Source organism: Salmonella sp. SAL00672, assembly GCF_046552175.1.
GTDB classification, from domain to species: Bacteria; Pseudomonadota; Gammaproteobacteria; order Enterobacterales; family Enterobacteriaceae; genus Salmonella; species Salmonella enterica.
In genome coordinates, this window is sequence record NZ_JBGDUQ010000010.1 from 57672 (window position 1) to 114250 (window position 56579).

Annotated in this window: 61 protein-coding genes and 2 pseudogenes (2 of these 63 cut by a window edge); 45 read left to right on the forward strand and 18 right to left on the reverse strand. The window is 51.7% G+C overall.

Features of this window, described 5'->3' with window-relative positions; genetic code table 11:
• The 3 genes from ldtD to ACLJTG_RS19400 form a co-directional block, all read left to right on the forward strand.
• Positions 1-1694 carry the 3' portion of a L,D-transpeptidase gene (gene ldtD, locus ACLJTG_RS19390; protein WP_079951480.1) on the forward strand. The gene continues 154 nt to the left of window position 1, outside the view, so 1694 of the gene's 1848 nt are visible here — the last part of the coding sequence; its start codon lies beyond the left edge, outside the window; its stop codon occupies positions 1692-1694.
• Positions 1695-1953: 259 nt separating this feature from the next.
• Positions 1954-2502: a YcbK family protein gene (locus ACLJTG_RS19395; protein WP_000357052.1), complete on the forward strand. Its 549-nt coding sequence runs from the start codon at positions 1954-1956 to the stop codon at positions 2500-2502.
• Positions 2503-2529: 27 nt separating this feature from the next.
• Positions 2530-3177 (forward strand): MBL fold metallo-hydrolase, encoded by a 648-nt coding sequence (locus ACLJTG_RS19400; protein ID WP_001109471.1) that lies wholly within the window; start codon positions 2530-2532, stop codon positions 3175-3177.
• Between the two features lie 61 nt (positions 3178-3238).
• Here the strand turns inward: ACLJTG_RS19400 and aspC are convergent, their stop codons facing one another.
• From aspC to ACLJTG_RS19420, 4 genes are all read right to left on the reverse strand, one after another.
• Positions 3239-4429: an aspartate transaminase gene (gene aspC, locus ACLJTG_RS19405; protein ID WP_000462653.1), complete on the reverse strand. Its 1191-nt coding sequence runs from the start codon at positions 4427-4429 to the stop codon at positions 3239-3241.
• 184 nt (positions 4430-4613) lie between these two features.
• Entirely contained in the window at positions 4614-5705 is a 1092-nt protein-coding gene (gene ompF / locus ACLJTG_RS19410; RefSeq protein ID WP_000977709.1) for a porin OmpF, read from the reverse strand.
• A gap of 606 nt (positions 5706-6311) precedes the next feature.
• Positions 6312-7712: an asparagine--tRNA ligase gene (gene asnS / locus ACLJTG_RS19415; protein ID WP_000117870.1), complete on the reverse strand. Its 1401-nt coding sequence runs from the start codon at positions 7710-7712 to the stop codon at positions 6312-6314.
• Between the two features lie 200 nt (positions 7713-7912).
• The gene (locus ACLJTG_RS19420) at positions 7913-8374 is read right to left on the reverse strand and encodes an Lrp/AsnC family transcriptional regulator (protein ID WP_079951479.1); all 462 of its coding nucleotides are present in this window, start codon (positions 8372-8374) and stop codon (positions 7913-7915) included.
• A 316-nt stretch (positions 8375-8690) separates the two neighbouring features.
• Here ACLJTG_RS19420 and dpaL point away from each other — a divergent pair, with 316 nt between their 5' ends.
• A complete protein-coding gene (gene dpaL / locus ACLJTG_RS19425) occupies positions 8691-9905 on the forward strand; it encodes a diaminopropionate ammonia-lyase (RefSeq protein ID WP_000544852.1) in 1215 nt (404 codons plus the stop codon).
• A gap of 245 nt (positions 9906-10150) precedes the next feature.
• On the forward strand, positions 10151-11584 hold the full coding sequence (locus ACLJTG_RS19430) for an alanine/glycine:cation symporter family protein (RefSeq protein WP_000893197.1): 1434 nt from the start codon (positions 10151-10153) through the stop codon (positions 11582-11584).
• An 80-nt stretch (positions 11585-11664) separates the two neighbouring features.
• Here the strand turns inward: ACLJTG_RS19430 and pncB are convergent, their stop codons facing one another.
• From pncB to ACLJTG_RS19480, 10 genes and pseudogenes are all read right to left on the reverse strand, one after another.
• Entirely contained in the window at positions 11665-12867 is a 1203-nt protein-coding gene (pncB, locus tag ACLJTG_RS19435) for a nicotinate phosphoribosyltransferase (protein ID WP_079828117.1), read from the reverse strand.
• A gap of 194 nt (positions 12868-13061) precedes the next feature.
• Positions 13062-14354, reverse strand: coding sequence for a tyrosine-type recombinase/integrase (locus tag ACLJTG_RS19440; RefSeq protein ID WP_001262307.1), 1293 nt, complete (start codon positions 14352-14354; stop codon positions 13062-13064).
• A 44-nt stretch (positions 14355-14398) separates the two neighbouring features.
• The gene (xis, locus tag ACLJTG_RS19445) at positions 14399-14647 is read right to left on the reverse strand and encodes an excisionase Xis (RefSeq protein ID WP_000065276.1); all 249 of its coding nucleotides are present in this window, start codon (positions 14645-14647) and stop codon (positions 14399-14401) included.
• 40 nt (positions 14648-14687) lie between these two features.
• A complete protein-coding gene (locus ACLJTG_RS19450) occupies positions 14688-14927 on the reverse strand; it encodes a DUF4060 family protein (RefSeq protein ID WP_001237031.1) in 240 nt (79 codons plus the stop codon).
• A gap of 42 nt (positions 14928-14969) precedes the next feature.
• Complete coding sequence (locus ACLJTG_RS19455) at positions 14970-16127, reverse strand: RecT family recombinase (RefSeq protein WP_001539618.1); 1158 nt, start codon at positions 16125-16127, stop codon at positions 14970-14972.
• A complete protein-coding gene (locus ACLJTG_RS19460; RefSeq protein ID WP_410959049.1) occupies positions 16090-19290 on the reverse strand; it encodes a RecE family exodeoxyribonuclease in 3201 nt (1066 codons plus the stop codon). Before ACLJTG_RS19460 ends, ACLJTG_RS19455 begins: the two co-directional genes overlap by 38 nt.
• A 126-nt stretch (positions 19291-19416) precedes the next feature.
• Positions 19417-19767 carry a hypothetical protein gene (locus ACLJTG_RS19465; RefSeq protein WP_023139985.1) on the reverse strand — a complete coding sequence of 117 codons (351 nt, stop codon included), beginning with the start codon at positions 19765-19767 and terminating at the stop codon, positions 19417-19419.
• A gap of 48 nt (positions 19768-19815) precedes the next feature.
• Positions 19816-19947, reverse strand: coding sequence for a YdaE family protein (locus tag ACLJTG_RS19470; RefSeq protein WP_000917559.1), 132 nt, complete (start codon positions 19945-19947; stop codon positions 19816-19818).
• A pseudogene (locus ACLJTG_RS19475) lies at positions 19940-20098 on the reverse strand (hypothetical protein); the annotation flags it as partial. The gene ACLJTG_RS19470 and the pseudogene ACLJTG_RS19475, both read right to left, overlap by 8 nt.
• A 256-nt stretch (positions 20099-20354) precedes the next feature.
• Positions 20355-20753 (reverse strand): helix-turn-helix domain-containing protein, encoded by a 399-nt coding sequence (locus tag ACLJTG_RS19480; protein ID WP_001574209.1) that lies wholly within the window; start codon positions 20751-20753, stop codon positions 20355-20357.
• A 98-nt stretch (positions 20754-20851) separates the two neighbouring features.
• On the opposite strand from ACLJTG_RS19480, the gene ACLJTG_RS19485 reads away from it, so the two are divergent.
• Genes ACLJTG_RS19485 through ACLJTG_RS19505 form a run of 5 tightly spaced genes read left to right on the forward strand, consistent with a single transcriptional unit; the run spans position 20852 to position 23504 of the window.
• On the forward strand, positions 20852-21106 hold the full coding sequence (locus tag ACLJTG_RS19485) for a helix-turn-helix domain-containing protein (protein WP_001033911.1): 255 nt from the start codon (positions 20852-20854) through the stop codon (positions 21104-21106).
• Positions 21093-21587, forward strand: a complete 495-nt coding sequence (locus ACLJTG_RS19490) for a hypothetical protein (protein WP_001672225.1) — start codon at positions 21093-21095, stop codon at positions 21585-21587. The genes ACLJTG_RS19485 and ACLJTG_RS19490 overlap by 14 nt, the downstream gene beginning before the upstream one ends.
• Before the next feature lie 46 nt (positions 21588-21633).
• Positions 21634-22641: a DUF1376 domain-containing protein gene (locus ACLJTG_RS19495; protein ID WP_001604746.1), complete on the forward strand. Its 1008-nt coding sequence runs from the start codon at positions 21634-21636 to the stop codon at positions 22639-22641.
• Positions 22553-23095 carry a replication protein P gene (locus ACLJTG_RS19500; RefSeq protein WP_157872077.1) on the forward strand — a complete coding sequence of 181 codons (543 nt, stop codon included), beginning with the start codon at positions 22553-22555 and terminating at the stop codon, positions 23093-23095. Before ACLJTG_RS19495 ends, ACLJTG_RS19500 begins: the two co-directional genes overlap by 89 nt.
• Positions 23096-23108: 13 nt before the next feature.
• Positions 23109-23504, forward strand: coding sequence for a DUF977 family protein (locus ACLJTG_RS19505; protein ID WP_198898295.1), 396 nt, complete (start codon positions 23109-23111; stop codon positions 23502-23504).
• A gap of 285 nt (positions 23505-23789) precedes the next feature.
• Here the strand turns inward: ACLJTG_RS19505 and ACLJTG_RS19510 are convergent, their stop codons facing one another.
• On the reverse strand, positions 23790-24920 hold the full coding sequence (locus tag ACLJTG_RS19510; RefSeq protein WP_058112744.1) for a GGDEF domain-containing protein: 1131 nt from the start codon (positions 24918-24920) through the stop codon (positions 23790-23792).
• Between the two features lie 394 nt (positions 24921-25314).
• Between ACLJTG_RS19510 and ACLJTG_RS19515 the strand changes: the two genes are divergently transcribed.
• From ACLJTG_RS19515 to ACLJTG_RS19555, 9 genes are all read left to right on the forward strand, one after another.
• Positions 25315-27294, forward strand: a complete 1980-nt coding sequence (locus tag ACLJTG_RS19515) for an alkyl/aryl-sulfatase (protein ID WP_001237395.1) — start codon at positions 25315-25317, stop codon at positions 27292-27294.
• 318 nt (positions 27295-27612) lie between these two features.
• Positions 27613-27711, forward strand: coding sequence for a hypothetical protein (locus ACLJTG_RS19520; RefSeq protein WP_223151200.1), 99 nt, complete (start codon positions 27613-27615; stop codon positions 27709-27711).
• Positions 27712-27982: 271 nt separating this feature from the next.
• Positions 27983-28231 carry a hypothetical protein gene (locus tag ACLJTG_RS19525; RefSeq protein ID WP_000911593.1) on the forward strand — a complete coding sequence of 83 codons (249 nt, stop codon included), beginning with the start codon at positions 27983-27985 and terminating at the stop codon, positions 28229-28231.
• A gap of 62 nt (positions 28232-28293) precedes the next feature.
• On the forward strand, positions 28294-28896 hold the full coding sequence (locus ACLJTG_RS19530; RefSeq protein ID WP_000929790.1) for a DUF1367 family protein: 603 nt from the start codon (positions 28294-28296) through the stop codon (positions 28894-28896).
• A complete protein-coding gene (locus ACLJTG_RS19535; protein WP_001241016.1) occupies positions 28896-29102 on the forward strand; it encodes a hypothetical protein in 207 nt (68 codons plus the stop codon). The genes ACLJTG_RS19530 and ACLJTG_RS19535 overlap by 1 nt, the downstream gene beginning before the upstream one ends.
• Before the next feature lie 2 nt (positions 29103-29104).
• Complete coding sequence (locus ACLJTG_RS19540) at positions 29105-29716, forward strand: recombination protein NinG (protein WP_001096547.1); 612 nt, start codon at positions 29105-29107, stop codon at positions 29714-29716.
• Complete coding sequence (locus ACLJTG_RS19545; protein ID WP_001617856.1) at positions 29713-29859, forward strand: YlcG family protein; 147 nt, start codon at positions 29713-29715, stop codon at positions 29857-29859. The genes ACLJTG_RS19540 and ACLJTG_RS19545 overlap by 4 nt, the downstream gene beginning before the upstream one ends.
• Positions 29849-30646, forward strand: a complete 798-nt coding sequence (locus ACLJTG_RS19550) for an antitermination protein (RefSeq protein ID WP_001047630.1) — start codon at positions 29849-29851, stop codon at positions 30644-30646. Before ACLJTG_RS19545 ends, ACLJTG_RS19550 begins: the two co-directional genes overlap by 11 nt.
• Positions 30647-31044: 398 nt before the next feature.
• Entirely contained in the window at positions 31045-31170 is a 126-nt protein-coding gene (locus ACLJTG_RS19555) for a hypothetical protein (RefSeq protein WP_001534733.1), read from the forward strand.
• Positions 31171-31305: 135 nt separating this feature from the next.
• Here ACLJTG_RS19555 and ACLJTG_RS19560 read toward each other — a convergent pair whose 3' ends face one another.
• Together ACLJTG_RS19560 and gtgA are read right to left on the reverse strand one after the other, a co-directional pair.
• On the reverse strand, positions 31306-31755 hold the full coding sequence (locus ACLJTG_RS19560) for a hypothetical protein (RefSeq protein ID WP_000798705.1): 450 nt from the start codon (positions 31753-31755) through the stop codon (positions 31306-31308).
• A gap of 360 nt (positions 31756-32115) precedes the next feature.
• Positions 32116-32802, reverse strand: a pseudogene (gene gtgA / locus ACLJTG_RS19565) (type III secretion system effector protease GtgA).
• 275 nt (positions 32803-33077) lie between these two features.
• On the opposite strand from gtgA, the gene ACLJTG_RS19570 reads away from it, so the two are divergent.
• The 4 genes from ACLJTG_RS19570 (at position 33078) to ACLJTG_RS19585 (ending at position 35142) form a co-directional block, all read left to right on the forward strand.
• Positions 33078-33407: a phage holin, lambda family gene (locus tag ACLJTG_RS19570; protein ID WP_001574216.1), complete on the forward strand. Its 330-nt coding sequence runs from the start codon at positions 33078-33080 to the stop codon at positions 33405-33407.
• On the forward strand, positions 33391-33843 hold the full coding sequence (locus tag ACLJTG_RS19575) for a lysozyme (protein WP_000984583.1): 453 nt from the start codon (positions 33391-33393) through the stop codon (positions 33841-33843). Before ACLJTG_RS19570 ends, ACLJTG_RS19575 begins: the two co-directional genes overlap by 17 nt.
• A gap of 17 nt (positions 33844-33860) precedes the next feature.
• Positions 33861-34310: a lysis protein gene (locus tag ACLJTG_RS19580; protein WP_031607240.1), complete on the forward strand. Its 450-nt coding sequence runs from the start codon at positions 33861-33863 to the stop codon at positions 34308-34310.
• Positions 34311-34638: 328 nt separating this feature from the next.
• Complete coding sequence (locus ACLJTG_RS19585) at positions 34639-35142, forward strand: hypothetical protein (protein ID WP_001252721.1); 504 nt, start codon at positions 34639-34641, stop codon at positions 35140-35142.
• Between the two features lie 256 nt (positions 35143-35398).
• Here ACLJTG_RS19585 and pliG read toward each other — a convergent pair whose 3' ends face one another.
• Positions 35399-35800 (reverse strand): g-type lysoyme inhibitor PliG, encoded by a 402-nt coding sequence (pliG, locus tag ACLJTG_RS19590; RefSeq protein ID WP_000669693.1) that lies wholly within the window; start codon positions 35798-35800, stop codon positions 35399-35401.
• A gap of 285 nt (positions 35801-36085) precedes the next feature.
• On the opposite strand from pliG, the gene ACLJTG_RS19595 reads away from it, so the two are divergent.
• The 22 genes from ACLJTG_RS19595 to ACLJTG_RS19700 all read left to right on the forward strand — a co-directional run.
• Entirely contained in the window at positions 36086-36631 is a 546-nt protein-coding gene (locus ACLJTG_RS19595) for a terminase small subunit (RefSeq protein ID WP_001102153.1), read from the forward strand.
• Positions 36603-38534, forward strand: a complete 1932-nt coding sequence (locus ACLJTG_RS19600) for a phage terminase large subunit family protein (RefSeq protein ID WP_000623092.1) — start codon at positions 36603-36605, stop codon at positions 38532-38534. Before ACLJTG_RS19595 ends, ACLJTG_RS19600 begins: the two co-directional genes overlap by 29 nt.
• A complete protein-coding gene (locus tag ACLJTG_RS19605) occupies positions 38518-38721 on the forward strand; it encodes a phage head-tail joining protein (protein WP_000201415.1) in 204 nt (67 codons plus the stop codon). Before ACLJTG_RS19600 ends, ACLJTG_RS19605 begins: the two co-directional genes overlap by 17 nt.
• Complete coding sequence (locus ACLJTG_RS19610; protein WP_000831821.1) at positions 38718-40298, forward strand: phage portal protein; 1581 nt, start codon at positions 38718-38720, stop codon at positions 40296-40298. Before ACLJTG_RS19605 ends, ACLJTG_RS19610 begins: the two co-directional genes overlap by 4 nt.
• Positions 40288-41784, forward strand: coding sequence for a S49 family peptidase (locus ACLJTG_RS19615; RefSeq protein ID WP_001189498.1), 1497 nt, complete (start codon positions 40288-40290; stop codon positions 41782-41784). The genes ACLJTG_RS19610 and ACLJTG_RS19615 overlap by 11 nt, the downstream gene beginning before the upstream one ends.
• Positions 41785-41796: 12 nt before the next feature.
• Positions 41797-42144, forward strand: a complete 348-nt coding sequence (locus ACLJTG_RS19620) for a head decoration protein (protein ID WP_000011260.1) — start codon at positions 41797-41799, stop codon at positions 42142-42144.
• Positions 42145-42198: 54 nt separating this feature from the next.
• On the forward strand, positions 42199-43227 hold the full coding sequence (locus ACLJTG_RS19625; protein WP_000522566.1) for a major capsid protein: 1029 nt from the start codon (positions 42199-42201) through the stop codon (positions 43225-43227).
• Between the two features lie 57 nt (positions 43228-43284).
• Positions 43285-43650, forward strand: coding sequence for a DNA-packaging protein FI (locus ACLJTG_RS19630; protein ID WP_000201485.1), 366 nt, complete (start codon positions 43285-43287; stop codon positions 43648-43650).
• A gap of 10 nt (positions 43651-43660) precedes the next feature.
• The gene (locus ACLJTG_RS19635; protein WP_000083293.1) at positions 43661-44038 is read left to right on the forward strand and encodes a head-tail joining protein; all 378 of its coding nucleotides are present in this window, start codon (positions 43661-43663) and stop codon (positions 44036-44038) included.
• Entirely contained in the window at positions 44025-44603 is a 579-nt protein-coding gene (locus ACLJTG_RS19640; RefSeq protein ID WP_000677089.1) for a phage tail protein, read from the forward strand. Before ACLJTG_RS19635 ends, ACLJTG_RS19640 begins: the two co-directional genes overlap by 14 nt.
• Positions 44600-45001, forward strand: a complete 402-nt coding sequence (locus tag ACLJTG_RS19645) for a phage minor tail U family protein (protein ID WP_000033885.1) — start codon at positions 44600-44602, stop codon at positions 44999-45001. The genes ACLJTG_RS19640 and ACLJTG_RS19645 overlap by 4 nt, the downstream gene beginning before the upstream one ends.
• A 7-nt stretch (positions 45002-45008) precedes the next feature.
• Complete coding sequence (locus tag ACLJTG_RS19650) at positions 45009-45755, forward strand: phage tail tube protein (RefSeq protein ID WP_000971953.1); 747 nt, start codon at positions 45009-45011, stop codon at positions 45753-45755.
• A gap of 50 nt (positions 45756-45805) precedes the next feature.
• The gene (gene gpG, locus ACLJTG_RS19655) at positions 45806-46201 is read left to right on the forward strand and encodes a phage tail assembly chaperone G (protein ID WP_268199954.1); all 396 of its coding nucleotides are present in this window, start codon (positions 45806-45808) and stop codon (positions 46199-46201) included.
• Positions 46198-46536, forward strand: coding sequence for a phage tail assembly protein T (locus tag ACLJTG_RS19660; RefSeq protein WP_010989052.1), 339 nt, complete (start codon positions 46198-46200; stop codon positions 46534-46536). The genes gpG and ACLJTG_RS19660 overlap by 4 nt, the downstream gene beginning before the upstream one ends.
• Positions 46508-49603 (forward strand): phage tail tape measure protein, encoded by a 3096-nt coding sequence (locus ACLJTG_RS19665; protein WP_000372075.1) that lies wholly within the window; start codon positions 46508-46510, stop codon positions 49601-49603. Before ACLJTG_RS19660 ends, ACLJTG_RS19665 begins: the two co-directional genes overlap by 29 nt.
• Positions 49604-49605: 2 nt before the next feature.
• Positions 49606-49935: a phage tail protein gene (locus tag ACLJTG_RS19670; protein WP_000447369.1), complete on the forward strand. Its 330-nt coding sequence runs from the start codon at positions 49606-49608 to the stop codon at positions 49933-49935.
• Positions 49936-49944: 9 nt separating this feature from the next.
• A complete protein-coding gene (locus ACLJTG_RS19675; protein WP_001152689.1) occupies positions 49945-50643 on the forward strand; it encodes a phage minor tail protein L in 699 nt (232 codons plus the stop codon).
• 6 nt (positions 50644-50649) lie between these two features.
• Complete coding sequence (locus ACLJTG_RS19680) at positions 50650-51387, forward strand: C40 family peptidase (RefSeq protein ID WP_000662741.1); 738 nt, start codon at positions 50650-50652, stop codon at positions 51385-51387.
• Positions 51285-51932: a tail assembly protein gene (locus ACLJTG_RS19685; protein ID WP_000246124.1), complete on the forward strand. Its 648-nt coding sequence runs from the start codon at positions 51285-51287 to the stop codon at positions 51930-51932. The genes ACLJTG_RS19680 and ACLJTG_RS19685 overlap by 103 nt, the downstream gene beginning before the upstream one ends.
• A gap of 61 nt (positions 51933-51993) precedes the next feature.
• Positions 51994-55356 carry a host specificity protein J gene (locus ACLJTG_RS19690; RefSeq protein WP_079927774.1) on the forward strand — a complete coding sequence of 1121 codons (3363 nt, stop codon included), beginning with the start codon at positions 51994-51996 and terminating at the stop codon, positions 55354-55356.
• Positions 55357-55394: 38 nt separating this feature from the next.
• Complete coding sequence (locus tag ACLJTG_RS19695; protein WP_000178849.1) at positions 55395-55637, forward strand: hypothetical protein; 243 nt, start codon at positions 55395-55397, stop codon at positions 55635-55637.
• A gap of 53 nt (positions 55638-55690) precedes the next feature.
• Positions 55691-56579, forward strand: partial view of a prophage tail fiber N-terminal domain-containing protein gene (locus ACLJTG_RS19700; protein ID WP_079969972.1) — the 5' end (the start) only. The gene runs 1790 nt beyond the window's last position; the window shows 889 of its 2679 coding nt (coding positions 1-889); the start codon lies at positions 55691-55693; its stop codon lies beyond the right edge, outside the window.

Below are 56579 nucleotides of genomic sequence, written 5' to 3' on the forward strand. Positions count from 1 at the left end.
AACAATCAGCCGCGACGGCGATTATGGCCGGGATTCAGCCGCTGCCGGAGGGCGTTTCAGCCGAGAAAGTCCGGGCTGATTTACAGTCGCAGCTTCCTTCCGGCTATACGCCGGTCTATATGAGCCAGCTGACATTGCTGTATGCCGCGCGCGACATGAAGCCCATGTGGGATAATCGCGATGCGGTGAAAGCCTTCCAGCAACAGTTGGCGGAGGTGGCGATTGCCGGATTCCAGCCGCAGTTTACCGCCTGGGTGGCATTGTTGACCGATCCCGCCGTAAACGGTATGGCGCGCGATGTTGTGTTGTCAGACGCCATGATGGGCTATCTCCATTTCATTGCGAATATCCCCGTCAAAGGCCAGCGCTGGTTATATAGCAACAAACCTTACGCATTGGCGACGCCGCCAGTCTCGGTGATTAACCAGTGGCAAATCGCGCTGGAAGAGGGCCAGTTGCCGATGTTTGTCGCCAGCCTGGCGCCGCAGCACCCACAGTATGCGCCCATGCATGACGCACTGCTGAAGCTGGTGGCGGACTCTCGCCCGTGGCCGCAGTTGACCAATACCGCGACGCTGCGCCCGGGGCAATGGAGTAACGATGTGCCTGCGCTGCGCGAAATATTACAGCGTACGGGGATGCTGGATGGCGGTCCAAAGATAGCCTTACCCGGCGATAACACTGCTGATAGCGCCGTCGTCAGCCCCTCCGCCGTGGTCGACGAAACATCGGTGGCGCAGCCGGTCGACGAACCAACGGCCCGCCGTAGTAAGTCGGCTCCGGCGGCACGCGCCTACGATCGTGAGCTGGTCGAGGCGGTAAAGCGTTTTCAGGCATGGCAAGGGCTGGGGGCGGATGGCGTTATTGGCCCGGCGACGCGTAACTGGCTTAATATGACCCCCGCGCAACGCGCAGGCGTACTGGCACTGAATATCCAACGTTTACGCCTGCTGCCGGCGGAACTCTCTACCGGTATTATGGTAAACATTCCCGCTTATTCGCTGGTCTACTATCAGAATGGCAACCAGGTGCTGGCTTCAAGGGTGATCGTCGGGCGTCCCGATCGTAAAACGCCGATGATGAGCAGCGCGCTGAATAATGTGGTGGTGAACCCGCCGTGGAACGTTCCGCCCACGCTTGCGCGTAAAGACATTTTACCGAAGGTGTGGAATGACCCAGGCTATCTGGAGCGCCATGGCTACACCGTGATGCGCGGCTGGAACAGCAAAGAAGCGATCGATCCGTGGCAGGTTGACTGGGCCACCATTACGCCATCGAATCTTCCGTTCCGTTTCCAGCAGGCGCCAGGCGCGCACAATTCGCTGGGGCGTTATAAATTTAATATGCCGAGTTCAGATGCGATCTATCTGCACGATACGCCTAACCATACTCTCTTTCAGCGTGACGCCAGGGCGTTAAGTTCCGGCTGCGTGCGGGTCAATAAGGCCTCTGAACTGGCGAATATGCTCTTGCAGGATGCTGGCTGGAACGATGCGCGGATCTCTGGCGCCCTGAAGCAAGGCGACACGCGGTATGTCAATATCCGGCAGAACATTCCAGTAAATCTTTACTATCTGACCGCGTTTGTCGGCGCAGATGGACGTATGCAATATCGTACAGATATTTACAATTACGATCTCACAGCGCGATCCAGCGCACAAATTGTGCCAAAGGTTGAACAATTAATCAGGTAAATGAAGAAGTTCTGGTAAATATGTTGTCCTAATGTTTGGCTTCAACGGGGCGTTTCGCTGTAGACCCCCGTTGTGGCTGGGGGAGGGCCATCTTGACGCGGGCTTTATCGGCAGTTAAGGTGCCTTTCGTGCGCCAGAAGTGCATATACAACAACCTTTAAGTCGACCGGGCCGTTCAGAAGTCTGTGCCAGCCGGTATCATGTCTGCTTAAAGGTAGAAGTGTATTAACGATAACATTGACCTGTAGACCTGATTATCATGGACAAATTTGACGCTAATCGCCGCAAGCTGCTGGCGCTTGGTGGTGTCGCTCTCGGCGCCGCCATCCTGCCCGCGCCAGCGTTTGCCACACTCTCGACCCCACGCCCGCGCATTTTGACGTTAAACAATCTCCATACCGGAGAGTCAATCAAGGCGGAGTTTTTCGATGGAAGAGCCTACATTCAGGATGAATTAGCAAAGTTAAACCATTTTTTCCGTGATTATCGCGCGAATAAAGTCCGATCAATCGATCCCCGCCTGTTTGACCAACTTTACCGACTTCAGGGGCTGTTAGGGACGCGTAAACCTGTGCAGCTCATCTCAGGCTACCGTTCTCTTGATACCAATAATGAATTACGCGCCCGTAGCAGCGGCGTAGCGAAAAAAAGCTACCATACAAAAGGGCAGGCGATGGATTTTCATATTGAGGGCGTGGCACTGAGCAATATTCGCAAAGCGGCGTTATCTATGCGCGCAGGTGGTGTAGGATATTACCCACGTAGTAACTTTGTGCATATTGATACCGGGCCGGCGCGGCACTGGTAATCAGTGAGGCTTAATCAAAGGAGCAGTATGAACTATCGTATTATTCCGGTCACCGCGTTCTCCCAGAACTGTTCATTAATCTGGTGCGAACAAACCCGGCTGGCGGCGCTGGTCGATCCGGGCGGCGACGCGGAAAAAATTAAACAGGAAGTGGACGCCAGCGGCGTGACGTTGATGCAAATTTTACTCACGCATGGGCATCTCGATCATGTCGGCGCGGCGAGTGAACTGGCGCAGCATTACGGCGTTCCTGTTATCGGTCCGGAAAAAGAAGATGAGTTCTGGCTGCAAGGACTGCCGGCGCAAAGCCGCATGTTTGGTCTGGATGAGTGTCAGCCGCTGACGCCTGATCGCTGGCTGAACGACGGCGATCGCGTCAGCGTGGGGAATGTGACGTTACAGGTGTTACATTGTCCGGGACACACGCCGGGACACGTGGTTTTCTTTGATGAACAGTCGCAACTGCTGATCTCCGGCGATGTGATTTTCAAAGGTGGCGTCGGGCGCAGCGATTTTCCTCGCGGCGATCACACCCAGTTGATTGACGCCATTAAGCGTAAATTATTGCCGCTTGGCGATGATGTGACCTTTATTCCTGGCCACGGCCCGCTCTCTACGCTCGGGTACGAGCGTCTGCATAATCCCTTCCTGCAAGATGAGATGCCGGTCTGGTAAGCAGAATGAAAAAGCCTGCAATGTGCAGGCTTTTTTATCGGTCACGCCAGTCGGCAGCTTTTTACAGTACCGCGACAATGGCTTCGCACAGCGGCGCCATATTATCCGGGGTCATGCCCGCCACGTTCACGCGACCAGAAGCCACGGCATAAACGCCAAACTCTTCACGCAGACGCAGCACCTGATCTTTGGTCAGACCGCTGAATGAGAACATCCCGTTCTGCTTGATAATAAAGCTGAAGTCACGGTTCGCGCCTTTTTCCTGCAAGGTATTCACGAACAGTTGACGCATACGCTGAATACGCTGGCGCATGTCCGTCAGTTCCTGTTCCCAGATAGCGCGCAGGGCGTCATTACTCAGGATAGTCGCGACGATGGACGCGCCGTGCGCTGGTGGGTTGGAGTAGTTAGCGCGAATGGCGGATTTCATCTGGCTAAAAGCGCGATCCACGGTTTCCGCATCGGCAGCCACGAGGGTGCAGGCGCCGACGCGCTCATTATATAAGCCGAAGTTTTTGGAGTAGGAGCTGGCGACAATGAGCTCTTTATGCAGCGCGGCAAAGGCGCGCAGACCTTCCGCATCTTCTTCCAGGCCGCGGGCAAAGCCCTGGTAAGCGAAATCGAATAGCGGCAGCCACCCTTTTTCAACGGAAAGCTCAGCCAGAACCTGCCACTGTTCCAGAGTAGGGTCAATGCCGGTTGGGTTATGACAGCAACCGTGGAACAGAACCACATCGCCGGCCTGTGCTTCGCTCAGGCTGGCTTGTAGCGCTTCAAAATCCAGCGTGTGATTTTCCGCATCGTAGTAAGCGTACTCCCGAACTTCCAGGCCGGCAGCGTTAAACACGCTTTTGTGGTTCGGCCAGCTGGGGTTGCTCACCCACACCCGTTTTACCGGAGTATTTTTTGCTAAAAAGTCGGCGGCAATGCGTAACGCGCCGGTACCGCCCGGCGTTTGCGCCGTGCGTGCGCGCTTATCGTTAATCAGCGCGCTGCCTTTGCCGAACAGCAGTTCCTGAGTGCAGCGAGCAAATTCCGGAATCCCGTCAATGCCGAGATAGTTTTTCGTCGTTTCATTTTCCAGTAAATACTGCTCGGCTTTTTTAACGCTGGTGAGCACCGGTGTTTTGCCGGTTTCATCTTTATATACGCCAATGCCAAGGTTAATTTTCCCTGGACGGTCATCGGCGCGAAACAGATCGGCCAGGCCCAAAATCGGGTCGGCAGGAGCGGCGGTTATGTTCTCAAACATGACGAGGTTCCATTATAGTTACAGAAGGGAAATCCGCTATCAGGTTAACGGCAGATTTACAAAATGCCAACCGTTAGCGCTAAAAAGCCCGCCTGTTTTTGAAAGACGCACATTTTCTCTAAGAGAGATAAAAAAACAGGACCGAAGTCCTGTTTTTGAGGCATAAAACAAAGGGGTCTGCTGATCAGAACTGGTAAGTAATACCGACAGCCGCCTGATCGTCGGTGCCAACGTAGCTGGAGCTGTAGTCGTTTTCGTCCAGCAGGTTGAAACGGTAGTCAACCCATACGTTCATGTTTTTGTTGAAGTAGTAAGTCGCGCCCGCCTGAATATATTTCGCCAGATCGGCCGAGCCGTCGGCGCCGTTCAACTGCTTACCTTTACTCTGCACATACGAGATTGCCGGACGCAGGCCGAAGTCAAACTGGTACTGAGCGACCACTTCCAGGTTCTGCGTTTTGTTTGCCATTTCCACGGTATCGGTAACCGTATTTTCAACAATGCTCATATTGCGGGTTTCAGCATATACGGCAGCCAGGTAGACGTTGTTTGCATCATATTTCGCGCCAACGGCCCACGATTCTGCGCGATCGCCATTACCATCGCGATCCTGCTGATCGTTAGTACGCTTGCTGTTGCTGTACGCTGCGGTGACGCCAAAGCCGTCGAACTCATATGCCATGGTGTAACCTACGCCATCGCCATTCTGAGAGTTAATGCTGTGGTTGTCCTGATTTTTACCCTGATACTGGATACCGAAAGAGAGACCGTCCACCAGACCAAAGAAGTCAGAGTTACGGTAGGTCAACAAACCGCCAGCACGGCTGGTCATGTAGTTATCAGTATAGGCGCCGCCCCAAGTTTCGCCGGAGAAGTAGGGGGCCATATCGGTATAGGATTCAACATCGTAAACGATACCGTAGTTACGACCATAATCGATTGAACCCACTTCCGCGTATTTCAAACCCGCGAAAGCCAGACGGACCAGATTCGAGTTCTGCTGTTCGCCTTCAGCGCGGTCTGCTTTAGTACGGTATTCCCACTGACCGAAACCGGTCAGATCGGTGTTAATCTGCGTTTCCCCTTTAAAACCAATCTGGGCATAAGTCTGGTCGGCATTTTTGCTATCGCCGGTCGTTGTCCATACGTGACGACCCACGGCTTTACCGTACAGATCCAGCTTATTACCATCTTTATTATAAATTTCTGCTGCGTTTGCGGTTGCAGCAGCCAGCAGGGCAGGGATCACCGCTGCCAGGATTTTGCGCTTCATCATTATTTATTACCCTCATTGGTTTTTTTATATGACACCTGCCACTGCCGTCAATAAATTTCGTCAATAAAACTTTACAGAAATATTGATGAGAGTTTGGTGTCTTTATGTGTCTGACAGGCATCTTTCCATTCAAACTAACGTTTCGCTACCGTGAAAGTGCTACAAATATAAAGATTTAGTTTCAAAAGGAAAAAATATGTAAACAAATGTTATTTTTGCGGAACTTTGTGAACAACGTCAAACTTCCCTTGAGTTCTCGCTTTGATTTGATCGTTTTTATTTTATCACTATGATTTTATTGTAATTATTGGCTTGTGGCACCGTTGTGCCTGAAAAAGCAGCAGACGAGCTATTTCATAAAAATAGCCATTTAGAAGTCTTGATGTCCGTAATTGTGGTGAAAAATTGTGCTATTAGAGCAGAAAAATCTAATCCGCAATAAAATTAAGGATTAATTTTTATGTGTAAATATTTTCGTGAAATATACAGTAACAAGATGTTGTAATTCAGAGGGTTGTAATTAAATTTATTTACTTATTGAGAATAAAACTGACATTCAGGCGAAAAAAAAGGCCAGCATAGCTGGCCTTGAGTGTGACGTAAAAATCAGAAGCTGGCGTTGCGTGGGGTCCGTGGGAACGGAATAACATCGCGCACGTTTTGCACACCCGTGACGTAAGCGATAAGGCGTTCAAAGCCCAGGCCAAAGCCGGAATGCGGTACAGTACCGTAGCGACGCAAGTCGCGATACCACCAGTAATCCTCTTTATTCAGCCCCATTTCGGCCATACGGGCATCCAGCACATCCAGACGCTCTTCACGCTGGGAACCACCGATGATTTCGCCGATTCCCGGCGCCAGCACATCCATGGCCGCCACGGTTTTGCCATCTTCGTTAAGGCGCATGTAAAACGCTTTAATTTCTTTCGGATAGTTTTTCACCACTACCGGCGCTTTGAAATGCTCTTCCGCCAGATAACGTTCGTGTTCGGAAGAGAGGTCGACGCCCCAGAACACCGGGTTTTCAAATGTCTTACCACAGCGTTCCAGAATGGCGACCGCATCGGTGTAATCCACCTGAGCGAAGTCGGTAGAGACAAAACGCTCCAGACGAGCGATAGCGTCTTTATCCACGCGTTCGGCAAAGAACTTCATGTCATCCGCACGCTCTTCCAGAACCGCGTTGAAGACATATTTCAGCATGGCTTCCGCCAGACGGGCGTTGTCTTCCAGATCGGCGAATGCCACTTCCGGCTCCAGCATCCAGAACTCCGCCAGGTGGCGGCTGGTGTTGGAATTTTCCGCGCGGAAGGTCGGCCCAAAAGTATAGATTTTGGACAGCGCGCAGGCATAGGTTTCACCGTTGAGCTGGCCGGAGACGGTCAGGAATGATTCTTTGCCAAAAAAGTCTTTGTCAAAATCTACTCTGCCCTGGTCGTTACGCGGCAGGTTTTCCAGATCCAACGTTGAGACGCGGAACATTTCGCCAGCGCCTTCGGTATCGGAAGCGGTAATCAGCGGGGTGGAGACCCAAAAGAAACCCTGCTCATCGAAGAAGCGATGCAGCGCCTGCGCCAGAGTATGGCGGACGCGCGCTACCGCGCCAATCAGGTTGGTGCGCGGGCGCAGATGCGCAACTTCACGCAGATACTCAATGCTATGGCGTTTTGCCGCCATCGGGTAGGTATCCGGATCTTCCACCCAGCCTGCGACTTCTACTTTCGTGGCCTGGATTTCGAAACTTTGCCCCTGTCCCGGCGACGCGACAACCTTACCTGTTACTACCACGGAGCAGCCTGTCGTCAGGTGTAATACTTCTTCATTATAATTGGGCAGAGAATTATTGATGACAGCCTGTACAGGATCAAAGCAGGAGCCGTCATAAACGGCGAGGAAGGAGATGCCAGCTTTTGAATCTCGGCGGGTACGCACCCATCCGCGCACGGTGACTTCTTGGTCAACGGCTACGCGGCCCTGGAGTACGTCGGCTACAGGCACAACGCTCATAATATTCTCTCTAGTTAATAGTCGGAAAAAATAAACACTTGTCCACCCGAAATGGGGGTATTCCTATGTTACCTGGCATCTGCAATCAGACAAGCAGAAATCGCATCTGGAAGCAGGTTTTCAGAAAGAAACCTGTAAAAAGTTCGCACCTGCTCGCGAACCATTGAGAATTTAGGCTGGTTTTGCAAGCTTTGCGCACGTTACTCGATCAGGACGCGCATCTCTTGCTTGGCGTTTTGCATCACGACAATCGTTTTAAAAGACTTTATATTGCCTGAGGAAAAGAAAAGCTCACGGGTAAGCGCTTCATATTCCGCCATGTCACGAACATTGAGCACCAGTAAAAAGTCGAAATCGCCCGTTACGTAGTAGACCTGCTGCACCTGCGGGCAACTGACAAACCGTTGACGAGCCTCTTCCAGTAAATTGAATCGCTCGTTTTCGATCACCACCTGCACCACAATCATGACCGGGCGTCCCACTTTGCCAGCATCAATAAGGCTGACATTGCCTTTAATTATGCCCGCCTCCTCCAGTGCCGCGATACGACGATTCACTGCCGAAGGTGAAAGATTGACCTGTTCGGCGATTTCCCGCTGAGAAAGACGATTATCGCGCTGCAATAATGTCAGAATGTTTTTATCCCAGGCGTCAAGCTTCATATCGCAAATAACCTCTTTAATGTGATGACTATCACTGTGCGCAATTTTGCCGCGTCCAGGCCGTTAAAAAAAGGTGAAAATTGCACGACGATGGGCATTTTCGCGCCATTTAACAGCAATAAGCATAGTACTATCATAATCAGTGGAATAAAGAAAAGGACGTAATAGATATTGTGCGACTCTTTTATCAGTACGTTTATTAAAGTGAGGATAACCACTACTACAGCCACAAAACGCGAGTTCTTTGCTTGTTTCTACTCAATAATTGACAAAAATATATTATTTCAATAAATAAACTTTAACAAAAGGTATCATTATGCATGAGCTTATTAAATATCAGTTTAATACACGTCGGAAAAAATATGGTACAGGAGCGGCCTTAAGTTTGCTTAACGGAAATGTTGGGCATGAGGTGTTAGCATTTCATAAAAAATTACCCAATTATGCCGTCACGCCGTTACATAATCTGGCGCATCTAAGCCGGCGGCTTGGACTAGGGTCCATCCATATTAAAGATGAGTCCTGGCGTTTTGGCCTGAATGCTTTTAAAGGTCTGGGCGGCTCTTATGCTGTAGGAAAATATCTCGCTGATAAATTGCAATGTGATATTAACTCGTTAAGTTTTGCTGCCCTTAATACTCCTGAGATTAAAGAAAAAATTAAAGATTGTGTTTTTGTTACCGCGACGGATGGCAATCATGGCCGTGGTGTGGCGTGGGCGGCGGAGCAATTAGGTCTAAAAGCCGTCGTTTATATGCCTAAGGGATCATCGTTAATCCGGGCAGAGAATATTCGTCATCATGGAGCTGAATGCACCATCACCGATCTGAACTACGATGATGCAGTGCGACTGGCCCATAGAATGGCGCAAACAAAAGGCTGGGTGCTTTTGCAGGATACAGCCTGGACAGGGTATGAAGAGATCCCAACGTGGATTATGCAAGGCTATATGACACTAGCGGTTGAAGCTTATGAGCAGCTCGCAGAAACAAACAGTCCGTTGCCAACCCATCTTATTTTACAAGCGGGGGTGGGATCGTTTGCTGGCAGTGTTATGGGTTATTTTGTTGAAAAAATGCAGGAAAATATCCCTAATATTATTGTGGTTGAGCCGCATCAGGCCAACTGTCTTTATCAATCCGCAGTTATGGATGATGGTCAACCTCACTGCGTCACTGGCGATATGGCGACGATAATGGCCGGGCTTGCGTGTGGGGAGCCGAATATTATCAGTTGGCCTATTATTCGGGACAACACCAGTTGTTTTATTTCCGCTGATGACTGTCTGGCGGCTAAGGGTATGCGTATTTCTGCCGCGCCGCGTCCAGGTACGGATACGCCTTTTATTTCCGGCGAGTCCGGAGCTATTGGCGTAGGATTACTTTATGAGTTGATGAACAATATGCATTATCAGGATCTTGCTAATCGCTTACAGCTTGATGCCAGTGCTCATGTTCTGCTTATTAGTACCGAAGGCGATACGTCCCCAGATATTTATGAAGATATAGTCTGGAACGGACGCAGTGCTTAAACATTACGACTAAAAAATTAGATAATAAAGGCAGCATGTAAAAAACGCGTTTTTTATACGCATAATAAACCTAATGCAGGAAGCAAAACTTCATAACAATATACCATTAAAACGGCATTTAGTAAGTAAGGGATGCTCCTACCCGCTGACTTTCCAGTTTAGTGTTGTTGGCAAAATTCAGGATTACGCTGAACTGGAAAGATTATTTCTGAGACTGAACGAATTAATTTAAATCCGAGGTCATTATGTTAGAGCAACTTTCACAACTCTTTGAATTTCTATGGGGTGGCCCATTATTTTTGTGTGTCATCGGCATTGGCTTTTATTTTACAGTACGCCTCAAATTTTTCCAGATTATCAATTTAAAAGAAATTTACCGTAATACAATTGGTACACTTGCCGGAAAAAATAAACAAAACACTACTGGCGAGGCAGCGTCTAAAAAATCCTTAAAATCAATAGAGGTGGCTGCCACTGTGCTATCCGGCTCATTAGGCGCGGGAACGATCGCAGGTGTTGCTGCGGCTATTGCGGTTGGCGGACCTGGGGCAATTTTCTGGATGTGGATCATTGCGGTCGTGGGTATGATGACCAAAATGGTTGAAGTGACGCTGGCGGTGAAATACCGAAGTAAAGGTGAGAATGGCGAATATTATGGCGGCCCAATGCATTATATTAAGAAAGGGCTCAATAAAAAATGGCATCCCCTGGCAGGATTATATGCGTTTGCATTAATGATTCTGGTTATTACGGATGCCTGTTTTGTGCAAACTAATACGATGGCGGCGGTCATTCACTATACGTTTGACATCCCAACAAGCGTCATTGGGGGATTTATTGTCATCGTAGGCGCGTTGGTTATTTTAAAAGGACTCTCCAGTCTTGGTAAATTCTGTACGATTGCACTTCCACCGATCACCATTGCCTATTTCATTGGTGCCGCTGGTGTAGTGGTATTGAATATCGAGGCTATCCCACAGGTTATAAAAAGTATTTTCTATTATGCCTTTGCCCCTGCGCCAGCAGCCGGTGGCTTTGTCGGGTCAACCATCATGATGGCCATCAGTAAAGGAGCCAGTCGCGGAATATTCACTAACGAAGCCGGCATGGGTACCTCGGCCACAGTACATGCTACTGCCAACGTGGATTATGCTTTCCGTCAGGGAATGTGGGGGGCAGTGGAAGTATTTTTTGTCTCAATGATTACCTGTAACTTTACCGCATTTGCTGTACTTGCTTCTGGTATGTGGACAGACGCCAGTTATCAAGGTATTCAGATTATCTTTGCCGCCTTAAAAGAAACATGGCATCCGATTATTGTTCAGGTTCTCTGTCTCGGTGTGGCGTTGATTCTGTTTACTTCTTATCTTGGTTCATATATTAAATTTCGCACTTCGATAAACTATATTTTTGGCGATAAGCTAGAACGCATCATTAAATGGCTATATTTTTTGCCGCCACTGATTGCCGTTAATATGGAAATCCCGGTAATCTGGTTAATGGCTGATATTGCTGTCGGTTTTCTGGTTATCCCCAACGTAATTGCTCTGTTCTTGCTGCGTAAAGAATTTATTAGCGAATTCAATTTATTCAGAACGCGTACACAGCGGGACACTAATTCTGAAAAAACAACGCAAATTACGCACGTAAATATGTCGAAGAGTGAAGGGGAAGAATAGTCACCATCGCGGCCAGAACAGGTAAGATGGTCAGAAGAGTAACAAAGCGCCCACTTTCCGGGCGCTTCGCACAGGCATGGTTAACTTGCTTTACGCACCTGTGGGAGATCGAACGCTTTACGCAGCGCGCGCACAAACGCTTTATCATGACAGATCGTTTTACCGGGGCTGTCGGAAAGTTTAGCCACCGGCTTTCCGTTACATTCCACGAGTTTAATCACGATATTGAGCGGTTTTACCTGAGGGATATCGCAGGTCAGGCGGGTACCGATGCCGAAGCTTAACTGCACGCGAGAGGCGAAATGGCGATAGAGCTCGACCGCCTTTGGCAGATCAAGGTTATCTGAAAAGACCAGCGTTTTTGTCAGCGGATCAATCCCCAGCTTTTCATAATGGGCAATCGCCTTTTCGCCCCATGCGACAGGGTCTCCTGAGTCGTGGCGTAACCCCTGATAACGGCTGGCGAATTCAATGCCGAAATCGCGTAAAAACGCATCCATTGTAATGCAATCTGTCAAGGCGATACCAAGCTGGTCCGGATATTCGTTAAGCCAGGCGGCCAACGCGGCACGCTGGCTGGTCGCCAGGTCCGGACTGATTTGTTGATGCGCCTGGAACCATTCGTGCGCCTGAGTGCCCATCGGCGTCAGCGCCAGGCGACGCGCGAGATCATAGTTGCTGGTGCCGACGAACCATGACTCCTGCTGGAGACGTTTAACTATCGCCTGCTGCACTTCACGAGAGAAACGGCGGCGGGTGCCGAAGTCCATCAGGTGGAAGCGGGACATATCGAGATTGGCGGTTAACGCAGTGAAATCAACCAGCTTACTTTCCAGCGCGTCGAGCGCCTGATCAACACCCGCGTTTGGCGAGCGGTAGTGATGAACCAGCTCACTGATCACGGCCAGCAGCGGCACTTCCCACATAATGACTTCACGCCACGGGCCGGTTAAGCGAATATGCAGCTTGCCGTTATCGTTGGTGACACAGACTTGATCTGGGTTATAGCGAAACTCGCGTAACCAGTTCAGATAATCCGGTTTAAAAAAGGGCAGGCCGGAGAGCCACTGGAACTCGTCCTCCTGGAGGCGCAGGTGCTGCATCGCGTCCACCTGCTCGCGAATAGCATCGGCATAAATACCCAGCAGGTCGTCGCCACGGCAACGAAACTCAGCCGCTACCTGCACATCATAGTAGTGGTGAAAAACGGCTTGCTGCATATGCAACTTATAAGCATCTGTATCCAGCAACGAGTGCAGAACAGGAGAAGCGAATTGTGTCATAGGTGCGCTGTTGCGTCCTCTCACGGGAGCGTTTAGTACAATAAACAACTAAGAAAACCGCTGGAGTATACCTTGTTTAGCGATTTATTGAACCCCGATCACACCATAAGCTGTCTTTAGGGTCGAGCGCATTTCGTGCCCCATGTTATAAAAATGTAGCGATGCGACTGCTAACCCCTTGAATTTAAGGATTTCTACTGCGCTGCTACCATGCTTTGGGGCAGTGATGGGGCATAGCGGGAAAGTGCCTGGTTGAGCAGAGAAACCTGTTCTGCGCTCTTCTCTGACATCCACTTTCCATACACCTTGTAAACCATCTGTGCATCGGTATGCCCCATCTGCGTTGCTATAAAGTTTGGGTTAGCACCAGCTGATAATGACCAGCATGCATAGGTATGTCGTGACTGATACGCGTTACGGTAACGAATGCCGGCACGCTTGATTATCGGGGCCCAAATTTTATTAATGGAATTAACCGCGTAGTGATATCCTGTGCGAGGTCCACGTTTGACGCATTGAGGGCTGAATACGAACGTGCAGGGCTGAATGACAGATTGTCCATATTCCCGCAACTTCACTTCAACCTCAAACTGCCGGCCAAGGCGTGTCAACTGGGCCTGATTCCTCAGGGCATCAATAGCTGGTTGAATGAGATATATCACCCTGTCAGTACCTGCGTCGGTTTTTGGCAGGGTGAACTCATCCGTCTGGGTAAGGTTGCGCTTCACAATGATCGTCCCGGCATGCAGATCGATATCTTCCCAGGCCAGACCGCACAACTCCCCATGCCTCATTCCGGTATAGACTGCCAGTGACCAGAGATTTCTCATCTGCTGGTGTCCGCATGCCTGGATAAACCTGATGAACTCGTCTGTCGTGAGTGGATCTGGTTCCCCTTTCGCTTTCTTGAGACGGTTAATTCCGCTAAACGGGTTTTCCTTTGCATAGCCGTTATCTGTTCCAAACTGGAAGATCTCGGCCATCAGCATCATGTAATTATTCACTGTGGACGATTTCCGGCCTTTAACCTGAGTCCGGTGATCCTTCTTCATTACCTGAAAGCCCGTCAGCAACTCCTTCCTGACATACAGCAAATCCTCAGTAGTCACCGCAGAAACCATTTTGTTTTCGCCGATGAGTGGAAGCATGTTTTTTATGATAGATTCGTACCTACTCATGGTATTAGAGCTGATCTCCATTCTCTTCAGCTCGGACCATCTTTCGGTAAGCTCCAGCACAGTAATTTCCTTTCTATCCTGACCGAACCGGGCAAGGTTCGGTGAGTTTGGGAATTTTTCCACATAGTTAAAATTCCCCATCCTTATCGCAAAACAAACCGAAGAACGCAGTTCGCCAGCTATCTTGCGATTTTTTGCAGTGTCAGGGATACCAAGGTTTTCCCTGACACGTTTACCTTTATACAGAAACCAGATGCGGAGCGAACCGCCGTGGTTTTCGACGCCTGTCGGGTATGATGCATTAGCCATTAATCCCTCCTGACGTCCAGGAGCATTGACGAGTGTACTGCTTTTCATGTTGTCTTCGCACCTGGTTGATTTTTTTTCTGCGCCTCGATCCACTGATCAACGGCTTCTCTGTTGTATATGCATTCGCTCGAAGGCTTCGGATTTCCGTCTGGTGAAATGTGCAGGTACTCGCGGCCCAGCATCCAGGATTCTTTTCTGGCGCGGGTAATGGTTCCGGGCTTAAGCCCGGTAACCGCAATCAGAACTTTTTCGCTAACCCACTTGTTTGGCGTCAGTTGGATAATGTTGCTCATCGTTTTCTCCAGTGGCCCCGCAGCGGGCCATCGCTAATATTCAGTTTGCCTGTGCTGGCAGATTTCTAAGTTTCCGGACGCCGATCATTGCGGTGGCTACGTAGCTGGTGGCCCGGTTAACTACTTCAACAGGCACCTTTACGCCATCCACTACAACGGTGTAATTGGTAACGTGCTTTTGTCTGCCGTAATCGCCGAACTTTTCATGATGCGCCGCCAGTGCAACATCACATGCGCGACGGCCCAATGGCGATTGCTTACTGCGATTTATAAGGCGCATAAAACCTCCTCAGGCGGGAGGGCGTAACCCCTCCCGATGCAATTAGCCGATGTATTCCGGTTTCATATCGTCCAGGGTGACGCGGTACTTATCGTGCAGTTCGTCGCCAAGATGACGTTTAGCAGCGCCAAGCGTGCTTTCAGCTTTAGCAAACATCTCTGCGGCTTCCGGTTCGCCAGGGTTTGGAATTGAGTTGATCACTGCCTCGACTTTGTTCTGTGCATCGACCTGGTAATAGCGCTTCACTGCTTTGTTTTTTAATTCGGTGAACAGCGCAGTACCCAGCAACGCTTTCTGTGATTCGATATCCGCACGGATTGCTTTTGCCTGATCAACGGAACTTGCTGTATCAATGCGTTCGCGAAGATCGTCGGCAACAGCATCAACGTTAGCTGCCGACTCCTGCGCGCTGGTCCTGGTGCTAACCTCGCTGGTGATTTCCTGTACGCTCATGCGCTGGACTGGAGCAGGGTTAATCTCGCGTTCTTCTCGTTGCTCAACCTCATCAGGGCTGTACACGCCGAGGATCACTTCCGGGCAGTACAGGCGAGCCCAATATTTAACGCCCAGATAGGCAATTTGCTGTTTAGGGTTTGAAACCCATAGCGGAGAATTGCGGGTAACAACGCCGGAGAGGTAAAGAGGTTCTCCCCAGGTGATTTCAGATTCACCTCGCAGAATGGCACCAACCTGAACGAACAGGCCGATCTCGTCCTCATCTGTCCAGCCACGAACGCGCTCAGTGACGGTGTACTTCCCATTTTTACCGTTTTTATCGCGTGTGATTTCCTGTGTCCTGGTGCAGCGCTCCCAGTCACCCCCATAGCGGTAATGAAAACGGCCATGAATGGCACTGGAGCTTGCGATTACTGCGTTGACCAGTTGTGCCTCGTAACCAAGAACACCGTTAACCAGGTGTGTTTTCTGCGCCACAGCGTAAGGGTTCATGCCCCATTGCATAGCCTGCATGACGATTGCCATACAGTCGGCTGGTTTCCCTGCAAGGTGTGCCGGTACCGTCACCTGTGAGTCTGCCATCAGGTTAGCGAAAGCTGTTAACTGACCCAGTGCCTGAACGTTAAAAATTGCGTTACTGGCAGAAATGGTGTTTGGTGCCTGCTGCTCAGTGGTAACAATATTTGTGTTTTCCATGATTTTCCCCTTATGCCTGTACGCGCAACGCTTCAAGGCGGCGCACATCAAAATCGTTCAGTTCGTCGGTGTAGTCTTCTGTGATAGGCGCTGACCATTCACCAGTGTCGAAGCCGTTTGCTATCTCTCGCATTGTTTTGCGGTATTCCAGCATGCCAAGTTCCAGCAACTCGGTAGACGCCTCAATGATGGCGACCCAGTGGTAGTTCTCGTCTTTGTTGACGAAAATCCAGAAAAACTGGTCCAGCGCCGCAGTTTCGCAGTACATGGCCGCGCTCAGGTGATAGCCCCGATCGATGATTTCCCGGTGCAACTTCGCACGCAGGCCTTCCTGCTTGATGTTCCACATGCTAATAGTTTTCAGGTCGGCGCCAATGCGCAGGCCGCCCATATCGAGCTCAAGGTCAGGGCGTACCCGAACTTCCAACCCGGTTTCCTCATCAATCCCAAAATAGCTAACCTCGACAGCGCGGCTTGGGTGAGTCAGCAATTTGCCGGCGGTCGGGTGCTCCAGCAGGGCTTTCTGAATGTTCAGCGCGGTGCTGAGCTGTTGGCGGGTGACCAGCACTTTCCCTTCGGTGTTCTCCCGCCACGCATCCAGCAATTCGTCGGCGAATACCGCTGCCGGGTTGACTGATTTCACGGCCTGAATCAGATCGGCCTTCGTGCCAGAGACTTTCAACGGCGACGATTTTTGCGCTTCCTGAGCGACCAGGTCAGGGTTGATTATTGCCAGTTGCTCCAGCAGCGCGTCACGGCTGCCGCTGGTTTTAACCGGCGCGGGCAGGGTGGCGTTGTACTCTTTGATGCAGGCTTTCATCGCCGTGGCTGTATGTTTGGTGCCGTTTTCAATGCGCTGGAATTCTTCGGGAAGCTGCTCATACGATGCATAGGTTTCATCTACCGAAGCTCCAAGCGGCATCTGCGACGGCAGGGTGGCGTTGTACTCTTCCAGCAGCGCTTTGATATCGTCAGCACTCAGCAGCGCTGGCAGGCTGGCGTTGTGCGCGTCGATGAACTCGCGCAGGGTGGCGGTGGTGGTGAAAGCACCCTCAGGGATCTCCGGCTCTACGCTGAACTCTGCTTCGAGGTTTTCCGGCTGTAGAGCCAGAACATGTACCAGGTTGCCCATATCAAGCACTGGAGAGCGCTCTTTGACGATAGTCTTCTCTACGTGACGCGCGTTAAAGTACATCAGCGACACGCGAGCATCTTTCACCTGAGTTGAGCTGATCCCGTTGGCGGCGTGGTAAACCTCGTTTGGTACACCTTCATAGCGGCCCGGCTCGAAGTATTCCGGCCAGGCTGCTTCTGGCTCTTCTTGTTGCGATTCCGGTACGTTTTGTTGCGCCTCAGGTTCAGATTGGCTCACAGAATCGTTGTTCTGGTGCGTCTCAGCCTGATTCTGGTTCTCTACGGTAACTGCTTCTTTACCAGTACCCAGATCGCCTTCGCCTGCCTGCACCGCATCACCAGCCTGTTTTTCATCACTGTCAGCTTCTTGAACCTGCACATTGCTGGTGATCTCCGGATTCGTTTCTGTGCCATGAGTTGATGAGTTCTGCATTAAAGCGGACACGTCGAAAATACCGTTGCCAACATTTTTAACCAGTTCAGGTTCGGTGGTCGGCTGGCTTGTCCCGGTCTTCACCCATTTTGGGTCGTTCGGGTCGCTGATGCCCTCGACGTATTCACCGCGTGCGGCTGCCAGTTGTTTACCAACATCAACCGGGCTTTTGGGTGGAATGTTTTTACGTGCTTCGTACAGTTCTGCCCGTATTTTCTGGTAGCCTGCTTCTGTCTGGCTTACAGGTGGCTCATTCTCCAGCGGCTGCGGGTCCGGATGATGTTCAGTTGTGTCCTGTTCCACTGCTTCAGGCGTTGCTGGTTCATCTGCCAGTTCGCCTGCCGGTTGTGGTTTTTCTTCATCACACTGAAATCTCCCTGCCTCAATATCCCGCAGACATTTACCCGCCTGACGAAGCCTTGCCGCATTTTCTTCATGGGTTGTTGGGGGGTTATCAGGCGCATATTCGTACCAGTCCGGATCGCGAACACCATGAACGGCAAGAAAGCTTTCGCACCACGTCCGGCGAAGATCAGGATTACCGTTATGTACGGCCTTTGGCGCTTTGCGTACCAGGTCAATAATGGTCTGTCGGTCGTAGCCTTTGATGTCGGGGATAATGCCCACTGTCATCGACATTCGCTTCCAGTCTTCCCGGTCTTCGGCGATGATACGTTTTGCAAAATCCATTGCAGGACGCAGGTTATTCAGATCCAGCTCCTCACAGAAACCACAGGCGAGCTCATAGTTAATCGTTCTGTGTGTCGGTTTTTCGCTACGGCGTGGACGCTCTGGCTTATTTACGTCGTCGACAATTACTTTATGTGGCCCGGTTTTTTTAACGGGTGCAGGTTTATTCTTCAGGCGTTCAGCCCATTCCTTAACCAGCAGGCCGCGGTTAATGTGTTCAGCACTGAACCATTCCTTAAAAAACTTAATAGTGGTGCATAACTCAGGCACTTTTCCATCGACAGGAAATACCTGTTTATACGCATTCACTGCTTTGTGAATATCGTGCTCGATAGCTTTTTTGAACGGCTCTACATTTTCTGCGGCGAGTATCAGGTTCTGGACATATGAATTATCGGTGTCCATTTCGAGACGTAGAATTTCTTTTTTCTGGGAGGCGTCGACGTGATAAAGATACTCACCTTCACCTATGTGCTGAGCAAGAACGCGGTGACGGAGGGGCATAGTTGCGACAACAGTCAGCTCGGGGGCTGGGGCTTTTGCCGGGGAAGGGCTGTTGCTTTCGTTACCAAAATTTTCGTTGTGGTCTTCCAGCACTTCGCCTGTTTCGGTATCAACACCGTCGACGATATGCTGGCGCGCCGCGGCGGCGGCTTCAGATGATGGCAGGGTGACGCTGGGGATTTGCGTCCAGGTCATATTGTCTTTAGCGAGTTGATAGTAATCGCAGAAAGTGAGGCTCAGTTCGCCTTCCGGCGGCAGCTCGTTAACGACAGGGAAATTAGTAGCGACAGCTTTGAAATAATCTTTCAGCTTCGCACCGGATTTAATCAGAAGATAATCCAGTGTTGCATTTGCCGCTTCAAAATCATCACTGCACCAGAGTACAGCGTCTTTCTGGCCTGATGATTTCTTTGCTTTGCGGACTAAAAATACAGGATTAGTTCCACTCATTGTTTTGTCCTCAATTCGTGTAGAATGGAGGTGCCTTAACAGCACCCCGATATATCTGGTTGTTAGGTCCGGTTCGCTTTGGTCGGTTGGACCGGACAGGGCACGCCCGCTTCGGTGGGCGTTTTCTTAATGGATGGTCTGATAAAATTTTTCTGAGTAATCAATCTTGTAACTTCGGTAATTACCAAACCCTGCTTGTTCTCCATCACTTACCTTGACTGTGAGCAGCGAAATGGCTTCTACAGCACAATGAGGACAGTCGAACTTTCCGAGTACATATCCACCGTCGAGAATCACAGTAGTTTCGCCAGTTGAATTTGAGTGAATAACGCCTGAGACTTTCTTTTCGCAATTGAATAAAGCAATGCTCTTATTAACTGCTTTCAGGTTCATTTCGATTTTTACGATTTCCATAAGTTCTCCAGTCTTAAATTCAGGGTGTAGGAAGCCACGCCAAATTAATGGCGAATCTTTCATTTCATATTTCGGAACTACTATTTAACTTTCGTGCGCCATCTGGTCGTATTAAGCGCACTGCCTGGAACAATATTCCTTTTCTTTGCGCGCCAGTTGCGAGCCGTTGCGATAGAGAAGGATGTTTTTTACTTCTTTGCCTTCATCAATGGATTTGCGGCAGTAACCGCATTGTTTAAGCATCCGGATCTCCTTTCTGCGCCAGCAGGTAGCAGAGGCGGCGGATTAAAACCTCAATCCGGTTGAGCGGGACGGCCTGCTGTCGAGCTGGTTTACGTGCGAAATCAATCATTCTCACCCTCGTTTGCCTTATCGCCGGCCAGCGGAACGTTTTATCTACTGCGCTTGTTACTTAACAACAACTGCCGTCATGTTCGTATGCCTCAGGCTGGCTACTTAGCCCGACTCAGCAGCGGGATAACTCTTGGTATTGTCCGGCTGTTATCTGGTCTGGCGTTGTCTTGATACATTAAATGCTCACATATCGTGAGTTATTTGTCAATATGAATTGTGAGCATTATTTTCTTGGTGGGATATGGATAAGCAAAAAAAATCCCGCATTTGCGGGATTACTAAGAGGGGAGGTTAGCTCAAGAGGATGGAGTATCTTTTTTATGCTGTCTGCTTCTAAGGTATTGTTCTACATACTCATCAATTTCTTTTAATCTGATTTCAAACAGATCAAGCATACGTGTTTGCTCTGATGCTGGCAGTTGATTAAACAATTCGAGTAGCTTTTGTTGGTTATCACTCAGCCATGAGTTGGCATTTTCCTGCTTACCGAACATTAGTTCTGCGGGGGAAATGCCAAGCACTTGACCAAGCGTAATGGCATCCTCAGCTCCAATACTCCGCGTTCCAGCCTCGTAATTTGCAATGCGTGACGACCCCGACCAGCCACATAGCTTAGCCAGTCGTCCCATGCTTAATCCTCTGTTTTGGCGGATAGTTTTAAGACGTTCGCCAATTTGTTCTGCAATCGTTTTCATGTTTGGAATTTTATCACGCTACGTGAAATTGATGATACTCACGTATGTGTAGTTGACTATGCTCACGAATTGTGAATAATAAAATTCGGAGGTTTTAAATGAACAAAATTTCAACATACAGAAAGCAACTGGGGCTATCTCAAAGGCAGCTTGCGACTCATTTGGGATGGATACAGAGCCGTCTGGCGAACTACGAAGCAAATTTTCGCACACCCGGACTGGAGGAGTGCCGAAAAATTGTTGCCACACTTAACCATCTGGGATCTCGCTGTGTTCTTGATGATGTTTTCCCGCCTCATGTGAACGATAGCAGAACCATATTAGCGAAGGTGAACAACCATGATCACCCCTGAAACAGCCAGTCAGGCGTTATCGTCATGGCTGGCATATCTACAGATAACCCAGGAAACCGCCACGCAACTGATCACCCGCGCATTCCTGGAGCAGCCGGCGCGACCGGAAATAGCGGTTCACCGTATCGAGCGTGACGACGGAACGGTGGATTACGACGCATGGCGCCGTAACCGGATAAACATTTTTCAGCGCTGGCGGAAACGGGAAACGGCGGAGCACTGCGAGAAATTCTCTGCGCTGATCCCCGCTATTCTGGAGGCGATCCGCAAAAGTGCGCCGGAACTGCATAAACGAATAACGGCAGGGCAGAGCATTGAGTACCTGCTTTCACAGCTTTTAAAAAAACCGCAGTGGCAAGCGCGGTACTTCTTGGCGCGCCGCTGGCGGATTTTGAGCGAAAGTGTGACGAGGCCATATATGCATTACAGGCGTTACGTAGCGGTTATCGCCAGCAGTACCAGAGACATGACCAGTGAGTAATTTTTTATGTTTTCAGATCGCCCGGAAAAGAGCGTAGAGAGGCTTTATGGCCACACTTCCATACATGCAGCTTTACATCGCTGATTATCTGGCGGACACCATGCACCTTTCTGCCGAGGAGCATGGAGCCTATTTGTTGTTGATGTTCAATTACTGGCAGACCGGAAGAGCTATCCCGAAAAGCAGGCTGGCAAAAATTGCTCGGATTAGCAGTGAACGCTGGGGGGCTGTGGAAGAGTCCCTGAGAGAATTTTTCATTGATAACGGCACTGAATGGATTCATGAGCGTATCGAGAATGATCTCGCTGCGGTCAGGGATGTTCTGGCGAAAAAGTCGGCAGCAGGGAAAGCATCTGTTCAGTCCAGAAGGAACAGGAAGAAAACGCAGGCCGCCAGTGGAAGTAACACATGTTCAACAGGTGTTGGTTCGGTGTTTAAACAGGAAGCCAACAAAAAGGGAACTAATAAAGATATAGATCTAAAAGAATTAAACCCCACACATAACGCGCGTGCGCGCGCGAGTGCTCCGGTTAGTCAGCCTGGAATTATGCAACAGCCTGTCGTGACTGAACCGGAATACCGGGAAGGCCTGAACGAGCCGATCGGGAAATTCTCAATGATGGATGACTGGCATCCCTCGCTGGATTTCCGACAACGGGCCGCCCAGTGGGGCGTTGCGTTACCAGAGCCGGAGTATTTACCTACGGAGCTTGTCGCGTTCAGGGATTACTGGACGTCGGAGGGAAAGGTGTTCACACAAATCCAGTGGGAACAAAAATTCGCCCGTCACGTAAACCACGTCAGGGCAAAGGCGAAACCAGCCAGCAGGGGAGAAAGCCATGCAGAAATCCAGCCAGACAGCATCGCATCGCGGGCAGTACAGCAAATCAGGGCAGCCCGCGTGCAGTGGGAACGCGAAAACGGGATCGTCAGCGACGGAGACGGCCTGGCGACTCTGGGAAGTCATGGGGGAAATTTATTCGAACCGATGGACGCAGAAGAACGGCGCGGCACCTTCGAAGCTGTGGGTGGCCCAGATTGGGGCGATGACTGAGCGCCAAATCCGGCTGATTTGTCAGCAGTGTATGGAGCGATGCCGGGCGGCTGAGACATGGCCGCCGGACCTGGCTGAGTTTATTTCGCTGGTTTCTGAAAGCGGAGCTAATGCGTTTGGTCTCACAGCCGATGCGGTGCTGGCGGAATATCGTCACTGGCGTAACGAGTCCTGGCGCTACTCCGGCAGTGATAAATATCCGTGGCCTCAGCCGGTTCTGTATCACATCTGCACCGAGATGCGCAGAACGGGCGTTGAGCACCAGATGACGGAAGGCGAACTGAAACGACTTGCAGAACGGTTACTGGCGAAGTGGACAAAACACGTCGGTAATGGTTTCAGCATACCGCCGGTACGCCGTCAACTGGCAGCGCCGCGCCATCCGGCAGGGCCAACCCCGGCACAACTGATGATGGAAGAATTCAGACGGCGTAAGGCGGCGGGAAGGCTTTAACAGGGGGGGACTTATGAGCAGAAATTACACACCGGCGCAGAAAGCTGAAATACAGAAGCGCCTGACGGAACTGATACGAACACACGGTCGGATGACGTTTGGAGAGCTGCGGAAGATAACAGGGTTAACTATTTTTACAGCCCGTCACTACCTGGAAAAGGCGGAAAGTTGTGGGGATCTGTATCAGGCCGGGAGAAACGGTATTTTCCCTTCGGAACAGGCTTTCCGGCTTTGGAAGCAGAAACGTGAAGATGCCAGGATTAACCGCTTTCTGAAAACACCGGAAGGTGTCGTGAGTTCCTACGACCGGACCAGAAACGTTATCTGTACGGAGTGCCGGAACAGCGTGACGATGCAAAGGGTACTGGCATTTTATCGGGGAAATTACCGGGAGGCGAAATCTGCATGAAAATTGAATAATGTAACTTTGCAGAGGTAGCGAATATCGTAATCACCCGTTCGGCATTTGAATTCCGTGAGCACAGTGGTGTTGTGAATGTCGCCTTGTTCACAACACCAGGAATATTCCACTATCAACTGGTGTCTGCAGCTGGACATAATTTTATCTGATATTCAGGCTGTACCAGCGCCAAGGTTCCGTGAGTCCGACTGTCTTTTTTGCTTCCAAATATTCAGTTTTAATTATCTGAGTATGGCAAGGTGATCATCTGTATCAAACACCGGGCAACTGGTTTTACTTTACCCATCGATTACGTCCCTGTTGTTTAGCCCGATAAAGGGCCTCATCCGCTCTGGCAATAATGCCGGTAACAGTGTCACCGGCTGTGGAAAGGGTGATGCCCATGCTGACGGTGACCGTTTCGCTAACCGCAGATGCTGCATGCGGCAGTGCGGTTTCACGCAGGTTTGTCTGAATACGTTCAGCAACCAGTGCAGCTTCATTCAGCGACGACGAAGGCAGCACAACGACAAACTCCTCGCCCCCGTAACGTGCCACCAGGTCTGCCGGAGTACGAATCGACCTCTTCACTACACAGGCCACCTTTGCCAGACAGGCATCGCCAGCCTGGTGACCATAATGGTCGTTATAGTTTTTGAAATAGTCCACATCGAGCATGATCAGTGCAAACGGCTCCGTCTGGCGGAGAGCATCCCCAAGAAAACTTTCCATTGAACGTCGATTAGCGGTCCCGGTCAGTGCATCCTGGTGAGCCATAACGTCGAGACGCGCGATAAGCATCCGGTTTTCCTGGTAACGCAACCAGGCTTCATCAAACCAGCGTTGCAGGATAAAGCGACCATAAATGAGTATGGCGGTAAGAGTAAGCCAGACTAATAAAAACCGGATATTCACATACTGGTTAAGCTGCACACTGGCCAGCAGGGCGGTCAGCCATAACGGGACGATGAAAAGTAGCAACGCTGGCAGATGATAATAAAGCGCAGCCAGCGCGGTAAGCATAAGGATGACACTGAGAGGCCAGGCAAAAGGCAGCTGCCACCAGACAATAAAACAGTAGCTACAATAGCTCCACATCAGACTGAGAATCAGCAGCATCACCAGACAAAGAGGAGTAAATCTGGTCGGAAGGCGGTAAATGAAAAGGGGTATCAGGAACGAAAAAACAATAATACTGCCCATAATATCGTCTATTAACGGCAGTACCCCAGTCTGTGCACTGATCGACTTGTCAAAGTCACTGATGAGTATGTGGCGAAATAAAATGATAAGCGCAAAGCTGATATTCACAAATGTGAACCACGGAATACTTACACGTAGCGCTTGCCTGACCATATCTTTATGATCCTGCCATACCCTTCCTGCACTGGAGGTACGGCGCCTGTCGTCCGAATCCTGCCCCATCCTTAATCGCCTCATATAATGAATAATTACTATCCAGTGTAGTGCGGAGATACTTCACGGTGAAAAATGGAAAAGCTATCAGGCCAGGCTGCATTTTTGGCTGATGAGATGATTTTTGTCCCACAGTGACGAACTTATCGTCAACGCTTCTGTAGTAGGGGAATAATTATAGTTGTCTCCCGGTAACGGGAAGCGAGCTTACCCCACTGACTAAAAGAGGATGGAACTGGCAGACGTAAAACATGATTTATTTGTATCCGTAAATGGCGAAATGTAACGTTTTGGTTATATTTAAAAGAGCTAAAATGGTCAGCAAAAATTTTAATTATTTGAATTAACAGATGATTAATCGACGAAGCTGAATGATTAGGACATTCTCACATGAGGGGTACAAATGAGACTTAAGTTGATCGTTAAAAGTTTTGCGCTGGCGGGGCTACTCTCTTCCACTGCGCTGACACCTTTATTTGCACAGGAAGCCCCAAAAGGTGCCACTGCTTCAACCAAGCAAGCTAACGATGCGCTTTATAACCAACTTCCTTTCTCTGATAACACCGATTTCACGAATGCCCATAAAGGCTTTATCGCTGGTTTACCTGAAGAGGTGATTAAGGGAGAGCAAGGGAATGTCATCTGGAATCCACAGCAGTACGCTTTCATAAAAGAAGGGGAAAAATCTCCTGACACTGTTAACCCTAGTCTGTGGCGTCAGTCCCAGCTAATCAATATCAGTGGCTTGTTTGAAGTCACAGACGGCGTCTACCAGATTCGTAACCTTGATTTATCCAACATGACGATTATCGAAGGTAAAGAGGGGATTACGGTTGTCGATCCGCTGGTTTCTGCGGAAACAGCCAAAGCCGGTATGGATTTGTATTTCAAAAACCGTGGCAATAAGCCTGTTGTCGCCATCATTTATACTCATAGCCATGTTGACCACTATGGCGGTGTGCGTGGCGTTGTCGATGAAGCGGACGTGAAATCCGGCAAGGTGAAAGTGTATGCGCCTGCTGGCTTTATGGAGGCAGCAGTAGCCGAGAATATTATGGCCGGCAACGTGATGAGCCGCCGTGCCAGCTATATGTATGGCAACCTCCTGAAACCAGATGCCTCCGGCCAGGTTGGCGCCGGACTGGGGACGACCACCTCTGCGGGGACGGTGACACTGATTGCGCCCACTAATATCATCGATAAAGACGGCCAGAAAGAAGTGATTGATGGCCTGACTTACGACTTTATGCTGGCCCCTGGTTCGGAAGCCCCTTCGGAAATGCTGTGGTTCATCGAAGAGAAGAAACTCATCGAAGCCGCAGAGGACGTCACTCACACCCTGCATAACACTTACTCGCTACGTGGCGCAAAAATTCGTGAGCCGTTGCCGTGGTCGAAATATATCAACGAAGCTATAGTGCGTTGGGGTGACAAAGCTGAAATTATTATGGCCCAGCACCACTGGCCGACCTGGGGTAACGAGAATGTTGTTGGTCTGCTGAAAAGCCAGCGAGACCTGTATCGTTATATCAATGACCAGACTCTGCGCATGGCCAATGAAGGTCTGACTCGCGACGAAATAGCGGCCAACTTCAAACTACCGGATAGCCTGGCAAAAACCTGGGCCAACCGCGGCTATTACGGCTCCATCAGCCATGACGTAAAAGCAACGTATGTGCTGTATCTCGGTTGGTTCGATGGCAATCCGGCAACCCTTGATGAGCTGCCACCCGAAGAAGCGGCCAAGAAATTTGTTGAATACATGGGCGGTGCCGATGCGATTCTTCAGAAAGCTAAAGCAGACTTTGACCAGGGGAACTACCGTTGGGTTGCTCAGGTGGTGAGTAAGGTCGTGTTTGCCGATCCAAATAACCAGAATGCACGTAACCTTGAAGCCGATGCGCTGGAGCAATTGGGGTATCAGGCTGAATCTGGTCCATGGCGTAACTTCTACCTGACCGGTGCGCAGGAGCTGCGTAACGGTGTGGTTAAAGGTCCGACGCCAAATACAGCAAGTCCGGATACCGTTCGGGCGATGACCCCTGAAATGTTCTTCGACTTCCTGGCTGTACATATCAACGGTGAAAAAGCGGGTAATGCCCGGGCGGTATTTAATATTGACCTTGGCAGCGACGGCGGAAAGTACAAGCTTGAGCTGGAAAATGGCGTGCTGAACCACACGGCTAATGCTGAAGCGAAAGATGCTGATGCCACGATTACTCTGAACCGTGACACGCTGAATAAAATTATCCTGAAGGAAGAAACTCTGAAGCAGGCTCAAGATAAAGGAGAAGTCAACGTTACCGGTAATGCTGCGAAACTGGATGAGATGCTGGGCTATATGGACAAGTTTGAGTTCTGGTTCAATATAGTTACACCATAAATAGATTCCCTGCGGCGTCAATGCTGCAGGGAAGTTACTTCAGACAATTCTGTACGTTTTTTATACTCGATTTTTCCTTCATTCTTTATATCTTGCTTCATCTTATGTATTTGCTGCTGAAGAACATGGCCCTGATACCAGTCAGTTCTGATTCTGTTATGCACAGCCTTTTTCATCAGATGATAGTAACTGGTTGTTGCGTGATTCAATGGCCTGCGAGTCTGGTCAACATGCTTTTCGATGCCGGTTGGCCATGATGCCAGTATGGTTAACTGGCATCATGGCAGCATAATTTTGCCGGATAAGTCAACCGCAGCGATGTTAATCGTCCTGATTATCATCTGCATCACTGTCACAGTGACTGCACCAGTAACGAGGAGAGACTGCGATCGAACCGGCCAGACAGAGAGGAGGTAGTTGTCTTCATTGCTAAGTAAGAGACCTTGGGGGATGAATCTCCGTCACCTGTGATGTGTCAGACAACCTCAATGTACCCGTACTTAATACCTGCGCCGGCGGTTTTTTTAATGTCCGGGAAATGAGCATGTCAAAAAATAACCAGTTATAAGATTATAAATAGAACACAGAGAAAATGTCATTGCACATGGTCAAAAAATAACCATATTTATTGATGATGATAATTAATAGTCTCCTATATATTCATGGTGAGCATGAAGATGCTTTAAAAATGCTCAAGTTCGTTATCTATGGAGACACCGTGAAAAATTTAAATAAAACATTCACTTGTAAATATGCTGTTATTCGCCGTGATGACATGACAGTAATTGCTGAAATGGATTTTTTTCCTGACTGCAACAGGTCATTGATGTATCGGGATGGCCGCTATGTCCGGTTTCTGCCGTTGTTGCAAAATGACATCATGGGGAGCGATACCCTGATTAATGAGCTAACTATCAGAGCCGGTTATCATGAATAATCATCCTTTGTTATACTCGCTTGCGGGCTGAACTCCCAATCTACTGCGCCACGGAGAATACCATGGCGCACGAATTACAACTCATCAAGCAGTCATCTGGAATTCTGATCCCCGCAACGCCGGAGACCAGTGATATTCTGCAATCAAAAATCAAACTCGGCGCCGTGCTGGTGGCTGAGTTCCGTCAGGTGAGGAATCCTGCATTCCATCGCCGCTTTTTCGCGTTGCTTAATCTTGGGTTTGAATACTGGGAACCCACCGGCGGCGCCATTTCTGCCAATGAGCGCAAACTGGTAAACGGTTATGCAAAGTTTCTCGCTGCATATGGCGGGAATGAAAGCGCATTACTGGATGCGGCTGAACAGTATCTGGAACAGATTGCAAACCGCCGGGTAACAAACGGGATTAGCCTGTGTAAATCATTCGATGCCTACCGCGCATGGGTGACGGTTGAGGCTGGTCACTATGACGCCATCCAGTTACCGGACGGCACCCTTCGCAAACATCCCCGCAGCATCGCTTTTTCCAGCATGGATGAGGTCGAATTTCAGCAGTTGTATAAATCCGCGCTTGATGTTCTCTGGCGCTGGATTTTATCACGTACATTCCGTACTCAGCGCGAGGCCGAGAACGCCGCCGCCCAGCTCATGAGCTTTGCGGGGTGATGGCGATGAAATACTCCTGGTTCCATCATCACGACTGTACAACCGAGCAGGCCGACACTCTGATATCGGATTATCAGAAGCGGGGCATAAGGACAGAAAAGAGCCTGAACCCTGACTTCATTACCTGGACTGTCAGCGCGAAATTACCTGAATATGCACACCGGGTGCGGACGCCAAAATCCTTACGCCAAAAGGTCTGGGGGTGAACATGGCTAAATTACCGCGCCGTAAGTGCGCAAACAAAGAATGCCGCCAGTGGTTTCACCCGATACGCGAGGGGCAGATCGTTTGCTCGTACCAGTGCGCCAGCGCCGTCGGCAAAGAACAGACCAGAAAAGCTCGCGAAGCCGCGCAACGTAAGGCGCAATCCCTTCAGCGCGCCGCTGAGAAAAAAGAACGCGCCGCCTGGCGCCAGCGGAAAGCCGCGGTTAAGCCGCTGAAACACTGGATTGACTTGACGCAGCGCGCCGTAAATGACATTTGCCGCGAAACCGAACTGGCAGAAGGACTCGGTTGCATCTCCTGTGGAACGAAGACGGCATTCGCATGGCATGCAGGCCATTACAGGAGTACGGCCGCCGCCGGGCATCTGCGCTTTACTCGCTTCAACATCCATCTTCAGTGTGATGTCTGCAACGTCTACAAATCAGGGAACATCGAAGCATATCGTGCCGCGCTGGTTGAGCGTTACGGTGAGGCTGCGGTGCTGGCACTCGAGAACAATAACACCCCGCACCGCTGGACGGTCGAGGAGCTGAAGGAAATCAGGCTCGCGGCTCTGGCGGATCTGCGTGCGCTAAAAAAGCTGGAGGCCGCATGAAACCAGAACTGATCGAGATACTCCGCATGCGCTGGTTGCGTCTCCGAATTTATCGATACCGGGGATCTTTTCCTGTGGCATACCGCATTCTTCGTAATTACGTCCGCATTGAAGCAAAACGGGAGCATCGAAATGAATCTTGAGTCCTTACCGAAATATTTTTCACCTAAATCCATGATGCCCGGCGCAGTACCATGCGGAATAACGTCTGATACGCTGACTATTACTGACGTAATGGCATCCCTCGGGCTACTTACTGCAAAAGCCGCAGTGGGTATTGAATTGTATCTTGCAAAAGCTGGGGTTTTATCTTCTGAAAATATCATCGCCTATATCAGGCTATTAGCAGAGCAGCGTGCAGAACGGCATGGGGCATTACGGAAAATGGAAGAGGGTAAGCGTTCAAAATTTCTCGACACTATGGCGCGTTATGTATTTCGCGATTATTCCCTCAGCGCGGCCAGCCTGGTGACGTGCAGTAGCTGTCATGGTGCTAAATTAATTGATGCTGAGGTTTTCACGAACAAGGTTACCTACCCGGATGGTAAGCCACCAAAATGGGTAAAAGATACGAAAGGTATTTCTCCGTCCGACTGGGAGGTGTGGAAATCAGTTCGTGAGCAGGTGCGCGTAGTGTGTAAGGCGTGTGATGGCAAAGGCCATGTGAAAAATGAATGTCGTTGCCGGGGACGCGGAGAAATTCTCGATAAGAAAAAATCTGAGTTGCAGGGCGTGCCGGTTTATAAAAAATGCCCAAGATGCAAGGGAAGAGGCTACCCACGTCTCAAAGATACCGAGATTTTTAAAGCACTAGGAGTAACGGAAATGGTATGGCGGTACAACTATAAACTGTTTTTCGATCGGCTGGTGGAGCATTGCCATATTGAGGAATCGTATGCAGAAAAGGTTCTGGGAAACGTGACTCGATGACCAAAATAATTTAGCTATTGCAAACTTAACGGAAAATGGCTAACCTGATTCCAACGATGGGTTATTATGCCTGTGATGTTACAAGAATTAAGAACCTCGCCTCGGCGGGGTTTTCTTTTATGGATTCCCGACGCCAATAAGACAAAGTGCGGGGAGTGATGCGGAGTCTACATGTTCCAGCCGACCGCAAAGCTCACACAGGCAGGACCACAATCTGATACCGCGATAGCTTTTGCTGATCGCGCCGGAGCGGTAACCGGCAACAATTTAAGCCTCGGTGATTGCCGGGGCTTTTCTGTTTGTGCCGTCCGGAATAATCCCTCTGAGTTTTGTCGTTAATCCACCGGGCGGCCTTCCTACTTCACACTGCGCCATCCGAGCTATCGGAGGTGAGGCTTATGAAAATGCACAACGATCCCCATTCAATGGACTCACAATCTATTTTTGCTGGCTCACAATTACTGCCAATGGAAAAAACTTCTCATTTGGCTCTGAGCGTCGGATTTCGCTCTCACTTAGCGTGAGTCCACGTCCGATTTCAGTTGCAGTTATTGTGAGCCAAAATTTGCGCTGATTGCGAGTCTGACTTTTTTCGATTGTGAGTCGTTACAGATAGCCGCCGGGCCAGACACCACAACGGTACCAGGTGGCGTTATGTGCTAGAAACCGAAATTCTTGAACATCTCATTACTACTCATATCGTTGGCTGGCGCACGGTTCATCGACTCCATCTGCTTAATCAACCCTATGCTAGCACCAACAGGCCCCCCGACGCTGAAACCGACGCTGCTGGAGCGGGTTTTGCTGGTGCTACTGCTGTGGGTTTGACTACGGGTGTTACAGTTGCTTTGGTGTGTCCGTGTGAGACCATTTTCGTTGAGCTGGCTATCTTCACTTTGGGTGCAGTTTCCCTGTGACTGGCTGTGACTGTCTCCTGTGGTGTGGTTGCGGCTATCCGTGTGCCACTCGCTATAGCCTCCCGCCGGCGCAATGATTCCGACCGATGTACCGTGGGTGGCATAGGGAGGCATGACCATGCCACTACAGCCACCGAGCAGTAACGCGGTGCCGACGATAAAAATGAACTTACCCAGAGCGGTGTTTTTCATTAGTTCCTACCTATTTCTTCTCGTTGGTTATTTCTATGCCCTGCCTTGGCAGGGCTCGCTATTATTCATTCTTCAACTGTGAGATCAAGTTATTTTAATTAAATCGGTATTATTCTTAATTGTGTTCTTTATGAATAAATATCCTCCGGCTATGCCGGAGGATATTTATTATTTCCCCTCATAACTGAGAGGCCCCACACAACCAGAGGGGGATGAATGTCCGAATCGATTTCTGGTACTGGGTTAGCAGGTGGCATCCTGACAGGAGCCAGTGTCTATGGACTGCTGACCTGTATTAGCTCAGACCTGAACTGGTTACTGTGTTGTAGCATCGTGGGATTTTGCATTTTTTGATGAGTGTCAATTACTAAATTCGTAGGCGATTCTTGGTGGTGATGTGTGACCCATCTCTTTTAAAATGATATTGGTATACTCGACTACCGGGCCTCTTGGATTACTGTCTTCTTTGTCCTGAAGGTGAGTCAACGCGTGTACAACTTCATGAATAAATGAGCGTGTTGTATCAAATTGTTGTGGGCCATCATTACTTTCATAGTACTCTGGTATTGAATCATCGTCTGTATCATCCAGGTTGAGGGCAATCACTTTTCTGCCTTCTGAACTCTCCTGGTCCTCATCAGTTACGGTAGTACCAAAGTTTTCTCCGGCTCCCAGCAACCAGCGTTATTCTACATCATGCAATTCCTGGTCGTAGGCATAATTCATCAGTCTGCGGAATGTCCCGCTTTGAGTGTATGCATCTTCAAGTATGCGTGATAGCACCTCACGGCATTCATCATAGGTATCATCATCAATTTCGATATCAGGATCCATTCCTCCTGGTCCAGAGATAAGGTATTCAGCAAGACACATTGGTTCCAGCCTGGCTTTATCATCGGTAGCAAGACCATCATGTTGGAGGCGTAATTGAGAAGGATTATCTTGGTGTTCTGGAAGGTCTGGAAATACCTTGCTGTCATGAGGATGGGATAATCCATATGTTGACATCATATTATTGATAAATATTGGTTTAATTCCCGTTGGCATGATGAGTTACACATCCTTTTTATTACATGGAATTAACATTCTATAAATAGCATGTTTTTGTCAAACAGAATTCACTCAGCACGCAATCAATTAAGCTAAAAGCTAAATTTGCAGTATTTGTGCCTCACCTCCATTAAAATTGTACTCTGCGTGATTTTACTTTCAGATTCTGCAACCACAGGCAATCCTGTTTTACAAGATATTAAACCCTGCAACCCAACCATTTCACTCACTCTAGTTACCATCCGAAATCATCGGAGGTGAGGCTTATGAAAATGAATGACAAGACTCCTGAATTCTGGGCTGCGGTTTTGACCGGACTCAAAAATGCGTGGCCCCAGATACTTGGGGCGTTAATGGCCGGACTCATTGCCTACGGCCGACTGATATACGACGGCGCCACCCGTAAAAATAAATGGCTTGAGGGCGTCCTGTGTGGCGCTCTTTCCTTATGTGTCACCAGTGCGCTTGATGTGGTAGGCCTGCCGGTTTCCATTTCGCCTTTCGTTGGCGGAATTATTGGCTTTGTCGGTGTGGACAAGCTGCGCGAAATCGCAATTAGCGCACTCAAAAAACGTGCAGGGGTTAATGATGAGAATCAGTGAAAAAGGCATTACCCTAATCAAAGAGTTTGAAGGTTGTAGCCTGACAGCTTATCCGGACCCGGGAACGGGGGGAGATCCCTGGACGATTGGTTATGGCTGGACCCACTCTGTTGACGGTAAGCCAGTTAAGCCCGGAATGATGATTGACGAGGCTACTGCCGAGCGCTTGCTTAAAACTGGTTTAGTCGGTTATGAAAATGATGTGTCCAAACTGGTTAAGGTCAAGTTGACGCAAGGCCAGTTTGATGCGCTGGTGTCGTTCGCGTACAACCTCGGCGCCCGGACATTATCCTCATCAACTCTGCTGCGGAAGCTAAACGCTGGTGATTACGCCGGCGCCGCTGATGAGTTCCTGCGCTGGAATAAGGCTGGTGGCAAAGTACTGAACGGGCTTACCCGTCGGCGTGAGGCGGAGCGTGCTCTGTTCCTGTCATGATGTTCAACTGGAAAACGATGTTTGTTGGCCTGTTGCTCGTCTCGCTAATTGTTGCCGGTCGGCTGGCAAATCACTACCGCAATAACGCTATCACTTACAAGTACCAGCGTGATACTGCTACTCACAACCTGAAGCTGGCGAACGAGACAATTACCGACATGACGAAGCGCCAGCGTGACGTTGCCGCCCTCGATGCAAAATACACAAAGGAACTAGCTGATGCACAAAACAGGAATACTGATTTGCAGCGCCGCCTTGCTGCTGGTAGCCGGGTGCGCGTCGAAGGGCGATGTTCAGTGCCCACCCGGACCGAAACCGCCAGCACCAGCCGCGTGGGCAATGCTGCCACCGTCGAACTCTCTCCAGGTGCTGGACAAAACGTTCTCAATATCCGCGCCGGAATCATCAGCGACCAGGAAAAACTGAAGTATTTGCAGGAGTACATCCGGACGCAATGTCTGAAATAAAAGACCCGGAGATGGACACCTGCATCTCCGGGCGGAAGACAAACATGTTCAGAATCGTCATTAAAAGCACGCCATGAAATCTTATTTAGTTGTTTCTGGAGACTATAACCAGTGAAATAATCCCCAGATAATTGATGATATAACATAACAAAACATTAGCCAGTCTGACCACTGGCTTTTTTACATCTGTCAACGAGCCCCGGACAAAATGAGCGGACAGAACTGAAACCTGATAACAAGGAAAATTAATGAAGGCAAAATTATTCGTACTGGCCCTGGTATGTGTGTCCCTCGCCGGTTGTACAACGCTTTATTATCGGTAATGACTATGCGCCGTATATTAGCCACCGCTGCCGCACTTTGTCTTGGCGGCTGCATTACTGTGTATGGTCCGGTTAAAACGGGCGGGCAGCAACAGCAGGACAGCCAGTCCGGGCAGCAGCCAGGGATGAGCGAACAGATATCAACCTCATTCATCGGTAACCGTAAACCGGATGAGTTGCTGAATGCCGTGGCGCTGTATTTCAGGGAGAAAGCCATCACAGCCAGTGTTAACGACCAGACCACAGGAATTATCGCCGGTACCGGGGATGACCCGGAACTGAGTTCGTTGTATCTGGACTGTTCACTGTTACCGCAGACACAAAATATCCAGGAGCATTACCGTATCGTCGCGCAGGTCTGGAGTGCCGGTGAAGGCAGTAATGTTTCGGTAATGGTGACAGGCACTGCCGGACTGGATACTGCCGACGGTAACGATAAGGTGAAGCCGGTGGAGTGTAAAAGTACCGGGATATTTGAAAAAGATTTGCAGGAACGGCTACGTAAGTAGTCTGAGAAACTTCGTAAATAAAAAATCCCCGCAGGAGGGAAAAGGAGCTTACCTGCGGGGGAGTTTCAGAAATGCATAAACATGATAATGTCTCTGGGTCTTCGTACTACCACATCGCGCTTTTATAGTACTGACGTAAGCCAGTTTTCGTACACCTCAAAAACGTAACCAGACGCTAAAAACTGGTACACCTCATGAAATAACCCAGTGGCTGAAAAGTTTGGTGTTGGAACGAATCCCCTGACCAGGCTGGCATTTATTTTATCTGAATATTGACGCTGTATTTTTTCGCTTTGTTTTTACGGGCTTCATTACGTGTCTGAAGTACTCTCAGTTCGTATTTTCCGGACGCCGGTAGCGTGTACTGGCCATTGCCATCCAGTTCAGATGAATATCTGGACAGGTCAACGGAATCGCTAATTCCTGGCCCGAACAGGTAGGTATCTGCGCCTTCATTCGAAATACTTACATGTACTTTCTGCCCCTTTCTGGCCTGGAAGTTATATGTATCGTAATCGTATCCCTTTATTACGCCGGAATAGCGGGCGCTATTTTGTCCTTTATCGAATTCGACATTCACGTTTTTACCAGTTGCAAAGCCAGCTGAGGTTAGCAGTGCAAAAAGAAAAACAGTTTTAGCGATACTCTTGAATTTCATATGTAAGACCCTCAGTCAGCGTTAAAATGATTAATTGTTATATTGTAATAATAACTGTTCGGTTTTTTCCAGGGTCCTTTCCGGGAATTCTGCCTGTTACGGGGCGGCAGCGTCGCAGGATTTCACTCCTTATGAAAATTTTCAGGGAAAAGCCAGATCCGTTCTTCTTATCGTTTATTTCCTGTTTTTAAAGGTTTTTTTAGAAAAAAGAAAGGATCTGCTGGATAACGTTTTTAGTTAAAAACGAAGATCGCAGATCCTTTCCTGTTTCCGGGAGACTTTTCCATGAACGTGAACAAAAAAAAACTGGCTGAAATTTTTGGTTGTGACGTCAGAACTGTCACAGCCTGGCAAAGCCAGGGGCTGCCACTTGTTTCCGGAGGAGGAAAAGGTAACGAAGCAGTGTTCGACACCGCGGCAGCGATTTCATGGTACGCGGAGCGTGATGCGTCTATTGAAAATGAAAAGCTGCGTAAAGAGGTTGATGATTTACGTGCCGCTGCGGAATCAGATCTTAATCCCGGCACCATCGACTATGAGCGCTACCGCCTGACAAAAGCCCAGGCGGATGCGCAGGAACTTAAAAATGCTGAGCGCGAAGGGCTGGTTCTTGAGACCGAACTGTTCACCTACATCCTGCAACGGGTGGCTCAGGAAATAGCAGGGATACTGTCAAGGGTACCGCTGGTATTACAGCGCAAATATCCTGATCTGTGCCAGTCGCACATCGATGTGGTCAGAACGGAAATCGCCAGGGCGTCAGGCAGGGCCGCCACGATAGCGGATGTGGAGAAGTGGACCGATGATTTCCGGAGAGCGCAGGGCGAATAATGCCAACAGAGCCATAACTAACGGGCTGATAGCGCTTCATATTCCCGTACCGCTTACCACCGTGCAGTGGGCTGATAAGTATTACTATCTGCCAAAAGAGTCCTCCTACACCCCCGGCAAATGGGAAACGCTGCCGTTTCAGGTAGCGATAATGAACGCGATGGGGTATGAACTGATCCGCGTTGTAAACCTCATTAAGTCTGCCCGCGTGGGCTATACCAAAATGTTGCTGGGGGTGGAAGGCTATTTCATAGAGCACAAGTCGCGCAACAGCCTGCTGTTCCAGCCGACCGACTCATCCGCTGAGGATTTTATGAAATCCCACGTGGAGCCGACTATCAGGGATGTTCCTGTATTGCTGGAGCTGGCCCCCTGGTTCGGGCGTAAACATCGTGATAACACGCTCACCCTGAAACGCTTTTCTTCCGGTGTCGGGTTCTGGTGCCTCGGCGGTGCAGCAGCCAAAAACTACCGTGAAAAATCGGTGGATGTGGTCTGCTATGACGAATTGTCATCTTTTGAGCCGGATGTCGAGAAAGAAGGTTCGCCGACGCTGCTGGGGGATAAACGTATTGAAGGTTCTGTCTGGCCTAAATCCATTCGGGGCTCCACACCAAAAGTCAAAGGGTCATGCCAGATTGAAAAGGCGGCAAATGAATCGGCGCATTTTATGCGTTTTCATGTACCGTGTCCGCACTGTGGCGAAGAACAGTACCTTAAATTCGGTGATGGCAGTACGCCGTTCGGTCTGAAATGGGAGAAAAGCAAGCCGGAGACGGTGTATTACCTTTGTGAACATAATGGATGCGTGATCCGTCAATCGGAACTTGATCAGAAAGCAGGCCGCTGGATTTGCGATAACACAGGCATGTGGACACGCGATGGACTGGCTTATTTCAGCGCGTCCGGTGAGGAGGTTCCGCCGCCACGATCCATTACCTTTCATATCTGGACGGCTTACAGTCCCTTTACCACCTGGATACAGATTATTTATGACTGGCTGGATGCGCTGAAAGATCCAAATGGTGTGAAAACCTTTATAAACACCACGTTGGGCGAGCCTTATGAAGAGGCGGTGGCCGAAAAACTCAGCCATGAGCTTTTGCTGGAAAAAGTGATTCATTATGCGGCGCCGGTTCCGGAGCGGGTGGTGTATCTGACCGCTGGTATCGACTCCCAGCGTAACCGTTATGAAATGTATGTCTGGGGCTGGGCGCCGGGCGAAGAGGCTTTCCTTATTGATAAGCAAATTATCATGGGACGGCATGATGATGAAGATACCCTGCAGCGTGTGGATGCCGTCATTAATAAAAAATATCGTCATGCTGACGGGACGGATATTTCCATTTCCCGTATCTGCTGGGATATCGGCGGTATCGATGCAGAAATCGTCTATAAACGCTCAAAAAAACACGGCATTTTCCGCGTGCTGCCTGTCAAAGGGGCCTCCGTTTACGGAAAACCCGTTATTACCATGCCTAAAAAACGCAACCAGAGCGGGGTATTCCTGTGCGAAATCGGTACTGATACTGCCAAAGAAATGCTTTACGCCAGAATGGGGGCGGTTACTGCGCCTGCCGACGAAGCCACGCCTTATGCGATCCGCTTTCCGGATAATCCGGATGTTTTTACGGAGGTGGAAGCGAAGCAACTGGTAGCCGAAGAGCTGGTGGAGAAACTGGTTAACGGAAAATTCCGGCTGTTATGGGATGCCAAAGGACGTCGTAACGAAGCGCTGGATTGTCTTGTCTATGCCAGTGCAGCGTTACGGGTGTCTGTGCAGCGCTGGCAACTGGATCTGGAGGCGCTGGCGACATCAAGGAAAAGCGAAGAGCAGGATACCCCGACACTTGAACAACTGGCCGCAATGCTGGCAGGAGGAGTTAATGGCAACAATCACTGAGCTACAGGAAGCCCGCGTCGCGCTGCATGACCTGATGACGGGAAAACGGGTGGCGACGGTTCAGAAAGACGGGCGACGGGTTGAATTTACCGCGACATCGGTAGGGGATCTGAAAAAATATGTCGCGGAACTTGAGGCGTCACTGTGCAATGGTCGCCGCCGGGCACCTGTGGGGGTGAGACTGTGAAGCGCACCCCGGTTCTGGTGGATGTTCACGGCACGCCGCTGCGGGAAAGTCTGGGATACACCGGCGGGGGGATCGGTTTCGGCGGACAGATGGCTGACTGGATGCCCCCGGCGGAAAGCGTGGATGCCGCGCTGCTGCCTTCGTTGCGCCTCGGCAATGCGCGGGCTGATGATCTGGTCCGTAATAATGGTATTGCAGCAAATGCGGTGGCGCTGCACAAGGATCATATTGTCGGACACCTGTTTCTTATCAGCTATCGTCCAAACTGGCGCTATCTTGGTATGCGTGAGAGCGCAGCGAAGAGTTTTGTGGATGAGGTTGAAGCTGCATGGACAGAATATTGCGATGGTATTTTTGGCGAAATGGATGCCGAGGGGAAGCGTACTTTTACAGAGTTCATCCGTGAAGGCGTGGGCGTTCACGCCTTTAATGGTGAAATTTTTCTCCAGCCTGTCTGGGACGCTGAAACCACGCAGGTTTTCCGTACCCGATTCAAGGCTGTCAGTCCGAAACGGGTGGACACGCCGGGGTATGCCCGCGGAAACCGCCAGCTTCGCGCAGGAGTGGAAACGGACCGGAATGGAAAAGCCCTCGCCTATCATGTCTGTGATGATGACTGGCCGGTGGCTGGTGGGGAACGCTGGACCCGTATTCCTCGTTTTCTGCCGTCCGGACGACCCGCGATGTTACATATTTTCGAGCCGGTTGAGGACGGACAGACGCGCGGTGCCAATCAGTTTTACAGTGTGATGGAGCGGCTGAAGATGCTTGATACCCTGCAGGCAACGCAGCTTCAGTCCGCGATTGTCAAAGCCATGTACGCCGCCACGATCGAAAGCGAACTCGATTCCGAGAAAGCCTTTGAATACATCACGGCGGCAGATAACAAAGATACGCCCCTTGTTAACATGCTGGCAAATTATGCCCGCTATTACAGTACCAACAGTATCAAACTGGGCGGTGTAAAAATTCCCCACCTGTACCCGGGTGATGAGCTGAATCTGCAGACTGCGCAGGATTCCGATAATGGCTTTTCAGCGCTGGAGCAGGCGCTGCTCCGGTATATTGCCGCCGGGCTGGGGGTCTCTTATGAGCAGCTTTCGCGTGATTATTCTCAGGTCAGCTATTCCAGCGCCCGCGCATCTGCCAATGAGTCCTGGCGCTATTTCCTGGGGCGGCGCCGGTTCATTGCCGGACGGCTGGCGACACAAATGTTTTCCTGCTGGCTGGAGGAGGCGCTGATACGGGGAGTTATCCGGGCACCCCGGGCCAGGTTTTCCTTCTGGGAGGCCCGATCCAGCTGGAGCCGCTCGGAGTGGATTGGTGCCGGACGTATGGCGATTGACGGACTCAAGGAGGTTCAGGAATCCGTGATGCGTATTGAGGCCGGGCTGAGTACCTATGAAAAAGAACTCGCCATTATGGGCGAGGATTACCAGGAGATATTCCGCCAGCAGGTCAGGGAATCCGAAGAACGGCGGGCAGCCGGACTTTCGCGTCCGGTATGGATCACTGATACCTATCAACAACAGATCGCGGCGAGCCGTCAGACGGAGGAGGAAAAGCGTGCAACGTAATCTCCCGCACATCATCAGCCAGGCAACCAGTGCTCCGTTGCTGCTTGAACCCGCCTATGCGCGGGTTTTCTTTTGCGCGCTGGGCAGGGAGTCAGGCATTAACAGCCTGCACATTCCCGGTAATAACGAAAGTCTGGATCAGTCGGATATGGCACTGGTCACAGGCGATTTTATGGCGACCGGAAAGCCGCAGGCACGTTTTTATCAGGTAGTGAACGGTATTGCGGTATTACCCGTGACCGGAACACTGGTTCATAAACTCGGCGGAATGCGTCCCTTTTCAGGGATGACCGGATATGACGGTGTCACTGCCCGGCTACAACAGGCGGTTTCAGATCCGGAGGTAAAAGGCATTCTGCTGGATATTGACAGTCCCGGCGGTCAGGCTGCCGGGGCGTTTGACTGTGCTGACATGATTTACCGGATGCGCGAACAGAAACCTGTCTGGGCACTGGCAAATGAAACAGCCTGTTCGGCGGCCATGTTGCTGGCGGCAGCCTGTTCGCACCGCCTTGTGACCCAGACGTCCAGAATGGGATCAATTGGTGTGGTGATGGCGCATACCAGCTACGCCGAAAAACTGAAACAGGAAGGGATCGATATCACCCTTATCTATTCTGGCGCACACAAGGCTGATCTGACGCCCAGCCAGAAATTACCGGAAAGCGTCCATGCCGACTACCAGCAGCGAATGGACGAGGCCAGAAAGATGTTTGCAGAAAAAGTGGCCCGGTACACGGGGTTGTCTGTCGATGCGGTAATGGCGACGGAGGCGGCAGTGTATGACGGGCAGGCCATTATCACTACCGGACTGGCAGATGGAATGGTGAATGCTGCTGACGCCATCGGCGTGATGGCAGAAGCTATCAACAGTAACAAGACAGGAGGCACTATGCCTGAATTAAGTGCAGCTGACGCTGTCACGCAGGAAAACCAGCGCGTAATGGGAATTCTGGGTTGCCCGGAGGCCAGGGGGCATGAGGCACTGGCACAGATGCTGGCCGGGCAGCCGGGAATGAGCGTTGCTCAGGCGAAGTCTATTCTGGCTGCCGCCGCGCCGACGGACACGACCAGCACCGCTGACCGTATCCTTGCCCTGGAAGAAGCTGGTGGTCGGGAAACACTCGCACAGACACTGGCGGCCATGCCAGAGATGACGGTGGAACAGGCCAGAACCATTCTGGCAGCATCGCCGATCGCTGCGGCAACGTCACTTCATGATGCCGTGATGGCGCTTGATGAGGCGAAAGGCCGTGAAGAGTTGGCGGAAAAACTGGCTGTCATGCCTGGTATGACCACAGATCAGGCCCGTGACCTGCTGGCTGCCGCGCCGGACAAATCCGGTAATGCGGGGCTGAGCATGAACAACGCATTTGATGCTTTCATGCAGTCTCATTCCCCGGGCCCCATATCCGGCGGCAAAGGCCACAGTAATGATACCGAAACGACGTTGTTGATGAGTATTCCCGGTACTTCAGCCACCTGATAAGGAGACAGTATGTCATTTACCACCACTATTGAGAAACGTGCGGATAACCGCATTTTCGCCGGTAACGATCCGGCACATACCGCAACGGGAGTCAGCGGTATAACGGCGGCCACACCGATGCTGACGCCCCTGATGCTGGATGATACCACCGGGAAACTGGTGGCCTGGGACGGGCAGAAGGCCGGAACGGCAGTCGGGGTTCTGGCCCTTGAGCTGGACGGGTCGGAAAACCTGCTGACGTACTGGAAGAGCGGCACCTTTGCCACAGAATCACTGGCATGGCCGAAGAGTGTGGATGCCATTAAGCAGGCAAATGCATTCGCCGGAAGCGCCGTCAGTCACGCCGCTTTACCGTAATAAGAAGGCCGCGAAGCGGCCTTTATCGTATTTAACGTCCGGAGGACACCATTTATGGGATTGTTTACCACCCGCCAGTTGCTGGGTTATACCGAGCAGAAAGTTAAATTTAACCCACTCTTCCTGAGCCTGTTTTTTCGCCGTACTGTGACATTTCCTACCCAGGAAGTCATGCTGGACAAAATTACCGGAAAAACACCGATTGCCGCTTATGTATCTCCGGTGGTAGGAGGGAAGGTTCTGCGTAACCGCGGCGGGGAAACGCGCGTACTGCGTCCGGGGTATGTCAAACCGAAGCATGAAGTTAACTATGCGCAGGTTGTTGAGCGTCTGCCGGGTGAAGACCCGGCCAGGCTTAACGATCCGGCCTACCGTCGTCTGCGCATTCTGACCGATAACCTGAAGCAGGAAGAGAAGGCCATCGTCCAGGTGGAGGAGATGCAGGCCGTCAGTGCGGTGCTGAACGGGAAATACACCATGCAGGGCGAGCAGTTTGACACCGTGGAGGTGGATTTTGGTCGCTCAGCCGGGAATAACATTATTCAGGCCACAGGTAAAAAATGGTCAGAGCAGGACAGGGAAACCTTTGACCCGACTTATGATCTGGATATGTACTGCGACCAGGCATCCGGTCTGATCAATATTGCCGTGATGGACGGGAAAGTCTGGCGTCTGCTGAACGGTTTTAAGCTGTTCCGTGAAAAACTGGATACACGCCGCGGTTCAAATTCTCAGCTGGAAACGGCGGTGAAGGACCTTGGGGCTGTGGTGTCGTTCAAGGGGTATTACGGAGATTTGGCCATTGTGGTGGCTAAAACATCCTATGTTGCTGATAACGGGACCGAAAAGCGTTACCTGCCTGAAGGGACTCTGGTTCTGGGAAATACGGCGGCAGAAGGTATCCGCTGCTATGGTGCCATTCAGGATTCACAGGCGCTCGCGGAGGGTATTGTTGCCGCCACCCGTTATCCCAAACACTGGCTGACGGTGGGGGACCCGGCGAATGAATATACCATGACGCAGTCTGCGCCGCTGATGGTCCTGCCGGACCCGGATGAGTTTGTCATTGTCACTGTCGGTTAAGCATCCCAAAAGGCCTGATTCAGGCCTTTATTGTTACAAATTGCGGGAGGATCTTTTATGGCAACAAAAGAAGAGAATATACAGCGTCTGCGGGAGCTTGCGACGCGGCTTGGTCGTGATCCGGATGTGTCCGGGAGCGCCGCTGAACTCAGCCAGCGTGTCATGGAATGGGAAGAGGAAGCGGAGGCGGAGGCGGAGCATTTGCCTGCTGTGGAAAATGACAGTGATGAATCCATAGTGCCGCCCGGGATCGGGCAAAGATCCGAACGGGTACTTATCAGGGCGCTTCGTACACTACACATCTGCGCCATCGATCCGGACAGTAACCGGGAACTGGATATGGTTATGGCGGGAAACCCGGCGCGTATTTCGCAACACGATGTGGACGAGCTGATTGCTGCAGGACTTATTATTGAACTGTAAGGGTGGCGATATGTCGCAGTCCGAAAACCTGTTTGATACCGCGATTTCTCAGGCTGATGATGCCATCCTCCGGGTGATGGGAACGGTAGCAACAATAACCTCCGGCGTTCTGGCAGGGGCCACGCTTACGGGCGTATTTGACGATCCTGAAAGTGTGTCGTATGCCGCCGGAGGTGTCCGGATTGAGGGGGACAAGCCTACATTTTTTGTCAAAACATCCCTGACAGTCCATCTGAAGCGCCCGGACACACTAACCATTCTCGGTGACACCTTCTGGGTGGATCGCATCACTCCGGCTGGTGGAGACAGCAGTATTATTCTGCTGGGCAGGGGGGAGCCGCCGACGGATAACCGGCGCAGGACGGGAGGAATGTTTGAAAGGGCTTGAAAATGCGATCCGGAATCTGAACAGCCTTGACCGGCAGATGGTTCCCCGGGCCAGTATCTGGGCTGTGAATCGCGTGGCGCAGAAAGCTGTTTCAGTGGCAACCCGTAAGGTGGCGCGGGAGACTGTCGCCGGAGATAACCAGGTAAGAGGACTTCCGCTGAAGCTGGTTCGCCAGAGGGTGAGGTTATTTAAAGCCGGTACAGACGGTAAACGCTCTGCCCGGATACGGATTAACCGGGGAAACCTTCCCGCCATAAAGTTGGGCGCTGCACAGGTCAGGATGAGCAAACGGAGGGGAAAACTGCTGTATCGTGGAAGTGTGCTGAAAATCGGGCCATATCTGTTCCGGGATGCCTTTATTCAGCAACTGGCTAACGGACGCTGGCATGTTATGCGACGCGTTAACGGGAAAAACCGTTATCCAATTGATGTAGTGAAAATTCCTCTTTCCGGACCATTGACTCAGGCATTCGAAAGCGCCACACAAAGCTTGATTGACGAGGAAATACCGAAGCAACTGGGGTATGCCCTGAAACAACAACTGAGGCTTTATCTTTCACGATGAGCAAACACACATTAATCCGCCGGGCCGTTCTGGAAAAGCTGGAATCCGTGACTGGCGCACCTGTCACTCTTTTTGATGGACTTCCTGCTTTCGTAGAACAGGAAGATTTACCCGCAATAGCTGTCTGGCTGACAGACGCACAGTATACAGGCCTTATGACCGATGAGGATGACTGGCAGGCTACTCTCCATACGGCAGTTTTTCTGAGGGCTCAGGCTCCTGATACAGAGCTTGATATCTGGATGGAAGAAAAAATCTTTCCTGCGCTGGAAGAGGTTAGTGGTCTGGAGCGCCTTATCGATACCATGACCCCGCTGGGTTATGACTACCAGCGTGACAGCGAAATGGCAACGTGGGGGATGGCAGAAATTACTTACCGGATCACCTATACCAACTGAGGAGGATATGATGGGAACACCAAACCCACTGGTAAAAACGAAAGGCGCCGGAACCACATTCTGGCTGTATACCGGCAGCGGCGATGCGTTTAAAAATCCACTGGCTGATGATGACTGGCTGCGACTGGCAGGTATTAAGGATCTGCAGCCCGGAGAAATGAGTGCAGATGCGGAAGACGATGACTATCTTGATGATGAAAATGCCGACTGGAAAAGCACTACGCAGGGGCAGAAAAGCGTCGGTGACACCACGGCCACGCTGGCCTGGAAACCCGGTGAGGCCGGACAGAAAAAACTGGTTGAGCTGTTTGACACCGGCGAAGTTCGCGCCTTCCGTATCAGGTATCCTAACGGGACGGTTGATGTGTTCCGCGGCTGGCTGAGTTCACTGGGTAAAACCGTGACGTCCAAAGAGGTGATGACACGCAGCGTAAAAATCACCGGCGTCGGGCGTCCTTCTCTTGCGGAGGAGGATACACCTGACGTAGTCAGCGTATCCGGCGTGACCGTTGCGCCGGCCAGTGCCACGGTGGCTGCCGGAGCCACCACCACGCTGACATTTACGGTAAAACCTGATAACGCGTCAGATAAAACGCTGCAGGTTGCGACCGCCGATCCGCTGATCGCCACCGTCACGCTGAAGGATAATGTGGCCACGGTTAAAGGCGTGAAGGCGGGCAGCGTGAATATTGTTGGTATCAGCAGTGACGGCAGTCTTGTCGCGGTGGCAGCAGTGACAGTGACGGCGTCATAACCCTCTCTTATCAGTCCGCCCCGGTTCCGGGGCTTCTATGGAAAATCATCATGTTTCTCAATACAGACACCTTTAACTACGGTGGGCATTCCATCGTGCTCAGTGAGCTTTCTGCCCTGCAACGTGTGGATTATCTGAAGTTTATTCAGCAGCGGACGGCAGACTATGACGCACAGCCTGAAACCCTGACGGAAGCAGAGCGTCAGACAGAATTTATGCAGATGGGGGGGGATATTAATGCATGGCTGGTATCCCGCTCCCTGTGTGAAAGCAAAAAAGAGGAGGAGGCCCGCGCCCTGTATGAGTCCGTCAGACTGGAATGGTCTTATGAGGCGCTGGGACGTGGCGCTGATATGGTTCTGTCCCTGAGTGGTATGCGTCTTCCGGCATCGCAGGAAGACGACAGCGGGAGTGAAAAGGACACGACCACGCCGGAAAAGTCCTGAACCGGGAGCTGGCGTTTGTGATGCGGCTCGCGCGTGAGTTCCGGCGACCAGACTGGCGGCAGATGCTGGCGGAAATGAGTGCGACAGAGCTGGGTGAGTGGGCGGAGCATTTCGGGAAGAACAGCTTCAGTGACATGTTGCTGGATGCGGAGTTTGCAACGCTGAAATCGCTGATTTCCGGACTGGTTACAGGCACGCATCACGATGCAGAAATGTTCAGCCTGATCACTGATCCTGAGTCGTTGCACGAAAAAACGGATGATGAACTGATGATCCTGGGCGAAGGTATTACCGGAGGTGTCCGCTATGGACCAGATAGCGAACCTGGTCATTGATTTAAGTATCGACAGCGCAGAGTTCCGAAACGAAGTTCCGCGCATTAAAAAATTGCTGAACGATGCGGCTGGTGACTCAGAACGTTCAGCGGCCCGGATGCAGCGTTTTCTGGATAAGCAGACGGAGGCGACGCGCCGGACGTCCGCCAGTCTGGAGCAAGTGACTGCCAGCAGTACCGCGTACAGTTCCGCTGTGGAGAAAAGCGCAGCGGCCAGTACGCGTCTGGCGGCGGATGTGGATCAGACGCGACAGCGGGTGGAGGCACTGGGAAGGAAACTGCGTGAGGAACAGGCGCAGTCAGCGGCTGTGGCGGCAGCACAGGACAGGACAAGTGCTGCTTTTTACCGCCAGATTGACAGTGTAAAACAGTTAAGCGGTGGTCTGCAGGAGCTGCAGCGTATCCAGGCGCAGGTACGACAGGCGAAAGGACGCGGAGATATCTCACAGGGCGATTATCTGGCGCTGGTGTCTGAAACCGCCAGGAAGACCCGTGAGCTTACCGATGCCGAAGCGCTGGCCACGCAGAAAAAAGCACAGTTTATACGCCGCCTGAAAGAGCAGACGACGGTACAGGGCCTCTCCCGTACCGAGCTGCTGCGGGTGAAGGCGGCTGAACTGGGTGTCAGCAGCGCCGCAGATATTTATATCCGTAAACTGGAGCGTACCGGAACTGCCACCCATACGCTAGGACTGAAAAGCGCTGCTGCCCGTCGTGAACTGGGCGTGCTGGCTGGTGAGCTGGCCCGTGGGAATTTCGGGGCACTGCGGGGAAGTGGTATTACGCTCGCTAACCGCGCCGGGTGGATCGAGCAACTGATGTCTCCGAAGGGCATGATGCTCGGCGGGCTGGCTGGCGGCGTGGCTGCTGCTGTTTACGGGCTGGGCAAGGCCTACTATGAAGGCGCTAAGGAAAGCGAGACGTTCAATAAACAGCTTATTCTGACCGGGAGTTATGCCGGAAAAACCACAGGCCAGCTTAATGCGATGGCGAAGTCGCTCGCCGGAAATGGCGTCACGCAGCACGACGCTGCAGGCGTGCTGGCACAGGTGGTCGGTAGCGGAGCGTTTACCGGGCAGGCAGTGGCAATGGTATCCCGTACCGCGACCAGAATGCAGGAAAACGTTGGACAATCAGTGGATGAAACCATCCGCCAGTTTAAACGCCTGCGGGATGATCCGGTGAATGCGGCGAAAGAACTGGACAGGACACTGCATTTTCTGACCTCCACCCAGCTTGAACAAATCAGGGTACTGGGCGAGCAGGGAAGAGTGGCTGATGCCGCGAAAATTGCCATGTCCGCGTATTCGGAAGAAATGAATAAGCGGATGGGAGACGTACACGACAATCTGGGCTGGATTGAAAGAGCATGGAATGCTGTCGGTGATGCGGCGAAGTGGGCATGGGATCGGATGCTGGATATCGGGCGGGAAGATACGCTCGATGAAAAGATCGCGACACTGCAGGAAAAAATCGCGCGCGGCAGAAAAACGCCCTGGACGGTGTCTTCCTCCCAGACTGAATACGATCAGCAGCAGCTGAACGAACTTAAGGAACAGAAACGCCAGAAGGACCTGCTGGATGCGAAGGCGCAGGCAGAGCGTAATTATCAGGAAACGCAGAAACGTCGGAACGAGCAGAATGCCGCGCTGAACCGGGATAATGAAACTGAATCCCTGCGGCACCAACGGGAGGTGGCGCGCATTACCGCCATGCAGTATGCCGATGCTGCTGTACGCAATGCCGCACTGGAGCGCGAAAATGAACGTCATAAAAAGGCGTTGTCACAACAGGCGAAAAAGCCAAAGACTTACCACAACGACGAGGCCAGGCGACTGCTTTTGCAGTACAGCCAGCAACAGGCGCAGACTGAAGGGCAGCTTGCCGCCGCGAAGCTTTCCACGACCGAAAAAATGACGGAAGCGCATAAGCAGCTTTTGTCATTTCAGCAGCGCATCGCTGATTTGTCCGGTAAAAAACTGACGGCGGATGAACAAAGCGTACTGGCACATAAGGATGAAATCGCGCTTGCGCTACAGAAGCTGGATATCTCACAACAGGATTTGCAACACCAGAATGCCCTTAATGAACTGAAGAAAAAGACGCTCACATTGACCAGCCAGCTCGCTGACGAAGAATCCCGCGTCAGGCAACAGCACGCAATGGCGCTGGCCACAATGGGTATGGGCGATCAGCAACGTGGCCGATACGAAGAGCGTCTGAAAATTCAGCAGCACTACCAGGAACAACTGGAGCAGCTTAAACGCGACAGCAAGGCAAAAGGGACATACGGTTCTGACGAATATCGTCAGGCGGAGCAGGCGCTGAAGGGCAGTCTCGATCGCCGGCTGGCTGAGTGGGCGGATTACAATGCGAAAGTTGACGCTGCGCAGGGAGACTGGACGCTGGGGGCGTCGCGGGCGCTGGATAACTTTCTGGCGCAGGGCGGCAATGTGGCAGGCATGACGGAGAACGTTTTCACAAACGCATTTAACGGCATGGCGGACAGTATCGCGAATTTTGCCGTGACCGGAAAGGGCAGTTTCCGGAGCCTGACGGTCTCCATCCTGGCTGACCTTGCAAAAATGGAGGCACGTATTGCGGCTTCTAAACTGTTGGGTTCAGTGCTGGCAATGTTCGGCTTTGGCACATCGGCAGGCGGCAGTACACCATCAGGGGCATACAGTTCTGCGGCGCTGTCGGTTATTCCGAATGCGGACGGCGGCGTGTACCGTTCGGCAGGACTCAGCCAGTACAGCGGCAGCATTGTTAATCGCCCGACATTTTTTGCTTTTGCCAAAGGTGCCGGGGTGATGGGCGAGGCAGGACCGGAGGCAATATTACCACTTCGTCGTGGTGCTGACGGTAAGCTGGGTGTCGTGGCAGCCGGTTCAGGAGGGATGGCGATGTTTGCGCCTGAGTACAACATTGAAATCCACAACGACGCCGGCAACGGACAGATTGGTCCGCAGGCATTACAGGCCGTATATAACATTGGAAAAAAAGCCGCCATTGATTTCTGGCAACAGCAGTCGCGTGACGGGGGTATTGCTGGAGGAGGGCGATAACAATGGAAACATTTAACTGGAAGATCCGCCCTGATATGACAGTGGAATCAGAACCAAAAGTCACCTCCATAAAACTGGGTGACGGGTATGAACAACGGCGTCCAGCCGGGCTGAACAACCATCTGGCGAAGTATAACGTAACGGTCCGGATTCGTAAGGGAGAACATCAGAACCTTGAGGCATTTTTATCCCGCCACGGTGGAGTGAAATCCTTTCTCTGGACGCCGCCTTATACCTGGACACAAATTCGGGTGATTTGCCGCAAATGGTCGATTAACGTTGGCTCTCTTTGGGTGACTGTGACCACGACTTTTGAACAGGTTGTTATCTGAGGAGGAGTGATGCAGGACATTTCGCAGGATACGCTGAACGAATCCGCTAAACTGGCGCAGTCCGCCAGGATCACTTTGTGGGAAATCGATCTGACACAGTCTGGCGGTGATCGTTATTTTTTTTGTAACGAGGCAAATGAAAAGGGGGAGGCGGTTACCTGGCAGGGACGGAAATATGACGTTTATCCTGTAGACGGTTGCGGATTTGAAATGAACGGCAAAGGCGCAGCTGCGCGCCCGTCACTGAAGGTATCCAATCTTTACGGTATGGTGACCGGAATGGTGGAGGATTTGCATAGCCTGGTTGGGGCGACGGTCATCCGCAGGATAGTATATGCCCGGTTTCTCGATGCCGTGAATTTTCAAAACGGCAACCAGGAGGCTGACCCGGAGCAGGAATCCGTAAGCCGATGGGTGATCGAGCAGTGCAGTGATCTGACGGCGGTAAGTGCGACATTTGTCCTGGCAACACCGACTGAAACGGACGGATGTGTCTTCCCCGGGCGAATTATGCTGGCCAATACCTGTACATGGATATACCGCTCTGACGAATGCGGTTATACGGGACCAGCTGTCGCAGATGAATTTGATAACCCTACCGCCGATCCGGCAAAAGATGCCTGCAGCCGCTGCGCCCGGGGATGCGCCCTGCGTAACAATACCGGAAACTTTGGCGGTTTCCTCTCCATTAATAAACTTTCACAGTAAATCATCATGAAAGAACAGGATATTCTGGCGCACGCCCGACGGTGTGCGCCTGCGGAGTCGTGCGGCTTCGTGGTGAGAACACAGGCGGGAGAACGGTATCTCCCCTGTGTGAATATTTCTGCCGCGCCGGAGGATTATTTCCGTATGGCGCCGGAGGACTGGCTGAGGGCTGAAACGCAGGGGGATATTGTGACGCTGGTTCACAGCCATCCTGGCGGCCAGCCGTATCTGAGCGATGTGGACCGCAGGCTGCAGGTTCAAAGCGACCTGCCGTGGTGGCTGGTATGCGCCGGCCAGGTACATAAATTCCGCTGTGTGCCACACCTGACCGGACGGCATTTTAAACATGGGGTTTTTGACTGTTACACGCTGTTCCGTGATGCCTATCATCTGGCGGGGATTGATATGCCGGATTTTCACCGGGACGACGACTGGTGGCGGCATGGTGACAATCTCTATCTGGATAATCTGGAGACGACGGGGTTTTACCGTGTCAGCGCAGCCAGTGCGCAGCCCGGCGACGTGTTGATTTGCTGCTTTGGCTCCTCCGTTCCGAACCACGCAGCGATTTACTGCGGCGACGGAGAGCTGCTGCACCATATTCCTGAACAACTGAGTAAACGTGAGAGGTATACCGACAAATGGCAACGACGCACGCACTCCATCTGGCGACACCGGGCATGGCGCGCATCTGCCTTTACGGGGATCTGCAACGATTTTGCCGCCGCGTCAGCCTGCAGGTAGCCAGTGGTGCTGAAGCTGTCCGGGCACTGGCGGTACAGTTGCCCGGTCTCCGGCAGAAACTGAACGACGGCTGGTATCAGGTACGCATAGCCGGAGACGATGTTACGGCTGATACCCTGACAACCAGCCTGCATGACCCGCTGCCGCCTGGCGCGGTGATTCATATTGTGCCGCGTCTGGCCGGGGCCAAATCTGGCGGGGTGTTTCAGGCGGTGCTTGGTGCGGCGCTGATTGCCGTTGCCTGGTGGAACCCGGCAGGCTGGCTGGGAGCGGCGGCGGTATCCGGTATGTATATGACCGGGGCGTCGATGGTTCTGGGCGGTGTGGCGCAGATGCTGGCACCAAAACCTAAAATGTCCGAAATGAGGCAGACCGATAACGGCAGGCAGAACACGTATTTCTCGTCGCTGGATAATATGGTTGCCAACGGTAACACGTTGCCGGTGCTGTACGGCGAGATGCAGGTGGGGTCACGCGTGATTTCCCAGGAAGTCAGTACCGCTGATGAAGGAGATGGTGGTCAGGTTGTGGTGATTGGCCGCTGACAACAGAACAGATTCAGACAGAACCGCCTCCGGGCGGTTTTGTCGTTTTACGGGGTAATAAATGGGAAAGGGCGGCGGAAAAGGGCATACGCCCCGCGAGGCACCGGATAACCTTAAATCCACGCAGCTGCTGAGCGTCATCGATGCCATCAGCGAGGGACCGATAGAAGGCCCGGTGAACGGTCTGCAAAGTGTTCTGGTAAACCAGACGCCGGTGGTGGACCGCGACGGTAACACGAATATCCACGGCGTGAAGGTGGTATACCGCGTCGGTGAGCAGGAACAGACCCCGCTGGAGGGATTTGAATCGTCCGGCGCCGAGACGGTGCTTGGTGTACAGGTCAAATACGACAATCCGGTGACCAAAACCATCACGGCTGCAAATATTGACCGCCTGCGTTTTACGTTCGGCGTGCAGTCACTGGTGGAGGCCAACAGCAAGGGCGACCGCAATCCGACATCGGTCAGGCTGCAAATCCATCTTGAGCGCTATGGTCAGTGGGTGGTGGAAAAAGAAATTACGATTACCGGGAAAACAACCACACAGTATCTGGCCTCGGTGATAGTGGATAATCTCCCTCCCCGGCCATTCGGTATCCGGATGGTACGTGTGACGGCAGACAGTACCACTGACCAGTTACAGAACAACACGGTCTGGTCGTCGTATACCGAGATTATTGATGTCCGGCAGCGCTATCCCAACACCGCCGTAATTGGCCTGCAGGTGGCGTCTGAGCAGTTCGGCAGCCAGCAGGTGACGCGAAATTACCATTTTTTCGGGCGGATTATTCAGGTGCCGTCGAATTACGATCCGGTAGCGCGAACCTACAGCGGCATCTGGGACGGCACGTTCAAGCCTGCATACAGCAATAATCCGGCGTGGTGTCTCTGGGATATGCTGACTCATCCCCGTTATGGCATGGGACAGCGAATCGGCGCGGCGGACGTGGACAGGTGGGCGCTGTATGCAATAGGCCAGTACTGCGACCAGATGGTCCCTGACGGATTCGGCGGGACAGAGCCGCGTATGACCTTTAATGCGTATCTGGCACAGCAGCGTAAGGCGTGGGATGTGCTGACCGACTTCTGCTCCGCCATGCGTTGTATGCCGGTGTGGAACGGGCAGAGGCTGACCTTCGTGCAGGACAGGCCCTCGGATACAGTCTGGACCTATACCCGCAGCAATGTGGTAATGCCGGATGAGGGTACACCGTTCCGTTACAGCTTCAGTACGCGGAAGGACCGCCATAATGCGGTAGAGGTGAACTGGATCGACCCTGATAATGGCTGGCAGACATCCACGGAACTGGTGGAAGACACGGTCGCCATCAGTCACTACGGACGCAATCTGGTAAAAATGGATGCGTTTGGCTGTACCAGTCGCGGGCAGGCACACCGCGCCGGGCTGTGGCTGATAAAAACGGAGCTGCTGGAAACTCAGACGGTTGATTTTAGTGTGGGGGCGGAGGGGCTGCGCCACGTTCCCGGTGATGTGATTGAGGTTTGCGACGAGGATTATGCCGGCATCAGCCTGGGCGGGCGGATTCTGTCCGTTGACCGCGCCCGCCGCATTCTGACCCTTGACAGGGAGATTACCCTGCCGTCGTCCGGCACCACGCTGATAAGCCTGGTGGATGGCGAAGGCTTGCCGGTCAGCGTGGACGTGCAGTCTGTTACCGACGGTGTGCAGGTTCAGGTCAGCCGGATACCGGACGGCGTGGCGGAATACAGCGTCTGGGGGCTGAAACTGCCGTCGCTGCGCCAGCGTCTCTTCCGGTGTGTGGCTGTCCGGGAAAACGACGACGGAACGTATGCCATCACCGCCGTACAGCATGTGCCGGAAAAAGAGTCCATCGTGGACAACGGGGCATCATTCGATCCGCAACCCGGAACGATTCACGGCACCGTTCCCCCGGCGATACAACATCTGACCACAGAAATTCTGGCGGAGGAGGGACAGTATCAGGTACTGGCGCGCTGGGACACACCGCGAGTCGTTAAGGGCGTCTCGTTTTCTTTGCGCCTGAACGTGGCGGCGGAAGATGGCAGTGACCGGCTGGTAAGCAGCGCAGGAACGCCGGATACGCAGTACCGGTTCCGGGGGCTGACGCCGGGGCGCTATACCCTGTCCGTCAGGGCGGTGAACAGCCAGGGACAACAGGGATACCCGGCCAGCATACAGTTCAGCATCTCCGCGCCGGCGGCACCATCATTTATCGAACTCACCCCTGGCTATTTCCAGATTACAGCCACACCGCGTCAGGCGGTATACGACCCGACGGTGCAGTATGAGTTCTGGTTTTCAGACGCGCAGATTACGGATATCCATCAGGTGGAAAACGCCGCACGATATCTGGGAACGGCGCTGTACTGGATAGCGGCCAGTGTGAATATCAGGCCCGGCAGGGATTACTATTTTTATATCCGGGCGGTAAATCAGGTCGGTAAATCCGCATTCGTGGAGGCGACCGGGCAGGCCAGCAACGATGCCGCAGGCTATCTGGATTTTTTCAAAGGGCAGATAACTGAAAGTCACCTGGGTAAGGAACTGCTGGAGAAGGTGGAACTGACGGAGGATAACGCCAGCAAACTGCAGCAGTTTTCGAAGGAGTGGCAGGATGCTAACGATAAATGGAACGCCATGTGGGGCGTCAAAATAGAGCAGACCAAAGACGGCAAATATTATGTGGCCGGACTTGGACTGAGCATGGAAGACACGCCTGACGGGAAGATAAGCCAGTTCCTGGTGGCGGCGGATCGCATTGCTTATATTAACCCGGCAAACGGAAACGAGACGCCCGGATTCGTCATGCAGGGCGACCAGATAATCATGAATGAGGCGTTCCTGAAATATCTGAGCGCGCCGACCATTACCAGTGGCGGGAATCCTCCAGCATTTTCCCTGACGCCGGATGGAAAGCTGACTGCGAAAAATGCGGATATCAGCGGGCATATCAACGCTGTATCTGGCTCGTTTACGGGAGAAATCAATGCCACCTCCGGTAAGTTTTCTGGCGTGATAGAAGCAAGAGAGTTTGTCGGTGATATCTGCGGCTCAAAAGTCATGCAGGGCGTGAACATCAGGGCGACGAACGACGAACGCAGCACCTCAACACGGTATACCGACAGCGCCACCTATCAGATAGGGAAAACCATCACGGTGATGGCTAACTGTGAGCGTAACGGTGGCTCCGGTGCCATCACCGTCACGATAAATATTAACGGCCAGGTGAAAACGGCGGAGGTTATCCCGTATACCGCAGGGCTTCCGGCCATGTATCAGACCGTTGTCTTTTCGGTCTACACCACTTCACCTGTCGTGGATATCAGCGTTTCTCTGAGGGTTCGTGGGCAGTACACCACGTCTGCTTCCGTCTGGCCGCTGGTGATGGTTTCCCGGTCGGGGAGTAACTTCACAAACTGACCGGATTTTCGGTCCCTTTCGTTTAACGAGGAACAGATATGACTATGTCGCGCGTAATTTCTCTGGCGGCAGGGCTTTCCCTGTCCGTTTTATTTTCCACTGCTGCCGTTGCCGATAACGGAAGAGGAAGCGGCAACAGCAATATTGAAAACCAGACCCGGATTTATACCGGCACCGACCGTGGGCAGAAACAGCACCGCGAGGCAAAGGGAAAAACAATCACGCGGAGCGTCCAGTGTTCTCTGCCGGCATATTTACGTGACCCGGATAATCAGTGCTGAGATGTGAATGAATCTGAAGCCTGCCTGCGGGCGGGCTTTTTTATGGAGGTAATATGCCAGTACTTATTTCCGGCGTACTGAAAGATGCCACGGGAACGCCGGTACAGAACTGCACCATTCAGCTGAAGGCCTGCCGGACCAGTACGACGGTGGTCGTGAATACGGTGGCATCGGAAAATCCGGATGACGCCGGGCGCTACAGCATGGATGTGGAGCAGGGGCAGTACACTGTCACGCTCCTGGTGGAAGGGTATCCCCCGTCACATGCCGGAGTTATTACGGTTTACGATGATTCAAAGCCGGGCACCCTGAATGATTTTCTGGGGGCCATGACGGAAGACGACGTCCGCCCGGAGGCGCTGCGGCGTTTTGAGGCGATGGTGGAAGAAGTTGCCCGCCAGGCATCGGAGGCATCGCGGAATGCCACCTCCGCAGGGCAGGCATCTGAACAGGCGCAGACATCAGCAGGTCAGGCAGCGGAAAGCGCCACGGCAGCAGTGAATGCAGCCGGAGCGGCAGAAGCATCAGCCACACAGGCAGCCTCATCCGCAGCATCTGCGGAGAGCAGCGCAGGTACGGCGACCACAAAAGCCGGGGAGGCATCAGCCAGCGCGGCGTCGGCTGACACAGCCAGAACGGCAGCAGCCGCATCGGCAGCCGCAGCGAAAACATCTGAAGCGAATGCAGATGCCTCCCGTACTGCCGCCGGCGATTCAGCTGCTGCCGCAGCCGCCAGCGCGACGGCGGCGCAGACATCAGCAGCGCGCGCCGGAGCATCCGAAACCGCCGCGAAGATGTCAGAAACGCAGGCGGCCTCCAGTGCCGGTGATGCAGGTGCGTCAGCCACTGCGGCGGCAGCGTCGGAAAAGGCGGCAGCCGCATCGGCAGCCGCAGCAAAAATATCTGAGACAAACGCAGCAACGTCAGCAAGTACAGCAGCAG

Coding starts and splice junctions, on each gene's coding strand:
- ACLJTG_RS19620 (WP_000011260.1), top strand. CDS start 41,797: ATGTCATTTACCACCACTATTGAGAAACGTGCGGATAACCGCATTTTC.
- pliG (WP_000669693.1), bottom strand. CDS start 35,800: ATGAAATTCAAGAGTATCGCTAAAACTGTTTTTCTTTTTGCACTGCTA.
- ACLJTG_RS19470 (WP_000917559.1), bottom strand. CDS start 19,947: ATGCTTAAACAATGCGGTTACTGCCGCAAATCCATTGATGAAGGCAAA.
- ACLJTG_RS19490 (WP_001672225.1), top strand. CDS start 21,093: ATGATCACCCCTGAAACAGCCAGTCAGGCGTTATCGTCATGGCTGGCA.
- ACLJTG_RS19575 (WP_000984583.1), top strand. CDS start 33,391: ATGATGAGAATCAGTGAAAAAGGCATTACCCTAATCAAAGAGTTTGAA.
- pncB (WP_079828117.1), bottom strand. CDS start 12,867: ATGACACAATTCGCTTCTCCTGTTCTGCACTCGTTGCTGGATACAGAT.
- ACLJTG_RS19420 (WP_079951479.1), bottom strand. CDS start 8,374: ATGAAGCTTGACGCCTGGGATAAAAACATTCTGACATTATTGCAGCGC.
- ACLJTG_RS19535 (WP_001241016.1), top strand. CDS start 28,896: ATGGCGATGAAATACTCCTGGTTCCATCATCACGACTGTACAACCGAG.
- ACLJTG_RS19570 (WP_001574216.1), top strand. CDS start 33,078: ATGAATGACAAGACTCCTGAATTCTGGGCTGCGGTTTTGACCGGACTC.
- ACLJTG_RS19600 (WP_000623092.1), top strand. CDS start 36,603: ATGATTTCCGGAGAGCGCAGGGCGAATAATGCCAACAGAGCCATAACT.
- ACLJTG_RS19605 (WP_000201415.1), top strand. CDS start 38,518: ATGGCAACAATCACTGAGCTACAGGAAGCCCGCGTCGCGCTGCATGAC.
- ACLJTG_RS19675 (WP_001152689.1), top strand. CDS start 49,945: ATGCAGGACATTTCGCAGGATACGCTGAACGAATCCGCTAAACTGGCG.
- asnS (WP_000117870.1), bottom strand. CDS start 7,712: ATGAGCGTTGTGCCTGTAGCCGACGTACTCCAGGGCCGCGTAGCCGTT.
- ACLJTG_RS19690 (WP_079927774.1), top strand. CDS start 51,994: ATGGGAAAGGGCGGCGGAAAAGGGCATACGCCCCGCGAGGCACCGGAT.
- ompF (WP_000977709.1), bottom strand. CDS start 5,705: ATGATGAAGCGCAAAATCCTGGCAGCGGTGATCCCTGCCCTGCTGGCT.
- ACLJTG_RS19455 (WP_001539618.1), bottom strand. CDS start 16,127: ATGTGCGCCGCCTTGAAGCGTTGCGCGTACAGGCATAAGGGGAAAATC.
- ACLJTG_RS19515 (WP_001237395.1), top strand. CDS start 25,315: ATGAGACTTAAGTTGATCGTTAAAAGTTTTGCGCTGGCGGGGCTACTC.
- ACLJTG_RS19400 (WP_001109471.1), top strand. CDS start 2,530: ATGAACTATCGTATTATTCCGGTCACCGCGTTCTCCCAGAACTGTTCA.
- ACLJTG_RS19650 (WP_000971953.1), top strand. CDS start 45,009: ATGATGGGAACACCAAACCCACTGGTAAAAACGAAAGGCGCCGGAACC.
- dpaL (WP_000544852.1), top strand. CDS start 8,691: ATGCATGAGCTTATTAAATATCAGTTTAATACACGTCGGAAAAAATAT.
- ACLJTG_RS19500 (WP_157872077.1), top strand. CDS start 22,553: ATGGGGGAAATTTATTCGAACCGATGGACGCAGAAGAACGGCGCGGCA.
- ACLJTG_RS19555 (WP_001534733.1), top strand. CDS start 31,045: ATGAAAATGCACAACGATCCCCATTCAATGGACTCACAATCTATTTTT.
- ACLJTG_RS19550 (WP_001047630.1), top strand. CDS start 29,849: ATGAATCTTGAGTCCTTACCGAAATATTTTTCACCTAAATCCATGATG.
- ACLJTG_RS19625 (WP_000522566.1), top strand. CDS start 42,199: ATGGGATTGTTTACCACCCGCCAGTTGCTGGGTTATACCGAGCAGAAA.
- aspC (WP_000462653.1), bottom strand. CDS start 4,429: ATGTTTGAGAACATAACCGCCGCTCCTGCCGACCCGATTTTGGGCCTG.
- ACLJTG_RS19395 (WP_000357052.1), top strand. CDS start 1,954: ATGGACAAATTTGACGCTAATCGCCGCAAGCTGCTGGCGCTTGGTGGT.
- ACLJTG_RS19645 (WP_000033885.1), top strand. CDS start 44,600: ATGAGCAAACACACATTAATCCGCCGGGCCGTTCTGGAAAAGCTGGAA.
- ACLJTG_RS19580 (WP_031607240.1), top strand. CDS start 33,861: ATGTTTGTTGGCCTGTTGCTCGTCTCGCTAATTGTTGCCGGTCGGCTG.
- xis (WP_000065276.1), bottom strand. CDS start 14,647: ATGAGCAACATTATCCAACTGACGCCAAACAAGTGGGTTAGCGAAAAA.
- ACLJTG_RS19635 (WP_000083293.1), top strand. CDS start 43,661: ATGTCGCAGTCCGAAAACCTGTTTGATACCGCGATTTCTCAGGCTGAT.
- ACLJTG_RS19545 (WP_001617856.1), top strand. CDS start 29,713: ATGAAACCAGAACTGATCGAGATACTCCGCATGCGCTGGTTGCGTCTC.
- ACLJTG_RS19670 (WP_000447369.1), top strand. CDS start 49,606: ATGGAAACATTTAACTGGAAGATCCGCCCTGATATGACAGTGGAATCA.
- gpG (WP_268199954.1), top strand. CDS start 45,806: ATGTTTCTCAATACAGACACCTTTAACTACGGTGGGCATTCCATCGTG.
- ACLJTG_RS19585 (WP_001252721.1), top strand. CDS start 34,639: ATGCGCCGTATATTAGCCACCGCTGCCGCACTTTGTCTTGGCGGCTGC.
- ACLJTG_RS19485 (WP_001033911.1), top strand. CDS start 20,852: ATGAACAAAATTTCAACATACAGAAAGCAACTGGGGCTATCTCAAAGG.
- ACLJTG_RS19540 (WP_001096547.1), top strand. CDS start 29,105: ATGGCTAAATTACCGCGCCGTAAGTGCGCAAACAAAGAATGCCGCCAG.
- ACLJTG_RS19430 (WP_000893197.1), top strand. CDS start 10,151: ATGTTAGAGCAACTTTCACAACTCTTTGAATTTCTATGGGGTGGCCCA.
- ACLJTG_RS19505 (WP_198898295.1), top strand. CDS start 23,109: ATGAGCAGAAATTACACACCGGCGCAGAAAGCTGAAATACAGAAGCGC.
- ACLJTG_RS19680 (WP_000662741.1), top strand. CDS start 50,650: ATGAAAGAACAGGATATTCTGGCGCACGCCCGACGGTGTGCGCCTGCG.
- ACLJTG_RS19440 (WP_001262307.1), bottom strand. CDS start 14,354: ATGGCTAATGCATCATACCCGACAGGCGTCGAAAACCACGGCGGTTCG.
- ACLJTG_RS19595 (WP_001102153.1), top strand. CDS start 36,086: ATGAACGTGAACAAAAAAAAACTGGCTGAAATTTTTGGTTGTGACGTC.
- ACLJTG_RS19695 (WP_000178849.1), top strand. CDS start 55,395: ATGACTATGTCGCGCGTAATTTCTCTGGCGGCAGGGCTTTCCCTGTCC.
- ACLJTG_RS19665 (WP_000372075.1), top strand. CDS start 46,508: ATGGACCAGATAGCGAACCTGGTCATTGATTTAAGTATCGACAGCGCA.
- ACLJTG_RS19510 (WP_058112744.1), bottom strand. CDS start 24,920: ATGGGGCAGGATTCGGACGACAGGCGCCGTACCTCCAGTGCAGGAAGG.
- ACLJTG_RS19450 (WP_001237031.1), bottom strand. CDS start 14,927: ATGCGCCTTATAAATCGCAGTAAGCAATCGCCATTGGGCCGTCGCGCA.
- ACLJTG_RS19525 (WP_000911593.1), top strand. CDS start 27,983: ATGCTCAAGTTCGTTATCTATGGAGACACCGTGAAAAATTTAAATAAA.
- ACLJTG_RS19460 (WP_410959049.1), bottom strand. CDS start 19,290: ATGAGTGGAACTAATCCTGTATTTTTAGTCCGCAAAGCAAAGAAATCA.
- ACLJTG_RS19495 (WP_001604746.1), top strand. CDS start 21,634: ATGGCCACACTTCCATACATGCAGCTTTACATCGCTGATTATCTGGCG.
- ACLJTG_RS19465 (WP_023139985.1), bottom strand. CDS start 19,767: ATGAAAGATTCGCCATTAATTTGGCGTGGCTTCCTACACCCTGAATTT.
- ACLJTG_RS19685 (WP_000246124.1), top strand. CDS start 51,285: ATGGCAACGACGCACGCACTCCATCTGGCGACACCGGGCATGGCGCGC.
- ACLJTG_RS19480 (WP_001574209.1), bottom strand. CDS start 20,753: ATGAAAACGATTGCAGAACAAATTGGCGAACGTCTTAAAACTATCCGC.
- ACLJTG_RS19630 (WP_000201485.1), top strand. CDS start 43,285: ATGGCAACAAAAGAAGAGAATATACAGCGTCTGCGGGAGCTTGCGACG.
- ACLJTG_RS19560 (WP_000798705.1), bottom strand. CDS start 31,755: ATGAAAAACACCGCTCTGGGTAAGTTCATTTTTATCGTCGGCACCGCG.
- ACLJTG_RS19520 (WP_223151200.1), top strand. CDS start 27,613: ATGTTAATCGTCCTGATTATCATCTGCATCACTGTCACAGTGACTGCA.
- ACLJTG_RS19530 (WP_000929790.1), top strand. CDS start 28,294: ATGGCGCACGAATTACAACTCATCAAGCAGTCATCTGGAATTCTGATC.